Annotated in this window: 40 protein-coding genes, 1 tRNA gene and 1 pseudogene (1 of these 42 running past the window's edge); 27 read left to right on the plus strand and 15 right to left on the minus strand. The window is 60.8% G+C overall.

Annotated features, from left to right (window positions below; genetic code table 11):
• Positions 1–191: 191 nt before the first annotated feature.
• From dnaA to gyrB, 3 genes are all read left to right on the plus strand, one after another.
• The gene (dnaA, locus tag BXE_RS00005; protein WP_011486399.1) at positions 192–1826 is read left to right on the plus strand and encodes a chromosomal replication initiator protein DnaA; all 1635 of its coding nucleotides are present in this window, start codon (positions 192–194) and stop codon (positions 1824–1826) included.
• A gap of 220 nt (positions 1827–2046) precedes the next feature.
• Positions 2047–3150 carry a DNA polymerase III subunit beta gene (dnaN, locus tag BXE_RS00010; RefSeq protein WP_007180118.1) on the plus strand — a complete coding sequence of 368 codons (1104 nt, stop codon included), beginning with the start codon at positions 2047–2049 and terminating at the stop codon, positions 3148–3150.
• Between the two features lie 115 nt (positions 3151–3265).
• Positions 3266–5737: a DNA topoisomerase (ATP-hydrolyzing) subunit B gene (gene gyrB, locus BXE_RS00015; protein WP_011486400.1), complete on the plus strand. Its 2472-nt coding sequence runs from the start codon at positions 3266–3268 to the stop codon at positions 5735–5737.
• Positions 5738–5931: 194 nt separating this feature from the next.
• Here the strand turns inward: gyrB and BXE_RS00020 are convergent, their stop codons facing one another.
• Complete coding sequence (locus BXE_RS00020) at positions 5932–7446, minus strand: IS1182-like element ISBfun3 family transposase (RefSeq protein WP_041743832.1); 1515 nt, start codon at positions 7444–7446, stop codon at positions 5932–5934.
• Between the two features lie 961 nt (positions 7447–8407).
• Positions 8408–9219, minus strand: a protein-coding gene (locus BXE_RS43730; RefSeq protein ID WP_407668610.1) for an IS5 family transposase whose coding sequence is annotated in 2 segments (ribosomal slippage) — positions 8408–8883 and positions 8883–9219 — 813 coding nt in all. Because the reading frame shifts where the segments join, the coding sequence is not laid out codon by codon here.
• A 166-nt stretch (positions 9220–9385) separates the two neighbouring features.
• On the opposite strand from BXE_RS43730, the gene BXE_RS00030 reads away from it, so the two are divergent.
• From BXE_RS00030 to istB, 3 genes are all read left to right on the plus strand, one after another.
• Positions 9386–11887, plus strand: a complete 2502-nt coding sequence (locus tag BXE_RS00030) for an AAA family ATPase (RefSeq protein ID WP_011486404.1) — start codon at positions 9386–9388, stop codon at positions 11885–11887.
• Between the two features lie 74 nt (positions 11888–11961).
• A complete protein-coding gene (gene istA / locus BXE_RS00035) occupies positions 11962–13479 on the plus strand; it encodes an IS21 family transposase (protein WP_038458439.1) in 1518 nt (505 codons plus the stop codon).
• On the plus strand, positions 13469–14278 hold the full coding sequence (gene istB / locus BXE_RS00040; protein ID WP_011486406.1) for an IS21-like element helper ATPase IstB: 810 nt from the start codon (positions 13469–13471) through the stop codon (positions 14276–14278). Before istA ends, istB begins: the two co-directional genes overlap by 11 nt.
• Before the next feature lie 145 nt (positions 14279–14423).
• Here the strand turns inward: istB and BXE_RS00045 are convergent, their stop codons facing one another.
• From BXE_RS00045 to BXE_RS00065, 5 genes are all read right to left on the minus strand, one after another.
• Positions 14424–15005 carry a flavin reductase family protein gene (locus BXE_RS00045; protein ID WP_011486407.1) on the minus strand — a complete coding sequence of 194 codons (582 nt, stop codon included), beginning with the start codon at positions 15003–15005 and terminating at the stop codon, positions 14424–14426.
• A 105-nt stretch (positions 15006–15110) separates the two neighbouring features.
• On the minus strand, positions 15111–16586 hold the full coding sequence (locus BXE_RS00050; protein WP_011486408.1) for an FAD-dependent oxidoreductase: 1476 nt from the start codon (positions 16584–16586) through the stop codon (positions 15111–15113).
• Positions 16587–16648: 62 nt separating this feature from the next.
• Positions 16649–17965 carry an oxalate/formate MFS antiporter gene (gene oxlT, locus BXE_RS00055; protein WP_011486409.1) on the minus strand — a complete coding sequence of 439 codons (1317 nt, stop codon included), beginning with the start codon at positions 17963–17965 and terminating at the stop codon, positions 16649–16651.
• A gap of 420 nt (positions 17966–18385) precedes the next feature.
• A complete protein-coding gene (locus BXE_RS00060) occupies positions 18386–19111 on the minus strand; it encodes a GntR family transcriptional regulator (protein WP_011486411.1) in 726 nt (241 codons plus the stop codon).
• A gap of 130 nt (positions 19112–19241) precedes the next feature.
• Positions 19242–20768 carry a UxaA family hydrolase gene (locus BXE_RS00065; RefSeq protein ID WP_011486412.1) on the minus strand — a complete coding sequence of 509 codons (1527 nt, stop codon included), beginning with the start codon at positions 20766–20768 and terminating at the stop codon, positions 19242–19244.
• 131 nt (positions 20769–20899) lie between these two features.
• Here BXE_RS00065 and BXE_RS00070 point away from each other — a divergent pair, with 131 nt between their 5' ends.
• Positions 20900–21616 carry a FadR/GntR family transcriptional regulator gene (locus tag BXE_RS00070; protein WP_011486413.1) on the plus strand — a complete coding sequence of 239 codons (717 nt, stop codon included), beginning with the start codon at positions 20900–20902 and terminating at the stop codon, positions 21614–21616.
• A 394-nt stretch (positions 21617–22010) separates the two neighbouring features.
• Here the strand turns inward: BXE_RS00070 and BXE_RS00075 are convergent, their stop codons facing one another.
• Positions 22011–22493: an AraC family transcriptional regulator gene (locus BXE_RS00075; protein WP_011486414.1), complete on the minus strand. Its 483-nt coding sequence runs from the start codon at positions 22491–22493 to the stop codon at positions 22011–22013.
• Positions 22494–22754: 261 nt separating this feature from the next.
• Between BXE_RS00075 and eat the strand changes: the two genes are divergently transcribed.
• From eat to eutC, 3 genes are read left to right on the plus strand one after another with little or no spacing between them, the layout of a single operon-like run.
• Entirely contained in the window at positions 22755–24158 is a 1404-nt protein-coding gene (gene eat / locus BXE_RS00080; protein WP_011486415.1) for an ethanolamine permease, read from the plus strand.
• Between the two features lie 43 nt (positions 24159–24201).
• Entirely contained in the window at positions 24202–25596 is a 1395-nt protein-coding gene (locus tag BXE_RS00085) for an ethanolamine ammonia-lyase subunit EutB (RefSeq protein WP_011486416.1), read from the plus strand.
• Positions 25593–26390, plus strand: a complete 798-nt coding sequence (gene eutC, locus BXE_RS00090) for an ethanolamine ammonia-lyase subunit EutC (protein ID WP_011486417.1) — start codon at positions 25593–25595, stop codon at positions 26388–26390. The genes BXE_RS00085 and eutC overlap by 4 nt, the downstream gene beginning before the upstream one ends.
• Before the next feature lie 16 nt (positions 26391–26406).
• On the opposite strand, the gene BXE_RS00095 is transcribed toward eutC, so the two are convergent.
• Both BXE_RS00095 and adh read right to left on the minus strand, forming a co-directional pair.
• Positions 26407–26802, minus strand: coding sequence for a DUF779 domain-containing protein (locus BXE_RS00095; RefSeq protein WP_007179827.1), 396 nt, complete (start codon positions 26800–26802; stop codon positions 26407–26409).
• 65 nt (positions 26803–26867) lie between these two features.
• Positions 26868–28388, minus strand: coding sequence for an aldehyde dehydrogenase (gene adh, locus BXE_RS00100; protein WP_011486418.1), 1521 nt, complete (start codon positions 28386–28388; stop codon positions 26868–26870).
• 328 nt (positions 28389–28716) lie between these two features.
• Here adh and BXE_RS00105 point away from each other — a divergent pair, with 328 nt between their 5' ends.
• Complete coding sequence (locus tag BXE_RS00105) at positions 28717–29775, plus strand: helix-turn-helix domain-containing protein (RefSeq protein WP_011486419.1); 1059 nt, start codon at positions 28717–28719, stop codon at positions 29773–29775.
• Between the two features lie 62 nt (positions 29776–29837).
• Here BXE_RS00105 and BXE_RS00110 read toward each other — a convergent pair whose 3' ends face one another.
• On the minus strand, positions 29838–32264 hold the full coding sequence (locus BXE_RS00110; RefSeq protein ID WP_233518838.1) for a heavy metal translocating P-type ATPase: 2427 nt from the start codon (positions 32262–32264) through the stop codon (positions 29838–29840).
• A 79-nt stretch (positions 32265–32343) separates the two neighbouring features.
• On the opposite strand from BXE_RS00110, the gene cadR reads away from it, so the two are divergent.
• From cadR to BXE_RS00140, 5 genes are all read left to right on the plus strand, one after another.
• Positions 32344–32775, plus strand: coding sequence for a Cd(II)/Pb(II)-responsive transcriptional regulator (gene cadR, locus BXE_RS00120; RefSeq protein ID WP_011486421.1), 432 nt, complete (start codon positions 32344–32346; stop codon positions 32773–32775).
• 101 nt (positions 32776–32876) lie between these two features.
• On the plus strand, positions 32877–33077 hold the full coding sequence (locus BXE_RS00125; protein WP_007179822.1) for a hypothetical protein: 201 nt from the start codon (positions 32877–32879) through the stop codon (positions 33075–33077).
• A 35-nt stretch (positions 33078–33112) separates the two neighbouring features.
• Positions 33113–34516 carry an ATP-dependent RNA helicase DbpA gene (dbpA, locus tag BXE_RS00130; protein WP_011486423.1) on the plus strand — a complete coding sequence of 468 codons (1404 nt, stop codon included), beginning with the start codon at positions 33113–33115 and terminating at the stop codon, positions 34514–34516.
• A gap of 324 nt (positions 34517–34840) precedes the next feature.
• Positions 34841–35995: a pyridoxal phosphate-dependent aminotransferase gene (locus BXE_RS00135; protein WP_011486424.1), complete on the plus strand. Its 1155-nt coding sequence runs from the start codon at positions 34841–34843 to the stop codon at positions 35993–35995.
• Between the two features lie 121 nt (positions 35996–36116).
• Positions 36117–36911 carry an ABC transporter substrate-binding protein gene (locus tag BXE_RS00140; RefSeq protein WP_011486425.1) on the plus strand — a complete coding sequence of 265 codons (795 nt, stop codon included), beginning with the start codon at positions 36117–36119 and terminating at the stop codon, positions 36909–36911.
• 173 nt (positions 36912–37084) lie between these two features.
• Here the strand turns inward: BXE_RS00140 and BXE_RS00145 are convergent, their stop codons facing one another.
• A complete protein-coding gene (locus BXE_RS00145) occupies positions 37085–38950 on the minus strand; it encodes a glycosyltransferase 87 family protein (protein WP_011486426.1) in 1866 nt (621 codons plus the stop codon).
• Positions 38951–39474: 524 nt separating this feature from the next.
• Between BXE_RS00145 and tssE the strand changes: the two genes are divergently transcribed.
• The 7 genes and pseudogenes from tssE (at position 39475) to BXE_RS00180 (ending at position 50670) form a co-directional block, all read left to right on the plus strand.
• Positions 39475–40023: a type VI secretion system baseplate subunit TssE gene (gene tssE, locus BXE_RS00150; RefSeq protein WP_049782063.1), complete on the plus strand. Its 549-nt coding sequence runs from the start codon at positions 39475–39477 to the stop codon at positions 40021–40023.
• Between the two features lie 32 nt (positions 40024–40055).
• Positions 40056–41948, plus strand: a complete 1893-nt coding sequence (tssF, locus tag BXE_RS00155; protein ID WP_011486428.1) for a type VI secretion system baseplate subunit TssF — start codon at positions 40056–40058, stop codon at positions 41946–41948.
• A 65-nt stretch (positions 41949–42013) separates the two neighbouring features.
• Positions 42014–42280 (plus strand): annotated as a pseudogene (locus BXE_RS00160) (type VI secretion system baseplate subunit TssG); the annotation flags it as partial.
• A gap of 143 nt (positions 42281–42423) precedes the next feature.
• Positions 42424–44568 carry a type VI secretion system Vgr family protein gene (locus BXE_RS00165; protein WP_081435468.1) on the plus strand — a complete coding sequence of 715 codons (2145 nt, stop codon included), beginning with the start codon at positions 42424–42426 and terminating at the stop codon, positions 44566–44568.
• Between the two features lie 130 nt (positions 44569–44698).
• Positions 44699–46036: a DUF2169 family type VI secretion system accessory protein gene (locus BXE_RS00170; protein WP_011486430.1), complete on the plus strand. Its 1338-nt coding sequence runs from the start codon at positions 44699–44701 to the stop codon at positions 46034–46036.
• Between the two features lie 55 nt (positions 46037–46091).
• Positions 46092–46448 (plus strand): DUF4150 domain-containing protein, encoded by a 357-nt coding sequence (locus BXE_RS00175; RefSeq protein ID WP_011486431.1) that lies wholly within the window; start codon positions 46092–46094, stop codon positions 46446–46448.
• A gap of 328 nt (positions 46449–46776) precedes the next feature.
• Entirely contained in the window at positions 46777–50670 is a 3894-nt protein-coding gene (locus tag BXE_RS00180; RefSeq protein WP_148222887.1) for an RHS repeat-associated core domain-containing protein, read from the plus strand.
• Between the two features lie 191 nt (positions 50671–50861).
• On the opposite strand, the gene BXE_RS00185 is transcribed toward BXE_RS00180, so the two are convergent.
• Positions 50862–50937, minus strand: a tRNA-Lys gene (locus BXE_RS00185).
• Between the two features lie 203 nt (positions 50938–51140).
• On the opposite strand from BXE_RS00185, the gene BXE_RS00190 reads away from it, so the two are divergent.
• A complete protein-coding gene (locus BXE_RS00190) occupies positions 51141–51545 on the plus strand; it encodes a PaaI family thioesterase (RefSeq protein ID WP_011486433.1) in 405 nt (134 codons plus the stop codon).
• A gap of 37 nt (positions 51546–51582) precedes the next feature.
• Positions 51583–52461 carry a patatin-like phospholipase family protein gene (locus BXE_RS00195; protein ID WP_011486434.1) on the plus strand — a complete coding sequence of 293 codons (879 nt, stop codon included), beginning with the start codon at positions 51583–51585 and terminating at the stop codon, positions 52459–52461.
• Between the two features lie 85 nt (positions 52462–52546).
• On the opposite strand, the gene BXE_RS00200 is transcribed toward BXE_RS00195, so the two are convergent.
• Complete coding sequence (locus BXE_RS00200) at positions 52547–53560, minus strand: D-2-hydroxyacid dehydrogenase family protein (protein ID WP_038457115.1); 1014 nt, start codon at positions 53558–53560, stop codon at positions 52547–52549.
• Between the two features lie 380 nt (positions 53561–53940).
• Between BXE_RS00200 and BXE_RS00205 the strand changes: the two genes are divergently transcribed.
• Together BXE_RS00205 and BXE_RS00210 are read left to right on the plus strand one after the other, a co-directional pair.
• Positions 53941–55797, plus strand: coding sequence for a phosphoenolpyruvate carboxykinase (GTP) (locus tag BXE_RS00205; protein ID WP_011486436.1), 1857 nt, complete (start codon positions 53941–53943; stop codon positions 55795–55797).
• Positions 55798–56136: 339 nt separating this feature from the next.
• A complete protein-coding gene (locus tag BXE_RS00210) occupies positions 56137–57240 on the plus strand; it encodes a LysR family transcriptional regulator (RefSeq protein ID WP_011486438.1) in 1104 nt (367 codons plus the stop codon).
• Positions 57241–57406: 166 nt separating this feature from the next.
• Here the strand turns inward: BXE_RS00210 and BXE_RS00215 are convergent, their stop codons facing one another.
• Positions 57407–57671: the final stretch of a DNA topoisomerase III gene (locus BXE_RS00215; RefSeq protein ID WP_011486439.1), read on the minus strand. It continues 2402 nt past the right edge of the window; the window shows 265 of its 2667 coding nt (coding positions 2403–2667); its start codon lies beyond the right edge, outside the window — the gene reads right to left on this strand; the stop codon is at positions 57407–57409.

The following is a 57671-nucleotide window of genomic DNA, read 5'->3' on the forward strand; positions in this document are numbered from 1 at the left end:
TTTTGGCGTTAGAATCTCGCCTTACTTCCCAAAAATCCTGCACGCCGCTCCGGCTCGCTTGCCCCGCAAACCCTTGTGGCACAAGCGCCTGGAGCCATTGCGCCTGGTTAGTCTGGCTGCTCAGGGCCTTGTTGCGCGCGCGCGACAGGGGCAGCGGCAACCGCCGTGCACACCATAACGACAGCAACTCGATGAACGATTTCTGGCAACACTGTTCCGCATTGCTGGAGCGTGAGCTGACGCCCCAGCAGTACGTGACGTGGATCAAACCGTTGGCCCCGGTCGCCTTCGACGCCGCTGCGAACACGCTTAGCATCGCTGCGCCGAACCGTTTCAAGCTCGACTGGGTCAAGAGCCAGTTCTCCGGCCGCATCGCCGATATGGCCCGCGATTTCTGGCATACCCCCATCGACGTCCAGTTCGTGCTCGACCCGAAAGCCGGCATGCGCGCCCCCGCGGCAGCCGCGCCGGCACCGGCTTCCGCGCGTCCGGCTTCCGCGCCTGGCTCGATGGGCGGTAGCGCCGGCAACGGCGCTGCGGTGGACGCGGCTGTCGGCGCCGTGCAAGCCGCGCAGACCGCGCGCGCAAACGGCGCGAATAGCGCGAACAACGCGATGGCCAACCTCAACGCGAATGCCCGCGCGGCGGCCGAACAGAACGCAAACGCACGCGCCGCGGCCGAAGATTCCGCCGACCTCGATCTGCCCAGCCTCGACGCGAACGAAGCCGCGGCCGCCCGCCGCACGTGGCGCCCAGGCCAGAGCGCCGGTTCGAACGGCAACGGCGAGACCGACTCGATGTACGAGCGCTCCAAACTGAACCCGGTTCTGACCTTCGACAACTTCGTGACCGGTAAGGCCAACCAGTTGGCGCGCGCCGCGGCGATTCAGGTCGCGGACAATCCCGGCATCTCGTACAACCCGCTGTTTCTGTATGGCGGCGTGGGTCTGGGCAAGACCCACCTGATCCACGCGATCGGCAACCAGCTTCTGATGGACAAGGCGGGCGCACGGATTCGCTACATCCACGCGGAACAGTACGTGTCCGACGTAGTGAAGGCGTACCAGCGCAAGGCGTTTGACGATTTCAAGCGCTACTACCACTCGCTCGACCTGCTGCTGATCGACGATATTCAGTTTTTCTCCGGCAAGTCGCGCACACAAGAGGAATTCTTCTACGCGTTTGAGGCGCTGGTCGCCAACAAGGCGCAGGTGATCATCACCAGCGACACGTATCCGAAGGAAATTTCGGGTATCGACGACCGCCTGATCTCGCGCTTCGACTCCGGCCTGACCGTCGCAATCGAGCCGCCCGAGCTGGAAATGCGCGTCGCGATTCTGATGCGCAAGGCGCAATCCGAGTTCGTGAGCCTGAATGAAGACGTCGCGTTCTTCGTCGCCAAACACTTGCGTTCGAACGTGCGTGAACTCGAAGGCGCGCTGCGCAAGATCCTCGCGTATTCGAAGTTCCACGGCCGCGAAATCACGATCGAAGTCACCAAAGAAGCGCTGAAAGACCTGCTGACGGTGCAGAACCGGCAGATTTCGGTGGAGAACATCCAGAAGACCACGGCTGACTTCTACAGTATCAAGGTCGCGGACATGTATTCGAAGAAGCGTCCGGCGAACATTGCGCGGCCGCGGCAGATCGCCATGTATCTGGCGAAGGAGCTGACCCAGAAGAGCTTGCCGGAAATCGGCGAGCTGTTCGGCGGGCGCGACCACACCACGGTGCTGCACGCGGTGCGCAAAATTGCCGACGAGCGCAGCAAGGACGCGCAACTGAACCACGAACTGCATGTGCTGGAGCAGACGCTGAAGGGCTGAGCGGGCTGTCTGGAAAAAACGACCTGTTTATTTCCAAACTCGCCCCCATTTTAGTGAGGCGGTTCTGTTTTCAGGCACAATACAGGTTTAACCGCCCGGCGGCCGCGGGCGGATTTCACGCCGTGACAGGCGCTGCACGGCGCCGGCGGGGAGCCACGGCTGCGTGCTGGAAAGCTGTCCTGGCAAGGCGCGCAGGCCGTTATATCAACGAAGGAACTCTATGCAACTGGTCAAGACCGAACGCGATAACCTCCTCAGGCCGCTGCAAACTGTGAGCGGCATCGTCGAACGCCGCCATACGTTGCCGATCCTCGCCAATTTGCTGATTACCAAGAACGGCCCGGACGTGTCGTTCCTGTCCACCGACCTCGAGTTGCAGATCACCACGCGTGCCGATTTCGGCGTGGGCGGCGATTCGGTGGCGACCACGGTGGCAGCGAGAAAGCTCCTCGACATTCTGCGCGCCATGCCCGACGGCCAGGTCACGCTCACGCTGAACGACAAGCGTCTGACCGTGCAATCCGGCAAGAGCCGCTTTGCGCTGCAAACGCTCGCCGCGGACGAATTCCCGACGGTCGCGCAAGCTAAAGACTACGGCGCGAACCTCGTGGTTCCCCAGAAGACGTTCCGCCAGTTGCTCGGCATGGTCCATTTTTCGATGGCCCAGCAGGACATCCGCTACTACCTGAACGGCATGCTGCTGGTAGTGGACGGCGACCAGCTGATGGCGGTCGCGACCGACGGACACCGTCTGGCGTTCTCGTCCATGAAGATCGAAGGTTCGTTCCAGCGTCAGGAAGTGATCATTCCGCGCAAGACGATTCTGGAACTCCAGCGTCTGCTGGAAGACATCGACGACACGCTGAAGATCGACATCGCGCAGACGCAGGTCAAGTTCACGTTCGGCCAGGTCGAACTGGTGTCGAAGCTGGTGGAAGGCAAATTCCCCGACTTCCAGCGCGTGATTCCGAAGTCGCACAAGAATCAGTTCGTGATCGGCCGTGAAGAACTGCAGCGCTCGCTGCAACGCGCCGCGATTCTGACCTCGGACAAATTCAAGGGCGTGCGCTGCATCATCGAGCCGGGCCAGTTGAAGATCATGTCGACCAACGCCGATCAGGAAGAGGCGCAGGAAGAACTGGAAATCGCATACGACGGCGACAGCGTCGATATCGGGTTCAACGTCACGTATCTGCTCGACGTGCTCGCGAACCTGAAGGTCGACACGTTGCAGGTGAGCCTGGGCGACGCCAGCTCCAGCGCGTTGATCACGATTCCCGAGAACGACGAATTCAAGTACGTCGTCATGCCGATGCGCATCTAACGCGTCCAGAAACCAGAGAACACACCAAGGGGCGCAGCGCCCCTTTGGCGTTTTTATGGTGATTTGAAAAGTCCCGAGCAGCAACCTTGCAGCAACGCAGAACCGGAAAAAATCCATGACTGAAACGAACAATTCGCAACCCGACAACAGCTACGGCGCATCCTCGATTCAGATCCTCGAAGGTCTGGAGGCGGTGCGCAAGCGGCCCGGGATGTACATCGGGGATACATCGGACGGGACCGGTCTGCATCACCTCGTATTTGAAGTGCTGGACAACTCCATCGACGAAGCGTTGGCGGGGCATTGCAACGACATCCAGGTGATCATTCACGCGGACAACTCCATTTCCATCACCGACAACGGCCGCGGCGTGCCGACCGGCCTGAAGATGGACGACAAGCACGATCCGAAGCGCAGCGCCGCTGAAATCGTGATGACCGAGTTGCACGCCGGCGGCAAGTTCGACCAGAACAGCTACAAGGTGTCCGGCGGCCTGCACGGCGTGGGCGTGTCGTGCGTGAACGCATTGTCCGCGTGGCTGCGTTTGACCATTCGCCGCGACGGCAAGAAGCACTTCATGGAATTCCACCGTGGCGTGCCGCAGAACCGCATTATCGAAGAGATCGACGGCGTGGCTGTTTCGCCGATTCAAGTCACCGGCGAGACCGAAAACCGCGGCACCGAAGTGCACTTTCTCGCCGACGAGACGATTTTCGGCAACATCGAATATCACTACGACATTCTGGCCAAGCGGATTCGCGAACTGTCGTTCCTGAATAACGGCGTGCGAATCAAGCTGACCGATCAGCGCACCGGCAAGGAAGAAGATTTCGCGTTCGTAGGCGGCGTGAAGGGCTTTGTCGAGTACATCAACAAGAACAAGTCCGTGCTGCACCCGAACATTTTCCACATCAGCGGCGAGAAAGACGGCGTGGGCGTGGAAGTGGCGATGCAGTGGAACGACAGCTACAACGAAAACGTGCTGTGCTTCACGAACAACATTCCGCAGCGCGATGGTGGGACGCACCTGACCGGATTGCGTGCGGCGATGACGCGCGTGTTGAACAAGTACATCAACGATCACGAAGTTGCGAAGAAGGCGAAGGTCGAGACTTCTGGCGACGATATGCGTGAAGGGTTGTCGTGCGTGTTGTCGGTGAAGGTGCCGGAGCCGAAGTTCAGCGCGCAGACGAAGGACAAGCTGGTGTCGTCGGAAGTGCGCGCGCCGGTGGAGGATGTGGTCGCGAAGGCGCTCGAAGAGTTTCTGCTCGAGACGCCGAATGACGCGAAGATTATTTGCAGCAAGATTGTCGATGCCGCGCGCGCGCGGGATGCGGCCCGGAAGGCGCGTGAAATGACGCGTCGCAAGGGTGTGCTCGACGGCGTGGGTCTGCCTGGGAAGCTGGCGGATTGCCAGGAGAAGGACCCGGCGAAGTCCGAGATTTATATCGTCGAAGGTGACTCGGCAGGCGGGTCGGCCAAGCAGGGCCGGGATCGGAAGTTTCAGGCGATTTTGCCGCTGCGCGGCAAGGTGCTGAATGTGGAGAAGGCGAGGTATGACAAGCTGCTTTCTTCGGAGCAGATTGTTACGCTGATTACTGCTCTCGGTTGCGGGATTGGTAAGGAAGACTACAACCTCGATAAGCTGCGTTATCACCGCATCATCATCATGACCGATGCTGACGTTGACGGTGCGCACATCCGGACGTTGTTGCTGACGTTCTTCTATCGGCAGATGCCGGAGATGATCGAGCGTGGGTATATCTATATCGCGCAGCCGCCGCTGTTCAAGATCAAGGCGGGCAAGGACGAACGGTATTTGAAGGATGAGGCTGAGGTCAATGCTCACATTCTGAAGCTGGCGTTGCAGGGGTCGGAGTTGCTCGCTTCGGAAGGCGCTACGCCGATTACTGGAGATGCGTTGGGTGAGTTGGCTCGGGCTTATCTGTTGGCTCAGGCTGTGGTTAATCGTTTGAGCCGGTTGTATGACGCTGGGGCGCTCGAGGCTGTGATGGATGGGGTCGTTGTCGATCTGTCCAGCGAGGAAGCGGCTGAAGTGTCGGCGGCGGCGCTTGAGGCCAAGTTGCGGGATGATGCGTTGAAGCCTGAAGTTAAGGTCACGACGATGTATGACCCGGTTCGTGAACTGCGCTCGCTGCGGGTTGCGCGGACGCATCACGGGAATCAGAAGATTTCTGTGCTGGATCAGGATTTTCAGCTCACTGCTGATTACCAGCAGCTGATCAACACCGCTAATACGTTTAAGGGGTTGATTGGGACGGGTGCCGTCATCAAACGTGGCGAACGGAGTATGGCTGTTACTGACTTCAAGTCCGCTATGAAGTGGTTGTTGGCTGATGCCGAGCGAAATATCTCGAAGCAGCGCTATAAGGGCCTCGGTGAAATGAATCCTGGGCAGCTTTGGGAGACTACGATGGATCCGACGGTGCGTCGTCTTCTTCGGGTGCAGATCGAGGATGCTATTGCGGCTGATGGCATTTTCACCACGCTCATGGGGGATGATGTGGAGCCGCGTAGGGCGTTTATTGAGTCGAATGCGTTGCGGGCGGGGAATATCGACGTTTGAGGGTTGTTGTAGCAAGAGCCATAAAGCTGGATTTTGGGAAGCATCCATCTGGATTTTTATTGAATGATGCGTCCCAATAGTTCAAACTGATGACGCCTGTCGAGCGTTATTCTGAAAGAAAAACGGCCACCTCATAAAGGTGGCCGCAGACTGCTGACCAACCCCACGTTTTTCGGAGCGTGGGGTTTTGTTTTTCAGGCCAGGCAGATCGTGCGATGGGTCTCCCCAGATCGGACGAAGCGGGCCAGAAACGCGCTGGCGAGCCTGTGCAGGACGCCAGGACGGGAGCCAGGTACGCGCAAACACGCCTTCAGGCGTGCCACCAGCAGGGCGATCTTCTTGATGTTCTGCGCGGCCGCGCCCAGCAGGCACTGCTCGGCCACCTTGCGCAGGCCACGCATGCGCGCATAGCGATGCCCGTGCAACTGTTTGGCATCCGCGAAGCTGCGCTCCACCGTCTCCTTGCGCCGTTTGTAGATCGCCTTGCCCCAGTCGGTCAGACGCCTGGCATCCACATGTTCCTTTGCGCGCTCCCAGACGTGCCGGATCACCACCTTCACGTGGTTGGCGCTCGTCGTGCATTTGTTGCGCACCTCGCAGCTACCGCACTGTGCAGGGTCGGACCGGAACTCCTGATAGCCTGCGCGGTTCGTCGTGCTGTAGCGCAGCACCTGTCCCCGCGGACAGGTGTATTCCTCGCGATACCGGCTGTATCTGAAGTCGCGTTTGTAGAAGAACCCGGGCTTGTGATTCGGTGTGCGATAGCCCATCACACCGTCGATGCCACGATCCTCCAGCCCCTGACAGATTGCCGGCGTGAAGTAGCCCGCGTCCAGCCCCACGGCCTGCACATGGAAACCGAAGCGCCTGCGCTGCCGGTCCAGACGCGCCAGATAAGGCTGGCTGTCGTGCACCGAGGCCGGCGTCACGTGGGTGTCGGTGATGATCGGGTAGCGCGCGTCGACCGTGCGGTGATCCAGATAGAAGAAGCCCGTGGGCTTGTCGTCGCGCACCATGTAGCCGCTCTCAGGGTCGGTGCGGCTGACCTTCGTTTCCTTGCCTTCGCCTGTCCCCGACGAACCCGGCGTGTCGTCGTCGTTCTTTCCCTTGTCGTTGGCCTGCGGCCCGTCGCGCCTGAGCGGCTTTTTATCGTGCGCGGCACGATCGGCATCGACCGCGGCATCCAGCGCGGCCAGATAGGCCGAGGGCGTCTGCTCAAGCTGTACCAGATCGAACTTGCGTTTGTTCGCATTGGCCTTCAGGTGCGTGCTATCGGTGTAGAGCACGCGCCCCTCGACCATGCCGCGCCCGATCGCCTGCTGCACGATCGCGTCGAAGATCTCCTGGTAGACCGTCGTGTCGGTGAAACGCCGGCGCCGGTTCTGCGAGAACGTCGAGGCATCGGGCACCCGGTCAGTCAGCCGCAAGCGCGCGAACCACCGGTAAGCGACATTGACCTGCACCTCGCGCATGAGTTGGCGCTCGCTGCGCACCCCGAACAGGTAGCCGACGAACAGCAGTTTGAACATCACCACCGGGTCCAGCGCGGGCCGCCCGTTGTCCGCGCAGTACAGGTGCGCCACCTTCTCGCGGATGAACTCGAAATCCACCGCCGCGTCGATCTTGCGCAGCAGGTGGTCCTTCGGCACGAGTTCCTCGAGCGTGACCATCTCGAGTTCGTGCTGCATGGGTGTCGGTTTCCTGAGCATGAGGCTCATTAAACGACAAAGCCCGGCGCTTGGCCAGGCTTTGGGAGTACTTTGTCAGCAGTCTGCGGCCACCTCATAAAGGTGGCCGTTTTTTTGTGAGAACTCCCAGACAGGGATTAATTATAGTCGCCAGCAGTCTCGTCTTCGAACAACGCTGCCGCCGACCACGTAGTCGTAGCGATAGCCTGATGTGAGATGAAGCGAGAGGCTTCTTTCTTAATAGCCGGGATTTATCGGCGACGGGAAATTAGCGATGTCTTCCAATCTGATGTCGACAAACCGTGGAATGTGGCGAAGTCGGTGATGGTGGAGTGAGTGAGGCGATGGGGGCTGCTATTGTAGGGGGAGCACAATTAATTTCGGTTAATTGGTGCCATTAGTTTCGGTTAACAGCGTCTCCCCGCCGCCTCCAAATCCTTGCCAGCAAAGGATTAGCCAGAACTGATGGTCAATCTGCTCTGCGTCTAATCAAGACCCTTCTTCGATAACGCGCTTCCAAAACAAAAAACAGCGGGACCATCAGCTCCGGGCAGTTCCGCTGTCAGCACTTGGGGAGTGCTGCAACATCTCCCCCAGCCTTTACGCATACCTCGTCACTAAGCATTACCTGCGGATAGTTCTAGTCCGAGCTGGGCTAGGTCGGCATTCAAGCGTCCAAGGAGACTCCAGTCGTCGCGCGAGTCTGTATTGCGCTTAGCTCAAGCGGCGCGAGCTCAGCGGGTACCGCCGCCGCCCGGGCGGGCACCTTTCTTTGCTGCGGGCACGCGCCTTGTCGGAGGCGCCTTCTTCGCGACCGGTTGCAGATTCGTACTTCCTGAAGAGGTCAAAACTCACGTGCATAGCCTCCAGAGCTATTTCGTTTTGTCGAAAACGTTTGCACGAACAATGGTCAAGAAAATACCGAATTTTCGGTATACGTCTTTGACGGCGCACGTATAACATCTAAGAAGCTGTTGCGAAATTAGTTAAACAGAGGCTTTAGGCGCGTCCAGCAAATTAAGGCGCAAGCCAAAGACAGGAATGCTTCGTGAACATGCGCATAGCGTTCGTAACGAATCTTGAGCCGTCGAAACGAGTGAAGCCACGCAATCGAACGCTCGACTGGCCAACGTGTTTTGCCGAGCCCACTGCCATGCGGCGCGCCGACTTTTGCGAGTAGTGGCGTGATGCCTCGCTCACGCAAGCGTTGCCGATGGGGTTCGGAACTGTAGCCCCGGTCGCCCTGAACGATTCGCGGCTTGTGCAAGGGACGACCCCGCTTGCCCCGGATGCGCGGAATGGCATCGACCAGCGCATCAAGCTGGGTAATGTCGTGCCGGTTCGCCGCGCTCAGGATGACCGCGAGCGGGATGCCTTGCGCGTCGACGATGAGGTGGTGTTTGCTGCCGAGCTTGCGCCGGTCCGTGGGATTCGGGCCGGTTTTTTTCCCGCCAGCACGGCGCGAATCGATGAGCTGTCGACGAGCGCACGCGAGAAATCGATTTCGCCACGGCGACGCAGTTCGGCGAGCAACGCTTCGTGAATGTGTTGCCAGACACCTGCCTTTTGCCACGCGACGAGCCGTCGCCAGCAAGCTGTGCCTGAACCACATCCCATTTCTTGCGGCAGAAGGTTCCACGCAATGCCTGAGCGCAGCACAAACACGATGCCGGTCAGCACCGCTCGGTCGGGTTTCGGTTTGCGGCCCGCAAACTGGCGATTGCGTGGTGCTCGCGCAGGCAGCAGTGGTTCGATGAGTAACCACAATTCGTCGTCTATCAGTTCTTTAGGCATCGCTTCCTGTCAGGCAAAACAAGACAGAAAGTTAACACCAAGCCGGAAAAGTTAACAGACCCAAAACTTAATTTCGCAACAGCGTCTAAATCTCTGCGCCCATTTCAAACAAAGCCTCGACCAAAGTAACTGCTTCGGTCGCGATAAATTCCGAGGGGTCTGACGAGTGACAATCATCCAAGAAATCTGCCAGTGGTCGAAGACTCTTTCGGCATGGCAGCAAGATGCTATTGCACGACTGTACGTTAATCGCGAACTGTCGCCCGAGGACATCGAGGACATCGAGGACATCTATGCACTAGCCAAGGCTGAAGCGGGTATCCCTGACGAGGATGGCCGAGTGCCCAAGAAGTTGGAAGGTACCGAGGTCGCCCCTCAAACCAACCCTACTCGACTGGTTCAGATTGTCGCCGTCAAGGAGTTGCAGCATGTTAACGCATTGGTTCAGGGTGGTCGGCTCCCAATTTCGCCGACCGGCCTGACCGTTATCTACGGTGAAAATGGAGCAGGGAAATCTGGCTATTCCAGAATATTCAAGCATGCGTGCCGCGCGCGGGACCGCAGAGAACCTATCCTTCCCAACGCTCGTCTGGACCCGAAGGATGTCGGGACCGCACAGGCGGTATTTGAGACCATTGTCGATGGCACGACGGTCGACTTCGTGTGGAAGCATCGCTCAGAACCGCCCGTACCGTTGGCCGACATCTCAATCTTCGATACCCACTGCGCACGTGCGTATATCGACAACCAGGGTGATTTCGCCTACGTGCCATACGGGCTCGATATTCTCGAAGGGCTGGTGAGTCTCAGTACGAAGCTGAAGGCGCGCGCGACGAAAGAGAAGGCAGACTCGTCGCCGAGCGATGCGGCGTACTCTTCGTTAATCAACCAGACCACTGCCGTCGGTCGCGCACTCAGCGGCATTTCCAAGAAGACCACCAGAGAACAGATAGAGCAGTTGGCGGAGCTGTCAGACGATGAAGTCGAACGCCGAGAAGTCTTGACGAAGACGCTTTCCGAAGCGGACCCGAAGACGAAAGCCCGAGAGATTCGAAACAAGGAGCTTCGCATAAAGGGACTGAAGACGCAGATTGAGGCAAAGCTCGGGACCGTCTCGGTTGAAAAGCTGCGAAATCTTCAGGAACTTATCGGCAAATCGAACGCCGCGAAGAAAACCGCTGACACCGCCGCGGAAGCGTTTCGAAGTGAGCCGGGGCAGCTTCCTGGCACTGGTGGCGAGGAGTGGAAGACGCTGTTCGAGGCGGCTCGTGACTTCGCAGCCATCTCCCACGCTGGCCACCAGATTTCTGCTCTTCCGGAAGATGCGAAGTGCCCTCTCTGCCAGAACGAGCTGGGCGCAGAAGGCGCAGGCAGGCTTGGTCGCTTCGACGCGTTTATCAAGGACAGGGTTGAGCAAGCCGCGAAGGACGCGCGGAACTTGGCGAAGGACGCATACAACGCGATAAAGAGTGCGAAACTCGACTTCCCCATTGATGCGGCCTTGAAGGAAGAGCTGAACGCGCTGGACGCACAGCTGTTGCCGTTCTGCGAGCAATTGGAAGCCAGCTTGAAGACCCGGCAATCTGACGCGTTGCTTGCTTCCGGGGGCACTCTGCCGTGGGAAAGCGTGTGCGCCGTGCAGAACGATGCTGCCGTCCGACTCGGAGAGGTTGCCGATGCATTGGAAGCTCAGGCAAAGACCCTCGAAGCATCGGCCGACGAAGTCGCTCGCGCAAAGCTGCTACTCGAACGAGCGGAGCTTGACGCAAGGCACAAGCTTCGCGAGGTGAAGGATGCCGTGCTCGAGGCAATTTCGAAATATGAGTATTGCGCGAAGTTGCAAAAGTGCATCGACGGCACCGACACGCGTGGGATTTCTCGAAAGTCCACCGACCTGTCCCGAACCCTTGCAAGTAAGGAGTTGGCGGATGCGCTGAACGACGAGCTCAAGAGGTTGAAGTGTCATGAGTTGCAGGTCGTCATGAAGCCAGAATCGCCCGGTGGCCGAACGCAGTTTAAGCTCACGCTTCAACTGCCGGGCAACGCGACGCCGGCTGCAATTCTCAGTGAAGGCGAACAGCGCGCCATCGCTATCGCGTCGTTCCTCGCGGAAACCAAGCTCGGCGGCGGTCTCGGCGGCATCGTCTTCGACGACCCGGTCTCGTCACTCGACCATCGCCGACGTTGGGAAGTCGCGGAGCGCCTCGTTGAAGAGTCGCTCAAGCGGCAGGTCATCGTGTTTACGCACGACATCTATTTCCTGTGCATTCTTGAACAGAAGGCTGAGGAGCTCAAAGCCCAGTTCCAAGCAAACTACATTCGCCGCACTGGCGATGGATTCGGTGCGCATTCCGATGGCCTTCCCTTCGATGTGCTCGGGACGAAGAACCGCGTTGGCAAGCTGAGGCAGATGCTTGTTGAGGTTCGCAAGGCACATGCTGACGGAGACGAGGACGCGCATCGGACCCTCACATCGCGTGCGTATGGTGATTTACGCCTCGCGTGGGAGCGGTGCGTGGAAGAGGTCCTCTTCAACGGTGCGATTCAACGCTTTGGCGAAGGTGTTTCAACACTAAGGCTGAAAGAGGTCACTGTCTCGGACGATGACTATCGCGCAATAGAAGCAGCGATTGTTGATGGGCGCATAAAACTGACCCACTTCCGCTAGAAATTTGCATCGAAAATTGACCCACATGTTCAACTTCCTGCTTGGACGCCAAGCAGGAGAACGGAGTGATAACCGTGAGCATGTTGGCCAAGATTCGGCGGATGCATTTCCGCGACGGCGTCCCTCTTCGGGACATTGCTAGACAGACTGGGCTTTCGAGAAATACGATTCGACGATGGTTGCGCGAGCCGTCGGCGAGCGAGCCGAAGTTCGCCAGACGCGTCAGCAACAGCGTCGTCGACCCATGGTCGGAGCAACTGCGACTGTGGCTGGTCGCCGATACAAGGCGTACAAGACGGGAACGGCGCTCCGCTACTCAGATGTATGAAGATTTACGGGCGGCTGGCTACGACGGCAGCTACGACCGCGTGTCGGCCTTTGTGCGCAACTGGAAGAAAGAGCGCGATTCCGGGGCGCAACGTGGCGCCTTCATACCTCTTGCCTTTGAATACGGTGAAGCGTTCCAGTTCGACTGGAGCTGCGAGTATGTTTTTATTGGTGGCCTCAGGCGACGTGTAGAGGTCGCACACATGAAGCTCGCCGCGAGTCGTGCCTTCTGGCTTGTGGCTTATCCGACCCAAAGCCACGAGATGCTGTTCGACGCCCACGCACGGGCATTCGTCGCGTTAGGCGGCATTCCCCGGCGCGGCATCTACGACAATATGAAGACTGCCGTCGACAAGGTTGGTCCGGGTAAGGAGCGAGCTATCAATGCGCGCTTCCATGCGATGTGCGGTCACTACCTGTTCGAGCCTGAGTTCTGCAACCGAGCAGCCGGCTGGGAGAAAGGCATCGTTGAGAAGAATGTTCAGGACCGGCGCCGACAGATATGGCACGACGCAATTGGTATCCGGTGGGAATCGCTTGAGGTCCTGAACATATGGCTGGCCGAACGCTGTCAACAGGCCTGGAAACAATTGAGACATCCGCAATGGCCTGAGCTCAGTGTAGAAGACGCCCTGGCGGATGAGCGCCCCCGGCTGATGCAGGTTCCGAAGCCGTTCGACGGCTACATTGAGAAGCCCGTGCGCGTCTCGCCGACGAGTCTGGTACATCTCGACCGGAACCGTTATAGCGTGCCGACGGAGTATGCACATCACATCGTGAGCCTGCGTAGCTATCCGACCTACATCAGCCTCGTAGCCGACGGCGTCGAAATTGCCCGCCATCCCCGCAGCTTCGACCGTTACCAAACCTTCTACGACTGGAGGCACTACATCGCTCTGGTGGAGCGCAAGCCCGGTGCGTTGCGGAACGGCGCGCCGTTCCTGACGATGCCAGAGCCGATGCTTCGCCTGCAGAGACACCTGCTGAGGCAGACCGGTGGCGACCGCGTAATGGTCCAGGTTCTGGCGGCCACTCCCGTTCATGGCCTGGAGGCCGTGCTGGTTGCCGTCGAACTCGCGCTCGAGTCCGGACGTCCGAGCGGAGACCATGTCCTGAACATCCTTGCCCGACTGAAGAGCCAGTCGGTCCATTCGGGTGACGGGGTGAGAACAGCAATCACGCTCAAGGTCGAACCGCTTGCAGACGTCTACCGTTATGAACGACTGCGCGTTACGCGCGACCAGGAGGACGGTCATGTCGAATGAAACTGCCGCACTTCTCAAGTCGCTGAAGCTTCACGGAATGGCGCAAGCGTGGCCCGAACTGGTAGCACAGGCGCGACACAGCGACTTTGAACCGGAGAAATTCATGCAGATGCTTCTCAAAGCGGAAACGGCTGAACGACAGGTCAGGTCAATCAACTATCAGATGGCCGCCGCGCGTTTCCCCGCGCACCGTGACCTTGCCGGCTTCGACTTCCAGCAGGCGAGCGTCGATGAAACTCTTGTGCGAGAACTCCACACGGTCCGCTTCTGCGAGTCCGCGCAGAACGTAGTGTTCATCGGTGGACCTGGAACGGGAAAGACGCACCTTGCGACGTCCATCGGTATTGACGCAATACAGAATCATGCAAAGCGGGTGCGGTTCTTTACGACGGTTGAACTCGTAAACCAGCTCGAAGCGGAGAAGGCAGCCGGCAAACCCGGGCAACTGGCAAATCGCCTGATGTATGTCGATGCCATTGTTCTGGACGAGCTGGGCTATCTCCCGTTTACGCAAACCGGAGGGGCACTACTGTTCCATCTGCTCTCGAAACTTTACGAGCGCACGAGCGTTCTTGTTACGACCAATCTGAGCTTTACTGAATGGTCGAACGTGTTCGGCGACGCAAAGATGACGACCGCGCTGCTTGACCGACTCACACACCACTGCCATATAGTGGAAACAGGCAACGATTCCTGGCGCTTTAAAAACAGCACGGCGGGGCAGCCCGCTTCGCGGGCTGCAACCCGTAAAAGCTCACCCAAACGACAAAAAGAGGAGGAAATCGACGCACCAGAATGATGTTTCTGAGCATCAGGGGTGGGTCAATTCTAGATGCAAAAAGTGGGTCAGTTCGCGGCGCAAATCAACAGGATACGATTATTCAGGCCTGAGACGGTCCATGCGCGTGGCCTCATTACGCCTTCCCATCAAGCCAAGCCGGCAATCAGCAGGCTCGCCTACCCTGCACACGTCCGTCAGAATCACCGCAAACCGCTGCCTCTTCCACTTCTTCCTTCTGCGGCGCAAGTTCCCGCTCAGTTTCCAACTCGGGCAACACCGAAACCCCATGGTAGCGCCGCGAGAAATACAGAAGCGGCTCGTCCGCCTGCGTCAGACAACCCGACTTCAATTCACAAACGCAGATCAGGTGATCGCCGGCCGGATATATATTGGCGATCCGCGCTTCTATCGTCGCGTTGGCGCCGCTGACCACCGGAACGCCGTCCTCGTTGCGCCTTACCGTAATGTCCCGATAGCTGCCGGGCTTCGCCTGTTCGGAAAAACGCCGCGACACATGCCTTTGCGTCTCGCCAAGGATCGATATGCCGATCATCTTGCCGTGCGACAGCGAGGCGCCGCTCCTGCTGCTTCGCGCGACGCAAAACAATGCGAGCGGCGGCATCAGTGACACGGGCGTCAGCGACGTCGCCGTGAATCCGTGGACGTGGCCGCCGGCGTCGAAAGTAATGACCGAGACACCTGCGGCGAGTGCGCTGAAGATATCGCGGAACTGAGTGGCCAGCATGAAGCTCTCCTCTTGAGCAAACCCGACGATGCCCGGCGTCTGCCGGCGAACTGCCCGCAGCCAATCGACCAGATCGGTCCGACCGGCCGAAGACAGTTCAACGGCTCAGATCACCTGGTTCTGCGCCTTGAGCACTTCCTGAAGCGCCGAGACGTCGAGCTCGCGCAACTTGCGCTTTTGCTGCACAGCCAGCGCGGCGGCAGTGCCCGTCGCCTGACCGGTCACCATGCTGGCGGCTTGCGAACGTACGCTGCCTTGCGCGTCGTAGTCGGCGGAAATGCAACGGCCGGCCACCATCAGGTTTTCGATGCCCTTCGGCAGCAACGAGCGGAACGGCACATGGAACCAGCCGTGACCGCCCACTTCGACGAGACTCAGCGACTTCTTGCCCGACTTGTCATGCACGTCCATCAGGCTGCCGTAACGGCCGATGCCGTCCGGGAACACCTGCCCGGCGAGCACGTCTTCACGCGTGAGGGTGTAGTCGCACACAATGCGGCGGCTGTCGCGGATGCCGACCGACTGCGCGGTGTACGAAAGATAGGAATCCTCATACCCCGGCACGTACTTCCGATAAAACTTCGCCATCTTGTTGGCGAGGTCGCGCATGGCGAGCGTGGCCTTCGTGAGCTCGACGCGATCAGTCGCATCGAAGTTGTACGCCATGTCCATGTTGTGATAGGTCACGTCGTAGCGAAACTTGCCGTTACGGAACATCGGCCGGACAATGTAGCTCAGCGTATCGGGGTTGACGGTCTCGACGCCGTAAGGAATCGGGTAGTCGCCGTTCTTGAGCGCTTCGCGGATTTTTTCCTTGAACGGGAACATCGTGATCGGCTTGTTCTGCTCCTTCAGGCCGACCATCGTCTTCACGTATTCCTCGCCGAACTCGTTGGCGTGGTCGCGCATATAGGCGATCGTTTTGTCGAGCTGTACGCCGCCTACCGCGAAATACAGGCTGGCAGGCTGACACTTGCCGTCTTCCGGCGAGCCGAATTCGAACGCCGCGCCGGCCGCCGCCGCGATATCGCCGTCGCCGGTCGTGTCGATGGTGATGCCGGCATGAACTTCAACGCGGTCGCGCAGGCTTTCTATCACGACGCCCTTGAGCGCGTTGCCTTCCATGATGACGTCGGTTGCCTGCGTGTTGAGCCACACTTCCACGCCTGCTTCGGCCACCATGTCCTGAATGACCCACTTCGCGATTTCCGGATCGAACATCTGGCGCGCCGTTGCCTCGTCCTTGCGGCCCCACGCGGAACCGATCTCCAGCATCCGGTTGATGTATTCCTGCACGATGGAGCGCACGACCTGCTCGTCGTCGAACGAGCTTTCATAGCCCGTCATCATGATCTTCTTCTGCTCCATGTTGGCCGGTGCCTTCATGTGACGCATCGAACGGATCATCATCACCATGCCGCCCGAATGGGTGCCACCCAGGTGATCGCGCTGCTCGAGAAGCAACACACTGGCGCCGTTTCTCGCCGCCGCAATCGCTGCGACAAAGCCTGACGTGCCGCCGCCGACGACTAAAACATCCTTGCTCACTGACCGGTTGTGCTTCTCTTGGGTTCGACTCATGATTGCTCCTTGGTTTTATCAGTTGCCCACTGGGGCAACGAACGACTGACAACAGGGTTGCCTCACAACTGCGCGTTGATCATTGTCGAGGCGGAATCGGCTTCCTTCTTGAGGTTTCGGCTGGCGAGCTTGGCGCGTACGAGCGGCTTGAGCACGAAGATGGCGAGCACCGCGGCGAGCAGGTCGCAAGCCGCAGCGATGTAGTACGGCGCCTGGAACGAACCGGCGAACGCGGCGGCGACGCGGGCTGCACCCCACCCGGAGAAGATCGCCGCGGCACCTTTCGCCGTGTACAACATCCCGAAGTTCGCCGACACGTGACGAGCGCCGAAAAGATCGCCGGTCGTGGCGGACAACAGCGTGTTGATCTGCGTGTAGCCGAAGAAAATCAGCGGGAAGATGACCACGAACAGAATCGGGCTGCCGGTGATCTGCGTGACGCAGAAAATGAAGATGCCTTCGAGCACGAACACAACCGACATCGTGTTCTCCCGTCCGAGGCGGTCCGACGTGACGCCCCAGAAGATCCGCGATGCCACGCTGCCGATGCCGTTTGCCGTCGCCGCAAATGCGACGATCGAAATACCCATGATCGTGGCGGTCTCGACGTGCAGATAGCGGGCAATTTCCGAGAGGTTCCCGAGGGTCATCAACCCGCCGAGACTAATCAGGAAGTGAATGAGATAGAGCAGGTAGAACTCGGGCATCCTGAGCGCCTGGAGCCATGTGTAGCTTTCGGCGGTTTGCGCGAGCGTCTTCGTGATCTTCGGTGTCCAGCCGGGCGGCGCCCAGTTCGCGGGCGGGTGGCGCAGAATGAACGTCATGCCCAGCACGACCACGGCCTGGATCGTCCCCCAGGTCACCATTGCATGTTCCCAGCCGATCGCCTTGATGGTGGCCGAAATCGGGATCAGCGTCAGCGCGGAGCCGCCGCCAAAGCCGGCTGCGGTCAAACCCGCGGCCAGCCCGCGATGATCGGGAAACCATTTGATCGCATTACCCGTCACGGCGACGTAGATCGTCCCGGCGCCGAGTCCGGTAATCACGCCGTAGTAGAGATAGAGGTCCTTGACGCTCCCAGCGAACGCACCGCCCAGCAGCCAGCCGGTAAACACGAGACCGGTGCCGATGAACATCAGCAGCTTCACGCCGAACTTGTCGATCAGCACGCCGGCCACCGGCACCGGCCAGGTTTCGAAAATAACGAAAATGGTGAAGATCAGCGCGATCGACGAATACGGCGTGCCGACAAAGTGTTCCTTGATGCCTGGCGTGAATAGCGTGAACGCGTACTGATAGTTGGCCACCATGATCATGGCGACGATGCCGGCAATCAACTGGAGCCAGCGGTTGGTGGGGCGATGCTCTCGGGTAGCCACGATCTGCGTCTCCTTTCTTGAATTTTGAATTCAAAATTATTTATGAAAATCATACTCAGAACTTTCGGAAGGGGCAAGAAGAGAAATCGGTGACGGGATAGGGGTTTACGTCAGCAATCGATTTCGTGTGGTCGCGGCGGGAGAGGAGGTTGAGCGCCGCAAAACGCGGTGAAGGCAGCGGAAACGCAGTTGCGTAAGAATCCGGTGACACAGATCGCCAGAGGCGGGCGAACAGGGTGATTGCAGTGACGGGAGCAAAGCGCCAGACGGGTTCCTGGCTGCTCTCGTCGAGCGATAAGACTGACATGCCAAGGCGTGCGGGGAAAGCTGCGGCAGCGCCGGCGGAAGGCCACAAAGGCCGCAAAGGCCACAAAGACCGCAAAGGCCAATGGCCGGCGCGGTATGAAACCGATGATGCGACTACCGGCCGCCCGTCGCCGGCGTCTCGCGCGCGGTAGCGAGCGTCACGAGCACGACGTCGCGCTTGTCCAGCAGATGCTGGCGCAAGATCGCAGAAAGGCGTTTGCCGTCGCGCGATTCGAGCGCCTTGATCATTTCCTCATGATCGTGCACGGCGTGGTCCCGCTTCGACTTGTGGAAATTCGACTTGAACCGCATGGCCTGAAGCCGCCGGTTGATCGACAGATAAGTTTGCCGCAGCGCGCAATTGCGCGCCGCTCCGTTGATCCTGTCGTGGATCTGCTGGTTGTAGCCGTAGTAGCCCGACAGATCCTCGCGCTCGCGGCACGCCACCATCGCGTAGTGCAGCGCCTTGATTTCCGCGATTTCGTGGGGCGTGATGCGTTCGCAGGCAAGCTCGCCCGCAAACGCTTCGAGGCCGCTCATCAACTCGAACATCTCGTCGATTTCCGACTCCGCCAGCTTCGTGACGGCCGCTCCGCGATTGGCCGAGATCTCGATCAGCCCCTCGGCCGCCAGCACCTTGATCGCTTCCCGCAGCGGCGTGCGCGAAATGCCCAGCGTTTCGCACAACTCCCGCTCGTTCAGCTTGACGCCGGGCGCGAGCACGCCTTTCACGATGTAATCGCGCAAATACTCCACCACCGTGTCATGCAGGCGCTGACGCGTCAGTCTGGACATCGCGGGTACGGACGCCGGCTGTTCGGCCACCGCAGTATTTCGCATTCAAAATCCCTTTTCGCACTTTTTCGCCAGTCTATCGCAACTGTTCATCCAGTTCCAATGTGACTGGCGGCGAGCGGAGTTTGGGATTTATCCAGCCGGTCGACGCGCCCGCATCAGGACGGAGCCCGCCTCACATCTGGGCGCCGATCATCCACGGCACGAATTCCTCGTTGCCGACGCCGAGCGCTTCGCTTTTGCTCTTTACGCCGGACGCAACTTCGACGATCGCGCGGAAAATCTCCTCGCCTTTCTGCCGCACCGTCGCGTGCCCTTCCATGATGTCGCCACAGTTGATGTCCATGTCGTCGCGCATCCGGTTGAACATCGGCGTATTCGTCGCGACCTTGATGGACGGCGCCGGCTTCGCGCCGAAGCACGAGCCGCGGCCGGTCGTGAACACCACGAGGTTGGCGCCGCTCGCGATCTGCCCGGTTGCGCCCATCGGGTCATAACCGGGCGCATCCATGAACACGAGGCCGTGCGTATCGACCGGTTCCGCGTAGCGATAGACGCCCATCAGCGGCGTCGAACCGCTCTTTGCCACCGCGCCGAGCGACTTTTCGAGAATCGTCGTCAGGCCGCCGGCTTTGTTGCCCGGCGTCGGATTGTTGTCGATGCTGCCCTTTTCGCGCTCGGCATACGCTTCCCACCAGTGAATGCGCTCGACGATCTTCTCGCCCACGTCGCGCGAAATCGCACGGCGCGTCAGCAGATGCTCGGCGCCATAGATTTCGGGCGTCTCCGACAGAATCGCGGTCCCGCCGTGTGCGACCAGCAGGTCGACAGCCGCGCCGAGCGCGGGATTGGCGGTGATCCCCGAGTAGCCGTCGGAGCCGCCGCACTGCAGCGCGATATTCAGATGCGAGATCGGCAAGGGCTCGCGCTGCGCCTGATTGGCGACGGGCAGCATCTGGTCGATGGCCTTGATCGCCGCGTCGACGGTTTTCTGCGTCCCGCCTTGCTCCTGCATGACGAGCGGCACCATCATCGGACCGGTCTCGATGCCGCCGGTCATGAACATCGCGCCCATCTGGTTCGCTTCGCAGCCCAGACCGATCACCAGCACGCCGGCAAAGTTCGGATGCTTCACGAAGCCGTTGATGGTGCGACGCAGTTGCTGAATGCCTTCGCCGTTGTGATCGATGCAGCAGCCGAAGCTGTGCGTGATCGGCACGACGCCGTCCACGTTCGGATACGCGTCGAGCCGGCCCGGCGCGCTGAAGTGCTGGGCGACCATCTTGCTCACCGTCGCCGAGCAGTTCACGGTGCTGATCACACCAATGTAGTTGCGCGTCGCCACCTGGCCGTCGGCGCGGCGAAAGCCCTGGAAAGTCACCGGCGTGCTCGCGGCTTCGACCGGCCTCACGTCCGCGCCGAACGCATAGTCGCGCTCGAAGTCGCCCATCGACACATTGTGGACGTGCACGTGCTCGCCCGGCTCGATGCGCTGCGTGGCGAACCCGATGGTCTGGCCGTAGCGGCGCACGATGCTGCCGGCTTCGATCGGGCGCAGCGCGATCTTGTGGGCGGCGGGAATGTCCGCGCGGACCGTCAGGCCATCCAGCTCAGTGAGTACGGTGCCGGCCGTCAGGGCATTGCGGGCGATCGCGACGTCATCGTCGTCGTGAAGCCGGATCACGGATGAAAGCGTGTTCATGTTCGTCTCCAGATTGTGGGGGATCGACGACGCCGCGTCGTGCGCCGCTTGATCGCATCATGGATAATCGAAACCACCCGGACAAATTGGTCTGACTACTTTTTGGCGGCTTTCGAACCGCTTTCGAGGTTATGGCGAGCATCCAACCCACCCGCAGCGTGCTGGAACATACGGTGCGGGAACTCGAACGTCACATGCTTGACGGCAGTTGGGGCGACGGTGCGCGGCTGCCGGCCGAGCGCGCGCTGGCCGAACAGTTCGGCGTGTCCCGCGCGACGGTGCGCGAGGCCATTCAACGGCTGGTGTCGCGCGGCCTGCTGCAGACACGGCGCGGAAGCGGGGTGTTTCTGGTTGGCCGCCATCCGGCCCGCCTCGCGGCGCCGTGGCTGCAGTTGATCGCCGAACATCCGCCGCTGCGCGCGGATACGCTCGAATTCCGGCTCGTGTTCGAGTGTGCCGCCGCCGGTCTGGCGGCAAGGCGCGCCAGCGAGGACGAACGCGGGCAATTACGCGAGATCGTCACGCGAATGCGCGACGCCGTGCTCACCCACGACCTCGCTGCCGAAGCCGCCGCCGACGCGCAATTCCACGCCACGCTCGCGCTTGCGTCGCACAACCGCATGTTCGACCATTTCTATTCGAGCGTGATCGTGATGCTGCGCGAACATATCACCAGCAATACGTACGAAGCCACGCTCAATCACGCGCAGGCCGCCGAACGTGCGCATGCGCGGTTGCTGCAACACGAGCGCATCTGCGACGCGATCTGCCGGCAAGTGCCGGAAGACGCTACGCACGCAATGCGTGCGCACATCGAATTCGTCGGGCATCAATTCGAGGCGGAATAGGCTGCAATAGGCTAAGCGGCGAACCAGTGCCGCGTGATTCTGCTACGCCGCGCCTGTCGAGTTATCCACAGCGTCCTCTGGACAACTTTTGTACAAGCCATCTGACACGTTGTGGGCGAAACCTTGATAAAAACGCCGCTTCGCCAGATCGCCCAAAAGTTTTCCCTGGCTCCGTGTTCCTGTTCGCGGGCGCTCCGCAGGGTTATCGAATCCGCATTGCCTTGATCCATAAGCGAAGTTTCGGGTTATCCACAGCAGAACCGGATGCTTGTTAACTATTACTACGTATACATATACAAAGACTATAAAAACCAGAGAAGCATCCATGAAGCCCGCTGCGCAAGCGCGCACCGGGCAGGCAAGGGGATGCGGTTGCTTTTAAACCTGCAGACCTTCAAACCAGCGGCACGCAGATTTCCGTGATGAGATCCGCAGGCGCGGTGTCTTTCGGGCTATTCAAATACTCCTCGAATGATGGAGCGTCGGCCGCTTTGCGTCCGGATTGCACGAGCCACGTCCCGTAGAGCCAGTCATACGCCGCACGCAGATCGCTATATGGTCCCCGGTGTTCCAGCACGGCATAGTCGCCACCCTTCAGATGCGCGACGGAAACCGGCGGACTCAACGTCACGGAAGCCTGAACCGGATGCGGCAGCAACACACCGGCCTTCGAGCGCAACGCGCTTTCTTCCACGACGCTGGGGTCGTCGTAGTAAACGCCGATCACGCGCATCTGCGCCGCAAGCAGATTGTGTTTCGCCAGCCAGCCGAACAGTGCGTCGAATGCTTTGCCGATCTGCGGATACGGTCCAACGTGATCCACCGACAAAAGCTCGATCGGCTCCACGTGGCGAATCACGACTTCACGCATGGTCATGTGCTCATCTCCTGATAGCGCCGGACGAAACCGGCTATGTACGCGTTGCTTGCGATACTGCGCCGACAGTGCGCAGAACGCCACCGTTGTCACCTTTGCCACTGTTCGCAGACGGCGCAGTCAAGCGCCCGCTGACGCTGAACTTTGCCGAATTTCGATAACACCTCGAATAATGGCTCACTACTATCGGCTGAAACCTGTCCGCCCATGCACCGCAAAGCCTTGCGGCGCCGAGCCGGCGGCACCATCAGGGAGCACCCGATGAAATCAGAGTCCAAAAATCAGCATGTCGGCAAAGTCACGCATCACGAGTTGAAGCAGACGCTCGGCACGTGGCAACTGTGGGGCATTGCGGTCGGTCTCGTCATTTCCGGCGAGTATTTCGGCTGGAGCTACGGCTGGGCGAGCGCCGGTACACTCGGCTTCGTCATCACGGCGATTTTCATTGCCGCGATGTATACCACGTTCATTTTCAGTTTCACCGAGCTCACCACGTCGATTCCGCACGCGGGCGGCCCGTTCGCGTACGCCCGCCACGCTTTCGGTCCGACCGGCGGCTATCTGGCCGGCGCGGCGACGCTCGTCGAATTCGTGTTCGCGCCACCGGCCATTGCGCTTGCCATCGGTGCCTATCTGCACGTGCAGTTTCCGGGGCTCGAACCGAAACACGCGGCAATGGGCGCGTATCTCGTGTTCATGGCACTGAATATCGTCGGCGTGCAGATTGCCGCGGCGTTCGAGCTGTGCGTGACGCTGCTTGCGATCTTCGAACTGTTCGTTTTCATGGGCGTCGTGTCACCCGGCTTTCAGTGGTCGAACTTCACGAAGGGCGGCTGGTCCGGTGCCGACACCTTCAGCATGGGCTCGTTTCATGGCATGTTCGCGGCGATTCCGTTCGCGATCTGGTTCTTCCTCGCGATCGAAGGCGTGGCAATGGCCGCCGAAGAAGCGAAGAACCCGAAGCGCTCCATTCCGATTGCCTACGTGACTGGCATTCTGACGCTGGTGGTGCTGGCCATCGGCGTGATGGTCTTTGCCGGCGCGGCGGGCGACTGGACCAAGCTGTCGAACATCAACGATCCGCTGCCGCAGGCGATGAAATTCATCGTCGGCGAACATAGCGGCTGGATGCATATGCTGGTGTGGCTCGGCCTGTTCGGACTGGTCGCTTCGTTTCACGGCATCATCCTCGGCTATTCGCGGCAGATTTTCGCGCTGGCGCGCGCAGGCTATCTGCCGGAGTGGCTCTCCAGGGTGCATCCGCGCTTCAAGACGCCGCATCGGGCGATCATTGCGGGCGGCGTGGTGGGCATCGCGGCGATCTATAGCGACGAGTTGATCCAGTTCGGCGGCCAGACGCTGACGGCGAACATCGTGACGATGTCGGTGTTTGGCGCTATCGTGATGTATATCATCAGCATGCTGTCGCTGTTCAAGCTGCGCCGCGCCGAGCCGAACATGGAGCGCCCGTTCCGCGCGCCGCTGTTTCCGGTCTTTCCGGCGTTCGCACTGGTGGCCGCGGTCATCTGCCTGGCCACGATGGTCTACTTCAATTTTCTGGTGGCGATCGTGTTCGCAATCTTTCTCGCGCTGGGCTACGTCTACTTCCTGATGACGCGGCATCAACGCGAAGCCGCGCCGGCGGACGCCCTGCTCGAAGAATGACGGATCGAGCCGCTGCGCGAGCAGCGGCGATGGAGTCGTGAAGATGAGCTACACCGAGACGATCGGCAGCCGCACATACCGGTTTGCCGATCTGAAAACCTTGATGGCGAAAGCCAGTCCGCAACGCTCCGGCGATCAACTCGCGGGCGTGGCGGCAGCGAGCGAGGAAGAACGTGTCGCGGCCAAAATGGCGCTCGCGCAGGTGCCACTGCGCACCTTCCTCAACGAAGCGCTGATCCCCTACGAAAGCGACGAAGTCACGCGCCTCGTGATCGACGATCATTCGCCGCAGGCGTTTGCCGAGATCGCGCATCTCACGGTCGGCGATTTTCGCAACTGGCTCTTGAGCAGCACGACCGATGCCGACGCGCTCACGCGTATCGCCGCGGGCCTCACGCCGGAGATGGTCGCGGCGGTGTCCAAGCTGATGCGCAATCAGGACCTGATCGCGGCGGCGCGCAAACGTCCTGTGATTACGCGCTTTCGCAACACGGTCGGTTTGCCGGGGCATATGTCGGTGCGTTTGCAACCGAATCACCCGACCGACGACGTCAAAGGTATTGCCGCATCGATGCTCGACGGCCTGATGTACGGCTGCGGCGACGCGATGATCGGCATCAATCCGGCCAGCGACAATCTCGCCGCGATCACCAGGCTGCTGCTGATGGTCGACGACTTCCGCCAACGCTACCAGGTGCCGACACAATCGTGCGTGCTGACTCACGTCACCAATACGATTGCCGCGATTGAAAAAGGCGCGCCGGTCGATCTGGTGTTCCAGTCGATCGCGGGTACGGAGAAAGCGAACGCGGGCTTTGGCATTTCGCTGGCGTTGCTGCAGGAAGCCTATGAAGCGGGACTTTCGCTCAAGCGCGGCACGGTCGGCAACAATCTGATGTACTTCGAAACCGGGCAGGGCAGCGCGTTGTCGGCGGATGCGCATTTCGGCGTGGATCAGCAGACCTGCGAAGTGCGCGCCTACGCGGTCGCGCGCAAGTTCAATCCATTTCTGGTGAATACGGTGGTCGGCTTTATTGGCCCGGAGTATCTGTACGACGGTAAACAGATCACGCGCGCCGGTCTCGAAGATCACTTCTGCGGCAAACTGCTCGGCGTGCCGATGGGTTGCGACATCTGCTACACGAACCATGCCGAAGCCGATCAGGACGACATGGACAACCTGCTCACGCTGCTCGGCGTAGCGGGCATCAACTTCATCATGGGCATTCCGGGCGCGGACGACGTCATGCTCAACTATCAGAGCACGTCCTTTCACGACGCGCTGTATGTGCGGGAGGTACTCGGCCTGCGCCGCGCGCCGGAGTTCGAAGAATGGCTGGAGTCGATGCAGATCACCGACGCGCGCGGCGCGTTGCTGAGCGCGTCGACACAACAGCCGCTGCTGGAAGGGGCGCCTGACTGGATGGGCATTGCATGAGCGAGTTCCTCGAAAAGAATCCGTGGAACGCGCTGCGGCAATTCACCAATGCACGCATCGCGCTCGGCCGCGCGGGCAATAGCCTGCCGACTGCGCCGCTGCTGGCGTTCAACCTGTCGCACGCGCAGGCGCGTGACGCCGTGCATCATCCGCTCGATACGGACGTGTTGCACGAGCAGTTGCGCACGCAACATTTCACCACGCTAGACGTGCATAGCGCCGCGCCGGATCGCGAGCATTACTTGCGGCGTCCCGATCTTGGACGACGTTTATCGGAAGAGAGTCGCGTGGCGCTGGCGGCGGTTCCTGATGGCTCACCCGAGGTGGTCTTCGTCATCGGCGATGGTCTTTCGGCGTTTGCCGCATCGAAGCAATCTCTTCCGCTGCTGCGAGCCGTCATTCCGCGTCTCGCGGACTGGAAGATCGGCCCGGTGGTGGTCGCGCGTCAGGCGCGCGTCGCGCTGGGTGACGAGATCGGCGAGTTGCTCAACGCGAGATTGGTGGTGATGCTGATCGGTGAGCGGCCCGGTTTGAGCTCGCCCGATAGCCTTGGCATCTATCTGACGTACGGGCCGAAAGTCGGTTGCAGCGACGCGCAGCGCAACTGTATTTCGAATGTGCGTCCAGAAGGACTCGACTATCCGCTGGCCGCGCACAAACTGCACTATCTGCTGACGCACGCGAGGCGTTTGGGTCTTACCGGCGTCGGCCTGAAAGACGACAGCGATGCGCTGCTGGCAGACACACCGGCAGCACCCGCCATCAGCGGCGAATCAAACCCGGGCGCCGCGTAACGGATCGCGCAGCGGGTCAGGCATCGGCTCGCTGCACCGGATGCGTTTCCAGCCACGCGTTTTCGTCGTCCTCGAAAAGACGGGAGCGCGTCAGGAACCGCAAACCGCTGGGCCGCTCCAGAGAGAACATTCCGCCATTACCCGGCACCACGTCGATGATCAACTGCGTGTGCTGCCAGTATTCGAATTGCGATTCGCTCATGTAGAACGGTACGTCCGCAATCGTGCCGAGTTTCACATCGGACGAACCGACCATGAACTCGCTTTGAGGAAACATCATCGGCGCGCTGCCGTCGCAGCATCCACCGGATTGATGGAACAGCACGGCCCCGTGCTCCGCGCGCAGCTTGTCGATCAGTTCGACAGCGGCCGGCGTCGCAATTACCCGGGCAACTTCTTTCTCGTCAGCCATCACATGCCCTCGTGAAAAAAAGAGCGAGCCGCGCAACGCGGCCCGCTCGAACAGGAACGCGATGCTTAGAAGAAACCGAGCGGCTTGTCGCTATAACTGACGAGCAGGTTCTTGGTCTGCTGATAATGGTCGAGCATCATCTTGTGATTCTCGCGGCCAATGCCGGACTGCTTGTAGCCGCCGAACGCCGCATGCGCCGGATAGGCGTGATAGCAGTTGGTCCACACGCGGCCTGCCTGAATCTGCCGGCCGAAGCGATACGCACGTGTGCCGTCGCGCGTCCATACGCCGGCGCCCAGGCCGTAGAGCGTGTCGTTGGCGATCTCGAGCGCTTCTTCTTCGTTCCTGAAAGTCGTGACCGACACCACCGGTCCGAAGATCTCTTCCTGGAAAATGCGCATCTTGTTGTTGCCGCGAAATACGGTCGGCTTCACGTAATAGCCTTTGCTCAACTCACCGCCCAGCGCATTGCGTTCGCCGCCAATCAGACATTCGGCGCCTTCCTGTTTGCCGAGATCCACATACGAGAGGATTTTTTCGAGCTGCTCCTGCGAGGCCTGTGCGCCGATCATCGTCTTCGTGTCGAGCGGATGCCCCTGCGTAATCGCCGCGACGCGCTTTAACGCGCGTTCCATGAAGCGGTCGTAAATCTTTTCATCGATCAATACGCGCGACGGACAGGTACACACCTCGCCCTGATTCAGCGCGAACATCGCGAAGCCTTCGAGCGCCTTGTCGAAAAAACTGTCGTCCTCATTCATCACGTCGGCGAAGAAAATATTCGGGCTCTTGCCGCCGAGTTCGAGCGTGACGGGAATGATGTTCTGGCTCGCGTACTGCATGATCAGGCGCCCGGTGGTGGTTTCGCCGGTAAACGCAATCTTGGCGATACGCTTGCTCGACGCCAGCGGCTTGCCGGCTTCGAGACCGAAACCATTGACCACATTCAGCACGCCCGGCGGCAGCAAATCCTGAATCAGTTCCACCAGCACGAGGATCGACGCGGGTGTTTGCTCGGCAGGCTTGAGCACCACGCAGTTGCCGGCGGCGAGTGCGGGCGCGAGCTTCCACACGGCCATCAGGATCGGGAAATTCCACGGAATGATCTGGCCGACTACGCCGAGCGGTTCATGAAAGTGATACGCCACCGTGTCGTGGTCGATCTCGGAGAGCGAGCCTTCCTGCGCCCGCACGGCGCCGGCGAAATAGCGGAAGTGATCGATGGCGAGCGGAATGTCGGCGGCCGTCGTTTCGCGCAACGGCTTGCCGTTGTCGATCGTCTCGGCCACGGCGAGACGTTGCAGGTTCGCTTCCATGCGGTCGGCAATGCGGTTCAGGATATTCGCGCGATCCGCAGCCGAGGTTTTGCCCCACGCCGTTTTCGCCCGATGCGCGGCGTCCAGTGCGAGTTCGACGTCGGCTTCACGCGAACGGGGGATCGAGGTGAACGCCTCGCCGGTGATCGGCGACACGTTGTCGAAGTACTCGCCGCCCACGGGCTTCACCCACTCGCCGCCGATAAAGTTCGCATACTGTTTTTTGTACGGGAATTCGGTGGTCAGAAATTGCATCTCTGCGTGATTCATCTGTGTGCTCCTCACATGTTTGAATGGGCTATATTCGGCGCGATATTTCGCTTGGCCGCGACAGGCTACAGCCAGAAGTGTGCCAATGCACCGCGCTGGTGACTCGTGCACACGCGACAGGCGCTCGCGCACGGCATGGCGCGCCGCGCTGTTCCAACCGGTGAGGAGGCAACGTCCCGTTTCTGAGCAGTGTGTGCGGTGCTGTTCATCAAATGAACAGTGGCTTGACGTGTGCCGGTACGGTTCGGGTGCGCAAGGTGTCGGGGGCGTTCGGCATGGGAATTGCCTTTCCCCTTTCACCTTCATATCCCGCTTGCGCAGATCCGGTATGACGACTGACACCTTCGGCGGCGACCTGCCGGCTTCGACGCTCGTGCCGCAGCCGAGCTTCTGCGTGCAGACCCGCGTCGCCCATGACGCCGACGAGCAGGCGCGCAATCTTCATGGCTGGAGCCAGACCTACGACCAGTTGACGGCCGGGTGCTTTGTCGGCGGACTGACGGAATTGTGTCTCGACCACATGCAACTGTTCGTCGAAACGACCAGCCACACGCTGCGGCAAACCTGCGAAGTGCAGAAGGATGCCTACTGGTTCGGCATTCCGGCTTGCGCCGCCGGTTCGGGGCGTATCGACGCGCAGGTGATCGCTGGCGACGCGCTCGCGTTTCGTCCGGGCGGGATCGAATTCGAACTGCTGACCTCGGCGGGTTACGAGATTTTCGGCGTGGTGGTCAAAGGGGAAGTGCTGCGCCGCTACGCGGCGCAAGTGGAGCGCGTCGGTCTGGCCGACCCTGTGCCGAACACGCAGGTCGTGCCGATCGGCATGGCGCGCAAGGCGCAGTTGTGCGCCACGCTGCGCCAGTTGCTCGACGATGGCGCGGCGCGCGGCACGCCGCTATCTTCGGTTGCTCGCAACAATCTGCAGGCCGCCGTGCTGGCTTCGCTGTTCGACGTCGGCGCGTTGCCTGCCTCGGAGCCGGTTGCGATGCCGGCACGTCCGCGCCGTCAGTCGATCGTATCGGAAGCGCGCGACTATGTGCTGCTCAATCGCGACCGGGCGGTGAGCGTGCCCGAGTTGTGCGAGCAACTGCATGTGAGCCGGCGCACGCTGCAATACTGCTTTCAGGACGTGCTCGGCATGGCGCCCGCCACGTATCTGCGCGCGATTCGCCTCAATGGCGCGCGGCGCGATCTGTCGAATGCATCGCGCGAATCACGCTCGGTGCAGGACGTCGCGGCGGCGTGGGGTTTCTGGCACTTGAGCCAGTTCGCGACCGATTACCGGAAGCTCTTCGGCATGCGGCCTTCGGAGACGTTGAAGGCGGCGACCGGCACACGCGTTGAAAGGGCTGGCGCGTTCAACGCGGTTGCTTTGGCGCACCACTGATCTGACCGGCTGCAACGGCGCCGCACCGCGTCGCGCGCCAAGGCGCAAGCTTCGCTACACCGTCACTTGCGCAACAGCCGCAGTCCGTTCGCGACCACCAGCAGGCTCGCGCCCACATCGGCGAAGACGGCCATCCACATCGTGCCCAGACCGATCACGGTCAGCACGAGGAACACGCTCTTGATACCCAATGCAAGCGTGATGTTCTGCACCAGCACCGAATGCGTCGCCTTCGACAGGCGAATGAACGACGGAATCTTGCGCAGATCGTCGTCCATCAACGCGACGTCGGCGGTTTCGATTGCCGTGTCGGTGCCCATCGCGCCCATCGCGAAGCCGATGTCGGCGCGTGCCAGCGCGGGCGCGTCGTTGATGCCGTCGCCCACCATGCCGACCGTCGCGTGTTCCTTCGACCACTGCGCGATCGCATTGAGCTTGTCTTCCGGCAACTGGTTGCCGCGCGCTTCGTCGACACCGACCTGCTGCGCGATTGCTGCGGCGGTATGCGGGTTGTCGCCGGTGAGCATGGCCGTTTTCACGCCGAGGTGCTGCAATTCGGCGATCGCGGCGCGGCTTGACTCCTTCACCGTATCGGCGACCGCGAACAGCGCGAGCACGCGTTCGCCGTCCACCAGCATCACGACGGTTCTGCCCTGGCGTTCGAGCGCATCGAGCCGTGCTTCGAGCGACGCCGAACAGCGTCCGAGTTCTTCAACCAGCCGATGATTGCCGAGCCAGTAGGACAAGCCGTCGATCTCGCCGCGCACGCCGCGTCCCGTGAGCGCTTCGAAGGCGCCGACCGTCAGACTGGTCACGCCGTCGGCCTTGGCCGCCGCCGCGAGCGCCATCGATACAGGATGATCGGAGCGCCCCGCGAGACTCGCCGCAAGCGTGCGGCAACGGCCGGCGTCGACCTCGGCGAGTATCTCGAACTCGGTCTGCACGGGCTTGCCGTGGGTAATCGTGCCGGTTTTGTCGAGCGCGAGCCGGGTCAGCTTGCGGCCCTGCTCGAGATAGGCGCCGCCCTTGATCAGAATGCCTTTGCGGGCGGCCGCGGCGAGACCGCTGACGATGGTCACCGGCGTCGAGATCACGAGCGCGCAGGGGCACGCGATCACCAGCATCACCAGCGCCTTGTAGATCCACGCTTGCCACGACCCGCCGAACAGGAGCGGCGGCACGATGGCCACGGCGAGCGCGACGGCGAACACGATCGGCGTATATACGCGGGCGAACTGATCGACGAAGCGCTGCGTCGGCGCCTTGGTGGCCTGGGCTTCCTCGACTGCATGGATGATGCGGGCCAGCGTCGTGTTGCTGGCGGCGGCGCTCACGCGATAGTCGAACGAGCCGGTCTGGTTGATCGTGCCGGCGAACACCGCGTCGCCCACCGCTTTATCGACCGGCAGGCTTTCGCCGGTGATCGGCGCCTGATTCACGGTCGAGCGGCCCGCCACGATCTCGCCGTCGAGCGCGACCCGCTCGCCCGGTTTCACGCGCACCACCGCGCCGGGCGCAATCGCCTTGAGCTCGGTTGACCGCCAACCGCCGTCGGGCTGTTGCACGCTGGCCTCTTCGGGCGTGAGCTGCATGAGGCCCTGGATCGCATTGCGGGCGCGGTCGAGCGATTTCGCCTCGATCAGTTCGGCAATGGTGAAGAGCACCATCACCATTGCGGCTTCCGGCCATTGCCGCAGGATCAGCGCGCCGGTCACCGCGATGCTCATCAGCGCGTTGATGTTCAGGTTGCCGTTGCGGATCGCGAGCCAGCCCTTGCGGTACGTCGTGAGGCCGCAGGAGAGGATGGCAAGGATCGCCAGAGCGGCCGGCAGCCAGCCAGGCGCGCCGAGCCAGCCGGCGGCCTCGGAACCCGCCGCGGCCGCACCGGCGAGCGCGAGCGGCCACCACGGCTTGGGCGGCGTGTGCGGAGCGGCTGTGGGTGCGGTGTCCGGAGCGGCGTTCGCCAGTTCCGGCGTGAAATCGAGGGAGCGCAGCGCGGCGAGGATCGAGTCGAGCGCTTCAGGCGCGTGGACGACCGTCAGGATCCGCTGCATCAGGTTGAAGTCCATGCTGCGCACGTGCGGCATGCGGCTGAATTTCTTGCGGATCAGCGCTTCTTCGGTCGGGCAATCCATCTGCATGATGCGGATGGCGGTGCGCATGTCGCTGCCGACGGTTTCGGATTGCGGCAATTGGCCGGGGGCCGGCGCGGCCGCCGCAGCAGTGCAGCAGGCTGCGTCGGTTGCCGGGGGAGTGCAGCAGGAGGCCGCGTCGACTGCTGGCGGAGCGCAGCAAGCCGCCTCCGCCTGACTGTGAGCGTGCGCGCAGCAGTGGTCGCCCTCGCCGTGGCCTTGCGCGTGGCCGCCCCCGCCGCAGTTCGCGCCGTGCTCATGGCGCTGTTCATGCGCATGAGTATGGCCGTCGTGCCCGTCGGTACGGGCTTCCGGCCGTTCGAGGCGGTCGGCTTCGGCGTGGTTGGCTTGAGGCATGGTGGCTTCCTGGTTCGATTTGTGGTCTAGTAAACACCTTGAAGCCACTACAAGGTCAAGGCCGTCATCCGGAGGGTCCATGAAAATCGGTGAATTGGCGAAAATCGCCCATTGCACGACCGAAACCATCCGTTTCTACGAAAAAGAGAGCCTGTTGCCGGAAGCGGAGCGCACCGGGGCCAATTACCGCAGTTACACGGCAAAGCACGTCGAACGGCTGCGTTTCATCCGTAATTGCCGCGCGCTCGACATGACGCACGACGAAATTCGTGGGTTGCTGCGTCTGACCGACGCACCGGCCACCGGCTGCGGCGGCATCAATGCCTTGATCGACGAGCACATCGCGCACGTCGACACCCGCATCGAAGAACTGAAGCAGCTGAAAGTGCAATTGACCACGCTGCGCGAGCAATGCCACGGCGAACAGGCCGTGGAAGACTGCGGCATCGTGCAAGGTCTCAACGAAATGGATGTGAGCGCACCGCGTGCGCGGCATACGCATCTGGGTTGACGTGCTTCGGCCGCCGTCACCTCGGCCGCGGCGACCCGCCCACGGCCGGGCCGTTCGTGCGGCCCGCCGTATCAACAATCGAATCCAGTTGGAGAAGCAACGTGTTTACCTGTAGAAACCAGTCCTGCGACGCGCAGTGGGAGCAGTCGGACGTCGTCATCAAGAACGAAGGCCAGGGCCTCCTGTTCCGTTGCCCGATGTGCGGCGCGCGCAATTACGTCGAGCGTTTCGACGCGGACGACGGCTCGGTGCTGTACGAGCAGATCGAAGGCCGTCCCGCCACCGGCCCTATGGCCGAATAGTTTTTGCTTCCAGCCGATTGCGAGCCATCACACCTATGAACAGTCCCCATACCGCGGGCGCGCCGTTTAGCCAGCTATCGCTGCCGCCCGCGACGCTCGCCAACCTGACGCAGCTCGGCTACGTCGAGATGACGCCGATTCAGGCCGCGAGCCTGCCCATCGCGCTTGCCGGCCATGATCTGATCGCCCAGGCGAAAACCGGCAGCGGCAAGACTGCGGCGTTTTCGCTGGCGCTGCTGGCGCGCCTCGACGTGCGCAACTTTGCCGTGCAGGCAATGGTGCTGTGCCCGACGCGCGAACTCGCCGACCAGGTCACGCAGGAAATCCGGCGCCTCGCGCGCGCCGAAGAAAACATCAAGGTGCTGACGTTGTGCGGCGGCACGCCGATGCGTCCGCAAACGGCGAGTCTCGAACACGGCGCGCACATCGTGGTGGGCACGCCGGGCCGCATCATGGATCACCTGGAGCGCGGCAGCCTGCCGCTGCAGTCGCTCAATACGCTGGTGCTCGACGAAGCGGACCGCATGCTCGACATGGGTTTCTTCGACGATATCGCCACCGTCGTGAAGCAATGCCCGAAGGAACGGCAAACGCTGCTGTTCTCGGCGACGTATCCCGAAGGCATCGTCAAACTGAGCCAGCAATTCCTGCGCAATCCGAAAGAAGTCAAACTCGCGGAACGGCACGACAACACCAAGATCCGTCAGCGCTTCTATGAAGTGACCGAAGACGAGCGTCTGCACGCGGTCGGTCTGCTGTTGAACCACTATCGTCCGGTGAGCACGCTGGCGTTCTGCAATACCAAGCAGCAATGCCGCGATCTGCTCGACGTGCTGCGCGCGCAGGGTTTTCATGCGCTCGCGCTGCATGGCGAGCTCGACCAGCGTGAACGCGATCAGGTGCTGATCCAGTTCGCCAATCGCAGCTGCTCGGTGCTGGTGGCCACCGACGTCGCCGCGCGCGGTCTCGACATCGCGCAACTCGAAGCCGTGATCAACGTCGACGTGACGCCGGACCCGGAAGTGCATGTGCACCGCATCGGCCGCACGGGCCGCGCCGATCAGGAAGGCTGGGCTTTGAGTCTGGCGAGCATGAACGAGATGGGCCGTGTCGGCAGTCTCGAACAGGCGCAAAAGCGCGACGTCGAATGGCACAAGCTGTCCGAACTCACGGCGACGAGCAATGAACCGCTGTTGCCGCCTATGGAAACGTTGCAGATTCTCGGCGGCCGTAAGGAAAAGATCCGTCCCGGCGACGTGCTCGGCGCGCTGACCGGTGAAGCGGGTTTCGCCGGCTCGCAGATCGGCAAGATCAACGTGACGGAAATGTCCACCTACGTGGCGGTGGAGCGCAGCGTCGCCCGTGAGGCCGTGCGCAAGCTCAGCGCAGGCAAGGTGAAGGGCAAGAAGGTCAAAGTCCGCCTGATGGACGACGCCTGATGGTTGACGCCTGATGGCCCAGGCCTGAGGCGAAGCCGGTCGCGAGCGTTCCGCTCGCGACCGTGCGCATCACATTACGTCATACCTCTGCAGTTTTCCGCGTTCTTCACGCGGCCTCATTTCTTCCCCGAAAGCACCGATCTGACTGGCTTCGCCCGTGGCGGCGCGGCTTCGCGTCGGCCATGACGTAAACGCATGCGGCGCATGACAAAGTTTCGATTGTGACGGTTCTTTGGCTGATGCCTAATCACCAAACCAGAAGGGACCGCCGCGCAGCAGGCCGTCCGTGAATTCGCTGCCGGATGGAGAAAGGGAGAAAGCCTTATGCAGAGCGCCATGCAAGCCCGCTCGAAGTTGCCTGATGTGGGCACGACGATTTTTACCGTGATCGGTCAACTGGCCGCGCAATACGATGCGCTGAACCTGTCGCAAGGCGCACCGAATTTCGCGCCGGACGCCAGCCTGATCGACGGCGTTGCTCAGGCCATGCGCGCTGGTCATAACCAGTACGCGCCGATGGCCGGCATCGCCGCTCTGCGCGAAGCGCTCGCCGACAAGGTCGCCACGCTGTACGGCGTGCACTACGACCCGGCCAGCGAAGTAACCGTGATCGCCAGCGCGAGCGAAGGGCTGTATTCGACCATCAGCGCATTGGTGCATCCGGGCGATGAAGTGATCTACTTCGAGCCTTCGTTCGACAGCTATGGCCCGATCGTCCGCCTGCAAGGCGCCACGCCCGTGGCGATCAAACTGTCCCTGAACGATTTCCGGGTGGACTGGGACGAGGTCGCCGCCGCGATCACGCCAAAGACCCGCATGATCATCATCAACACGCCGCACAATCCGACCGCGACCGTGTTCAGCGAAGCCGACGTCGCGCGCCTGAAGGCCATTACGCGCAATACCGATATCGTGATTCTCGCCGACGAGGTCTACGAACACGTGGTGTTCGACGGCGCGAAGCATCAAAGCATGGCCTGCCATGCCGAACTCGCGGAGCGCAGCGTGATCGTTTCGTCGTTCGGCAAGTCGTATCACGTGACCGGATGGCGCGTCGGCTACTGCCTCGCACCCGCTGCGTTGATGGACGAGATTCGCAAAGTCCATCAGTTCATGGTGTTTTCTGCCGATACACCAATGCAGTACGCGTTTGTCGACGCATTGGCCAGGCGCGAAAGCTACCTCGGCTTGTCCGCGTTCTATCAGAAGAAGCGCGATCTGCTCACGGACGCACTGCGCGATTCGCGCTTCGAGCTGCTGCCAAGCGAGGGCAGCTTCTTCATGCTCGCGCGTTTTCGCGGCTTCTCCGAGGAAAGCGATAGCGATTTCGTGCTGCGCCTGATTCGCGATGCGCGCGTCGCGACGATTCCTCTTTCAGCGTTCTATACCGACGGCACGGATTCCGGCTTGATCCGCCTGAGCTTTTCGAAGGATGATGCGACCTTGATCGAAGGCGCGCGCCGTTTGTGCCAAATCTGATCGGGGCAGTGACGGCCCTGCGCGATGGCTCTATTTTTGACCGCAGTATGATCGTCGCGCCGTCACGCATCAGCGCGCCGCAACACGGCGTGACAATAAATCGAAGGGAAAGGGACCTGCTATGAAATTGCTCAAGCCTCTATTGGCACTGGCCTGCGCATTTGCGTCGCTCGCGGCTGCATCTGCCGTGAGCGCCGCCGACACCTCGACGCTGCGTTTCGGCCTCGAAGCGCAGTATCCGCCGTTCGAATCGAAGGGGCCGAACGGGGAGTTGCAGGGTCTGGATATCGACGTCGGCAATGCGGTCTGCGCCGCTGCGCATATGACCTGCAAATGGGTCGAGACTTCGTTCGACGGGCTGATTCCCGCGCTGCAGGGCCGCAAGTTCGACGCGATCAATTCGGCGATGAATGCGACCGAACAACGCCGGCAGGCGATTGATTTCACCACCGTCGTGTACCGCGTGCCGACGCAGCTGATCGCAAAGCGCGACAGCGGTCTGCTGCCGACAACAGCCTCGCTGAAGGGCAAACGCGTGGGCGTGTTGCAGTCGTCGATTCAGGAAACCTTCGCCAAGGCGCATTGGGAATCGGCGGGCGTGACTGTCGTGCCGTATCAGGACCAGAACCAGGTTTATACGGATCTCGTGGCGGGCCGTCTCGACGCGACGCTCGTGCTGGCGCCGGCCGGACAGACAGGTTTTCTGTCGAAGCCGAACGGCGCCGGTTACGCCTTCGTCGGCGAGCCGGTGCGCGACGACAGGATTCTCGGTAGCGGCATTGCATACGGGATTCGCAAGGGCGATACGGCGTTGCGTGATCGCCTGAATGCGGCGATCGCAAAGGTGCAGGCCGATGGTACGGTGAAGACGCTGGCCACGAAATATCTCGGCAATATCGACGTGACGGCGAAGTGATCCGGGGCGCGTCTGGATGCGCCGCGTTGATCGTGTTGCGGATGATGGGCTGTTGTTCCTGAGTCGGCTGGCTGACGCAGTGCGTTTGCCGGCTACGGATACGTGGGCCTTACTGTGTATTGAAGGGAATTGCTACGGTCGGCCCGGAGCCTTGCGCTCCGGGCTTTTGCGTTCTAGCGACGCGTGATGCGGCACCACTGGTAAGGAAACACGCCTTGGCCGACATAGGCCCTGTAGGTGATACAGGAGCTGGCGTCGACGGTGAAACCATGCCGCTCCAATGCGGGCCGCGCCTGTTCGACCAGTTGCGCATTCTCGCTGACCACATCGCGCACATCATCATGCCGTAGGTCGAGCCGGCACATGCGCGTGTCTGCGGCGTTGGGCGTCCATTGCAGGCTCGCGTGCAGGTGCAGGCGATCGATCGCGGCCTGCATGGTATTGCAGCCTTTTACGTTATCCGTCAGGCCGATCGCGTTCGCGACTCGATCCATCTTCGCGACGTTGTCGACGCGCCAGTTATATCGGCCTTCGATGATTGCATACGTAGGACCGCCGCGAGAACGCACGATGTCCGCTATGTGCCGATCGAATCGCGGCGAGTAGGGAAAGCTGCCGTCGATTTGCGTGAATGCGACCGACACGGGAAAGAACTGCACGATCCAACCCCAGGGCGGATCACCACCGACGATAACCGCCGTCGTGTTCTGAGGGCTTTCCAGCACGGGCACGTCGGCACGGAAAGCAGCCCTCGCCCAGCGCTCGTGTCCCCACGTTTCGACACCACCGGCCACGACAACTACTGTCGTCACGCAGAGCAGCCAGGCGGCGGCTCGCCGCGCCGTCAGGTAAGGCAAGAGCCGATTGAGCAGCAGATACACGACGAGCGGCGTGAGCGTTTCGATCGGAACCACGTAACGGTAGATGCTGAACAGAATCATCCACAGGAAGTAACCCAGCGCCACGAAGGTCACGACGTATGCCGCCCGCGGATTCAGTCGCCGCACGCGAGGCCGGCTGCGCACCCACTCCGCAACGCGGGTAGCGGCGAGCGCCCAGAAAAGCACGTACACGACAGGCCAGATGATCTGGTGCAGACGCGCCTGTCCGACGCGCTTCGAATCGAACGCAAAGACGAGCGGCCAGAGAACGTATTCGCGCGCGCTTTTCGGCAGCCACGATTGATCCGCGACGCCGCCCGGCGGGGTGAGCGGATTGGGAAAGATCGAGCTGAACTGCGGAAAGAACGGGTTGCCGAACGTATGCCACATCACCGCCATCCAGTACCCGCCCGCAGCCAGCAGGCCGGCGAGCGCGCCCACGCCGAACAGGAAAGCCGCGCGCACCCGTGCGAGCGGTGTTGCCGGCAACAGCAATAACCCTGCGCAAAGGGCGACGGCAAACGGCGCATTGGTCAGCTTGAGGCCCATGCCAAGGCCGGCGACGAGGCCCGCGCCGCTCAGCGCCGCCGCGGTGGCCGTGGACCACGTCGGCAGCCTGTCCCATAGACGAAGAACCAGAAGCAGCGAGGCGAGCACGAACAGCGTGGTCGTGTCGTCGCCCATCGAATTACCCAAGCCGGACAGAAAATTCGCTGTCAGGATGCCCGCTGCGGCAAGCAGCAAAGGCGCGCGGTTGGCGTCTTCGGGCGCAAGCCCGGGCAGCGTTCTGCGGATGATCGACAGCAGCAGCACGAAATTGAGGCCGTGCAACGTGCCCATGATGAAGCCCACCAGCGGCGCCGGAAATGCCCGGTTCAACGCGTAGTGGAAGACGTCGAGCATCGGATTGAAGTAGGTCTGCATGCCGGCCGGTGCGAAGTCGGTATGCAGCTTGCCGTTCAGGAGCGCGAAGCCGTTGTACTGGTGATAGTTGAAGCCGTCCCAATTGCGGTCCTGGCCGAGAAAAAGCGACCACAGGCCGAACAGGATCGGTACCCACACGCGCGCGGCGACTGTGAGACGGGGGTCGTTGAGATCCCATGACAAGGTCCTCAGCCAGAGGGAGCGGCGGCGGCCAGGGCGGTCGAGCATGTTCATGTTTTTTGTCGGTGCCGGGAAATGCAAAGCTTTGTGCCGCACGGTGGGCGGCGAGCGCAGCCGACATGGTATCGGAAGGCGGGCGCATGAAGGCGGAACGCGGCCCGCGCAAACCGGCGCGACGTTCAGGCTCGCCTCTTCGCCATCGGGCGAGGTAATGGTCGCGCGGCTTCCCGAACAATACCCGGTGAAGAGGCTTTTGCTATTTACATATGCCTGTTCAATTGTCGAATGCCGGCCTGGGAGACTTCCGAAACACCAAAGGTAAATTCCCAAACAACTTGCAGTCAGCGCAATTTTTCAAATATTTTCATTTGATGAATTAATGTTTGTGACAGATATTTTCATTCCATGAAAATCAATGCCTTGTGATAGATATTAAGGATTGACAAATACAAATGGATCGTGCGCTAATGCGTCGAAATTTTCCGATTTGCCCATAAGGTTAGTTCTACTTTGTGTGTTTATGTATATCCCGGTTTCAACGCTATGGTCATTTATCCGAATCGCGAAGAGTCAGCGCAATGAATCGACATGTCACCATGGAACAAAGCGGCGGTGCGCCCAGCTCTCCGCGTCGTGCCGACAGCTATTTGCTGCCGACGCTATTTGATCGTCTGCGCGACGACGCACCGCATAGGCAGACCGAAGTGCCGGGCGAATATGCCGTCACGCGAACGCAGTTGCGCGACATCATCCAGCGCGATCTGGCCTATCTGTTGAACGCGACCAACCTGGGCGATCTGATCGACCCGCAGCGCTATCCACTGGTGGCGGCATCAACCGTGAATTTCGGCGTGCCGCCTCTTGCTGGCGCCTTCATGGCCTCGCGCAAGTGGGCCGATATCGAAAAAACGATCAAGGACGCGATCGGGCGATTCGAGCCGCGGCTGATACCCGAGTCGCTTCGGGTGGTTCCACGCAGTGATAGTGATCGTCAGGGCCGTCACAGCCAGGTGGCCTTCGACATTCACGGAATGGTGCGCATGGAGCCGTATCCACTCGAATTCATGGTGCAAAGCTCGCTCGATCTCGAGTCGAGCCGCTTGCATGTCGACCTGAAGCGTATCTGAACCAGCAACACTAACGGAGCTGAAGCGCTCGCATGGATCCGCGACTACTCGAATACTACAACCAGGAATTGATCTACCTGCGCGAGAGCGCGGGCGAGTTCGCTCAGGCGCACCCGAAGATCGCGCGGCGCCTGGGCCTTCAGGCGGGTGAGATGACCGACCCCTACGTCGAGCGTCTGATCGAGTCGTTCTGCTTTATGGCCGCGCGCATGCGACTCAAGATCGACGCTGAGTTTCCGCGCTTCACGCAACGCCTGCTCGAAGTCACTTACCCGAACTACGTTGCGCCCACGCCGTCGATGGCAGTGGCGCAGTTCTATCCGGCTCACACGAAAGGCGATCTGACCGGGGGCTTCCGTGTGCCGCGCGGCGGGAAGCTCAAGACAACCACGCCCCGTGGCGAGCATACGCCTTGCACGTTTCGTACAACGCAGGATGTCGTGCTATATCCGCTGGAAATCGTGAGTGCGCGGTTGACGGGCATTCCTCCCGACATTCCTGGAATCGAGCGCTATGTCCCCGCGCATTCGCAAGTGTGCGGTGCGCTGCGGCTACGCATTCGAACCACGAATCACGAAAAGATTGCCTCGCTCCGGAATCTGGATCGTCTGCCGGTCTATCTGGCGGGCGATGAGCAGGTTGCGTCGAACCTGTTCGAGCTCGTGCATACGGCGGGCATCGCGTCGATCGTCGGCGAGCCCAACGGGTTCAACGCGCCAGACCGTCCCTTTTCGGCAGTGACGTCGAAGGCCGTGGTGCACGAAGGCCTCGATCCCGATCAAGGCATGCTGCCGCTCATATGGTCCAAGTTTCACGGACACAATCTGCTGCATGAGTATTTCGCGTGCCCGAGCCGCTTCTACTTCTTCACGCTTACCGGTCTTCAGGATGGCCTGGGAAAAACCCGCGGCGCAGAAGCCGAGATCGTAGTGCTGCTCGACCGTGCGCCGGATCGGCTCGCGAGCCTCGTCGATGCGTCACGCTTCGCGCTCTTCTGCACGCCGGTCATCAACCTGTTCCCGCAAAGGCTGGAACGTATCGAACTGGCGGAGGCGAGCACGGAGTTTCATCTGGTGCCCAAACGCCAGGCGCCACTCGACTATGAAGTGTTCTCGGTTCAGGCGCTGCACGCCCAGGTGGGAAATAGCTCGGAAAAGTTCGAATTCCGGCCGCTGTATCAGACGCTGAACAACGACGAAGGCAACCACGGCCGATACTTCTCCGTACGCCGCGAGCGCCGTTTGCCTTCGGATACATCGCGCCGCTATGGCACGCGTACGCCCTATATCGGCACGGAGACGTTCGTCTCGCTCGTCGATCAACGGGAGGCACCTTATCACGAAGGAATTCGCTATCTGTCCGCGGATGCGTGGCTGACCAACCGGGACCTGCCTCTGCTTGTGCCGCGCAACGGCATCGACGATTTCATGCAGATGGAAAGCGGCGAACCGATTGCGAGCATCGGCCTGATTCGCCCGCCGAGCGCGCCGCGGCCACCTTATGCGGAAGGCGAGACCGCATGGCGGTTGATCCGGCTGTTGAACTTCAACTATTTGCCGCTTGAGGACGTCGATCATCGGCCGGGCGGCCAGGGTCTGCGCGACATGCTACGGCTCTTTCTGAGCAGCGAAGACACGGAGCACGAGCGTCAGGTCGAGAGCCTGCTGGGCGTGAAGACCCGTTCCGTGACACGCAAGCTTCCGGGCAATGGTCCGCTCGTGTTCGGACGCGGCATTGAATGCCAGTTGACCGTCGATGAGACGGGGTTCTCGGGAACGAGTCCCTACCTGCTGGGGCTGATTCTCGAACATTATCTGGCGCGGCACGTATCGATCAATTCGTTCACGCAGACCGAACTGCATTCGATGCAGCGCGGCCGCATCACGCGCTGGCCCGTGCGCATGGGTACGCGAGGAGTGGCGTAATGGGGCGTATGGCGTATACCCCGTTGCAGCGCGAGTCGGCACTCTCTGCGGAGATGATCGAAGGCCTGCGGACCGCGCCGCGTGGCGCTGCGTTGCCGGAACTGGTGGATTGGGTGCGCAGCTTCATCGGCCGGGAGTTCCAATGGGAACTGGAATTGCGCATCAAGGCGGAGAGTGCGCCACCTGCGGTGCTGGGTGGCGAGCAACAGTTGGGCTGGTCGGGATGGCTTGGCCGGTCGCCCGACGGCACACCAGTTACCGGCATGCGCTTCGAGCCCGAAGAGTATGTCGGGCGCGGCGCGCGCGAGTCAGTTGGGAATCTGTATCAATGACCACAACTTGCCCACTGCGTTCTGCTTCGGCGCGTGCAGACATGAACGCTACGCGGCAATAGAAGTTTGGCGCTATTTGCCGATCACCATCCGTTTTTCCGAGGTTTTGCGTCGTGCTGAAATCCTTGACCCGTACCGTAACCATGCGTGGTGCAGCACTGCCTGGCACACCGCTGGGCGAGCCCGCGTTGCTCTTGCGATCCATTCAGGGAGAAGAAGTCCTTTCCCAGATATATACGTACACCCTCAACTGCTGCACGCCGCTTGCCTCGGTCATGCCGGAGCATGCAGCGGCCAACATCGACCTGAAGTCGATGATCGGGAAAGAGCTGACTGTTACTATCGAACTGGAAGGAATGGGCGACTATGTGCCGGGCCTGGCCGGAATTGCAGGCGCGGCCAACATCGGCGCGGGCACGCGCGAGATCAGCGGGATTGTGACGAAAGCGCACTACGTTGGCCAATCGAATCAGCAGAGTCACTATCAGTTGATACTCGCACCGTGGATCTGGCTCGCTGACCAGCGTTCGGACTTCAGGATATTTCAGGGCAAGACGGTCGTGGAGATCATCGAGCAGGTGTTCGAGAACTATATGTACTCGTATCAGATGCGCCTGAGCGAGCAGTATCCCGTGCTGGACTATCAGGTTCAGTATGGAGAGACGGATTTCTATTTTGTTCAGCGCCTGATGGCCGAACACGGCATATATTGGTTCTTCGAGCACAGCGACGGTTTTCACCGGATGATTCTGGTCGATCAGCCCGGTGCGCACAAGCCGGTTGAAAGTGCCGCCTATCAGACACTGTGGTATTTTCCGCCGGGCCATAAGATCGATCGGGAATACGTCGATCGCTTTACTCTGGGTGGAAGCCTGCAATCCGGACGGTGGACCACGAACGACTTCGACTTCAAGAAGCCGAACGCGGTGCTGATCGAGCAAAACGAACTTCCGCAGAAAACCGCGCATAGTAATCTTGAGCGCTACGAGTGGCCCGGTGACTATACCAATCCATCACACGGCGAGCAGTTCGCGCGCTTGCGTATGGAAGAGGTACGCGCGCACGGAGAGCGCGCCAGAGGGTCCGGCAACGTGCGCGACATTGTGTGCGGCACGACCTTTCGGCTGGAAGGTTATCCGCATGAAGCGGCCAATCAGGAATACCTCGTGATTTCGTCGTCGATTGCTGCGTCGGAGGCAGATCAGACCACGGGTTCAAGCGAGTACACCTTCAAATCCTCGTTCCTGGTTCAGCCGGCAACGACCGTATTCCGGCCGTCGCGCAAGCCTTATCCGAAGCCGCGCACAAGCGGTCCGCAGACCGCCATCGTGACGGGTCCGCCGGACCAGGAGATCTGGACCGATCAGTACGGCAGAGTGAAGCTGAGTTTCCACTGGGATCGCTCAGGGGTGAAGGATCAGAGCTCGTCGTGCTGGATACGCGTGTCCTATCCGTGGGTGGGAACGAACTACGGCTCAATCAACATTCCGCGCATTGGCACAGAGGTGATCGTCGACTTCGAGAACGGCGATCCGGATCTTCCCATTGTCACGGGCAGGGTCTACAACGCGGCATCCATGCCGCCCTGGCCGTTGCCCGCCGGCGCCACCCAAAGCGGTACGCTGTCGCGCTCCACGAAGGGCGGCGGATATGACAACGCCAATGCGATTCGCTTCGAGGACATGAAGGGTAGTGAAGAACTCTGGCTGCACGCGGAGAAAGACCAGCGCATCGAAGTCGAACATGACGAGAGTCACTGGGTCGGAAACAACCGGCTGAAGACTATCGACGGCAACGAAACCGTGAAGGTCAACATGAACCGCACGGAAGCGGTTGCGCTGAACGAAACCATCGCCGTTGGCATGAACAGATCGGAGATTGTCGGCCTCAACGAAACGGTCGTTGTCGGAGTCAACCGGATGATCACGACCGGTATCGACCAGGCGGTACAGGTCGGCGTGAACTCGATGATGACTGTAGGAGCAATGCAAACAGAATCGATCGGCTCGAACTATCAACTCACGGTGGGTTCGAATTTCACGAGTCAGATCGGTAATTCGCTTTCGCAGAGCGCCGGACAGTCGATCTCCATGACCGCGGGAAAAATGGTCAGCGTGAACTCGGGCGGAACGGCCGGCTATAGCGCGAGCGATAAGCTGACGTTGCAGTGCGGTCAGGCGTCGATCTCGCTCGAGAGCAACGGAAACATCACGATCAGCGGCACTTCCATCGATGTTCAGGGTTCACAGCATGTTGGTATCAACGGTGCGATCGTGGACATCAATTGATCAAATGACCTGTCGGGAAGAGAAGGCGGTGTTTTTCATGTTCGCGGGAAACCGGGTTTTTAACGCTGGGTTTTTCCGGAAGCGTTCACACCGACCGGCGACCCTGAAAAGATTTACAGAGTAATCCTGAATGCAGTTTTTGAACTTGACGCCATTCGACACGTTGTGTTTCGGCGGGGTGGATCTCGAGGACGAACAATTCCGTGTCGTCGTGATGAAGGTCGGTTACGAGTTATTGCCGACAGATGTCCCAGGTCGCTTCGTCGCTCAAACCGTGAAAGAACCGGTGCCGCTTTGCATGCGAGACGAGTACTACGGAGCTGTCAACGAGAGTAGCGTTCGGGAGGAAAGCGATCTTGCGCACTACAAACCGCGTTGTGACGTGATCATCCGCGGCAGTACGCACGCGCCGGATGGCGTGGCTGCAACGCATTGGAACGCGCGAATCAAGGTCAGCTCGCCGCAATCCTCGTTGCAGACCGTATCGCAGGTCGCCGGATTGTCTGCGAAGCTCGATCTTAAACCCGCCCTGGACGCGCGATATGCAGAACGTTGGGCGATTCCAGTCGCGTTGCCCGAGCATTCGTTCGACCCGGGCACTTCGCGCCAGGTCCTACTCGACAAGACGTTGCAGGTCAGCGGGCCGCGTGAGTTTCAGCGCCATTTCGCAGGTTGGAGCGTGAGCACACCTCAAGCGGCGACACACGTCCCGCTGCGATGGGAGCATGCGTTCGGGGGCGGCAGTGTGGTTCGCAACCCCCGGCATGGCCAGGATCCTGATGAGGTGGAGTTCCTGCTGAACGAAGTCTGTTTCAGCAATCCACTCGGTTGCGGATGGATTGAAGACCGTTATGCCGACACGCTTCGAAAGGCAGGGCTGAAACAGCCGGAACGATTGCCGGCGCCACAGATTGAAGTGCCGGACGGACCAACCCGGCGGCCGGTGACGATCCTGCATCCAGATCAGTTCGATACCACCAATCCCGCTGAATTCATCCGGATTGCGCAAGGATACGGTGAGCTTCCGGCGGGGTTCGGCATAGTAGGACGATCCTGGGCGCCGCGGCTGCAATTGGCCGGCACTTACGATGAGAAATGGAAAGACGAGCGGTGGCCCTTACTCCCGGACGACTTCGATTTCGGTTACTGGAACTGTGCTCCACGGGACCAGCAGATCGAAGCACTTCCTGCGGACGCGCGCCTTGAATTATGGAATCTGGTGGATTCAGCTTTAACGCCGGATGGATATCTGCGCGTTGAATTGCCAGGTGACTGGCCACTGGTTTATATCCATCGCAACGATGGCATCTGCCTGCCGATGCCGATGACGACCGATACGCTACTGATCGACACAGACGCCATGACGCTGACGCTCACACATCGCTTCCCGTTCATTGAAGAATCCTTTATTGAACGGGTGGAGGCGCATATTCACCGGCCACTGGGCACGCCGCTCGCAACTGTTTGAGGGATCCTGTTCGCCTTCTGGCCGGGCGCCGGATAATTTTGGAATACTGACGAAGATGGCAACTAATCTCATTGCTCGCCGGGACGGCGGGTGGGTGGTAATCAGCAAGGTACCTGACGTTTGTCTGACTTTCATTGGCGCTATCCCCGTTCCCGTACCGTACCCGGTTTTTGCGTCGCTGCAGCCGGCACAGCAGACCACCACGAACGTGAATGTCAATGGAGATCCGATTGTGGTCTTCGATAGCAGCTTCGTTCCGATGACACAGGGAGGCGAGGCCGGCACGCAGGGCGGCATCATGAGCGGGACGACAGCGCAAAAGACGCGGCCGCTGCAGCACAGCAATACGGTGAAGTGTCAGGGCAAGTTCATTGTCCGTGCCGAGGATCTTTTCAGCATGAATGGGCCATAGAAAACGTGCGGTCAGTAGGCGAGGTTGCTAACGCATAACCACTGTTCGCGTGTGGCGCCGTCATGCTCACCGCGAGGAAATGGTCTTGGCAGAAATGGAAGGTTTATATGACAGCAAGTAGGGATGGGCGCTAATGCCAAGGGGAAAACTGACACCGACGCAGGTTCAGAATTTTTTGAACGGAGGCTCAGGAAATACGTTTGGCAATCCGACTCAGAAACAACTTCCACAGTCACAGAGGAGTATTAGTAACCCTGGAGGCAAGGGAGGCGTTAACTTAAAACCCACCGATCCGGACTGGAAAGAGCACTTCCACGAGATCATGGATATGTTCGGCAATATACCGGTCATAGGTAGCTTATTCAACGCGATCAATGCGGGCGTATACCTTGCCGAGGGCAACGTAGCGAGTGCAATGGAGAACCTTGGCTACGTGGTCATGGATCTCATTCCCGGCGCCGGCGAGCTTAAATCGGCGGGAAACATAGGTGAGGATATCGGGAAGCTGGCAGAGAAAACCGGTACCAGGCTCACCGAGGGGGAGGCGGAAAAAGCCGGGAAGCAGATCGCCGAGAAGCAGGCTGAGAAGCAGGCTGAGAAGCGGGCGGAAAAGCGGGCGGAAAAGCAGGCCGGCGAGCAGGCCGAGAAGGACGGAGGCAAGGCTGAGAAGGAAAAGCAGGAGGCGTGCAGGAACAACAAGGGCGTCGGCCATCCGGTCAATCCGATCACCGGCGTCAAGTTCCTGGACGGAGAGGAAGACCTGGACTTTGTGCTGCCTTGCGCCGTGCCTCTGCACTGGCAGCGCAGCTATTTTTCGAATCTGGTGGGCAACGGCTGGCTTGGACAAGGCTGGTCGCTGCCGTTCTCGTTGTGTCTGAAGCGGGTCGGCTACTCGGTATTGATGGTCGATGCGCAAGGACACGAAACCCGTCTGCCGATGCTCGCCCCGGGCGAGCGCAAACGCATGGACAGTACGGGCTTCGAAGTGCACCGCGAAACGTCCGCCCGTTATCGATTCACCTCGGCCGATTGCAGTACGCAGTATGTGTTTGCGTCGCTCACCGTCGGCGAGTATGACGGCGCCGGGCAGAATGACGGCACGCTCCCGCTCGTTGCCATCGGCGATCGTTACGGCAACCACCAGCGTCTGCTGTATGACGAGGCCGGCATGCCCGCGCTCATCCACGACGCTGGCGGCCGCGTGCTGCGGTTGCAATTCACCGCGCTGCCCGTGGACGAAGGTGGAACCGTGCAGCGGTTGCAGCGCGTGGTGCTGGGAAGTCAAGCACTGGTCTCGTATGAGTACTCGCCCGAGGGTGATCTGGTGCGCGTGCGTGATGCCGACGGACAGGCCACGCGCGAATACCGCTACAACAATCACATTCTGATCGAACATAGCCAGCCCGGTGCGCTGATCGCACGCTACGAATACGACCAGTACACGTTGGACGGCAAGGTGTTGCGGCTCGAGAACAACCTCGGACAGACCTGGCAGTTCCGCTATCTGCCCAGCCGGACGGAAGTGACCGATGCGCTCGGACAGACGCGGTGCTATCTGTTCAATGACCAGAAGATGATGGTGGGCCAGATCGATGCCGCCGGCAACGCGACGCGTATCGATGTCGATGGACAGGGCAATCCGCTGCGCGTCACCGACCCGGCCGGCGGCGTACGTCTTGCCACTTACGACGCACGCGGGAACATGACCTCGCTCACCGACGCAGCCGGCCGACGCACCGAGATCCAGTACCATCCGCAATGGCAGCGGCCCACGCTCATCGTCGATGCGATGGGCGCGGCAACGCGCGTTGCCTACGATGCAGCGGGCAACCTGATTCGCAGGACAAACGCGCTGGGGCACGTCACCGGGTACGCTTACGACGATGACGGACGCGTCATTCGCATCACCGATGCGCACGGCAAGCACCGGCACTTCGCGTACGACGTTCATGGCCGGCTCACGAGTCATATCGATTGCTCTGGACGGGCAACCCACTACGGTTGGGATGACTGGGGACATCTGGCGTTGGTGACTAACGCCGCAGGCGAAACGACGCGCTATTGGCGAAATCGCAGGGGACGCCTGCTTAGGACCCGTCACGCCGACGGCACCGGCGAGGAATTCACTTACGATATTCACGGTCGCCTGATTGCGCACACCGATGCGCACGGGGCCAGCACGCAATGGGAGCGGGCCGCCGATGGCCTGCCGGTGACGCGTATCGATGCGCTGGGGCACTGTCTGCGCTACGAGTATGATGCGGCGCGCCGCTTGCAAACGCTGACCAATGAAAACGGCGCGCCGTACCGCTTCACCTACGATACGGCCGGCCGTCTGGTCGAGCAACAGGGTTTCGACGGGCGTCTGATCCGTTACCGCTACGACGCGGCCGGATGGTTGACGGAGCAGATCGAACTGGGCGCGTACGAAGATCACGCGGCCGCCGACGGCAACCATCCCGATACCTTGCGTACCACGTATGAGCGGGACAAGGCCGGACGCATCACCGCGACAACGATAAGCCGCGCGGGCGACGAACGTACCGAGCGCATCACATGGCGGTATGACGCAGCCGGTCGGCTGATTGAGGCGAGCAACGATTGCTGCCGTCTTGAGCGCGGCTACGATGCGGTGGGCCGACTGAGCAGCGAAACCAGCCATGTCGCGGGCCGGTCGCTGACGGTGAGCTACGAGCATGACGCGTTGGGCAATCACATCAGAACGACGTTGCCGGACGGCCGCCACATCGACTACCTCTACTATGGTTCTGGGCATTTGCACCAGATCAGCATCGACGGCGAAGTGATCAGCGATATCGAACGCGATGCGCTGCATCGGGAAGTGAGCCGCACGCAGGGGGAACTCGTCAGTCACTATCAATATGACCTTCAGGGTCGGCACATTGGACAGCAAACAATGGGTCGCGCCGTGTCCGGGCATTCGGCGATCACGCTCATCTCACGCACGTATCGGTATGACGAGGTGGGTAATGTTCGCGAGATGACGGATCGGCAGTCCGGTGTGCATCGCTACCGGTACGATCCGCTCGGACAACTGATCGAATCAGAGCACGAGACTTTTGCCCTCGATCCCGCGCACAACATCCTGGATTCGAGGGATCTTTCGCCGGTCGTCGGCAATCGGGTTATGCAGTTTGGACAACACCGCTATGTCTACGATATGCATGGCAATGTTGTCGAAAAGATCAGCGGCGCGCACACGCGCATCCGTCTCGACTATTCGCCGGCTCATCGAATCGAACGTGCGCGGGTCGCCCGCAACGGCACCGAAGAGCGAGTGGAATATGGCTACGACGCACTAGGCCGACGCGTGTTCAGGAAGAACGCATCGGGCATCACGCTGTTCGTGTGGGAGGGCAATCGCCTGCTGAGTGAAGTGCGGGACGATCGCACGTTTGTCTACGTCTATGCACACAACAGTTTTGTGCCCGTCGCACAGATCGAGTCGCGTAATGCTCAGAACGGCCGGGCACGTGATGATCTGCCCATTCGTTACTACCACACCGATCAGATCGGCTTGCCTTACGAGTCGACGGACGACGCTGGACGGACGCAATGGCGCGCGCGCTACGCGGCATGGGGCAGGTTGCTGGGAGCGAATGGCGGTCATGAGCAGATGCATGAGTCCGGCAGGCAGGCTCACCAGCCGCTGCGGTTCCAGGGGCAATACTTCGACGAAGAAACCGGCCTGCACTATAACCGGCACCGATATTACGATCCGGACGCCGGGCGTTTCATGACGCAGGACCCGATCGGGCTGAGAGGGGGCATCAACCTGTATCGTTACGCACCCAACCCCGGGCGATGGATTGATCCGTTGGGGCTTGCGGTGGATCTTTCGCTAGTGGGCCCTCACTACGCATGCAACCTGAACAATTTTCCTAATACGTTCCAGGTGTTAGGTCATGGCTCGCCAGGGGGCAACATAGCGGACCTGTCTGGCGAAACCCTCACGCCGAGTGAATTGGGCGACTATATGAGAGAAGCGTCGAACTACAGGCAGGGGCAGCCTGTGACGCTTTATGCTTGCCACCTAGGCGCAGGCGGAAAAAACTCCTATGCCCAGCAACTGTCCAATTACCTTGGCGCGGACGTGAATGCGCCGACAGATGTATTGAAGACCATCGACCTTGGAGACGGAGACGTCATGGCCCTTGTCGCTAACGGCGGAGGATGGCAGAAATTTTCGCCGATTTGCTAGAGCCTGTTATGAACCCCCGGATGAATGAGATCAGATATTTCGGGGTGGTAAGGCGGGGGAAAGCGATGAAGTGAAGCCCGGCGAGGGCCTGAGTCAGGCGCTCGTCATGGCCTGAAAACGGCGGGCGATCTGTCACGGGCAAGCAAAACAAAAAGGCCGGTTAGCTTTTGCTAACCGGCCTTTCAAATACTTGGTGGGGCGTGAGTGACTCGAACACTCGACCTACGGATTAAGAGTCCGCTGCTCTACCAACTGAGCTAACGCCCCCAACAGAAGCGAAATTATGCAGAAATTTTTCCGGCTTGCCAAGTCCCCTTAGCAGATTTCTTAAAAATATTTGCGCCGACGGCCCAGAGGCATTCCTCGGTAGGCGCTCTGTCGTGAAAAAGGCGCTGCCTGTATCGTCCCGGTATCATGTCGCGGACACCTTGCCGCACGAAGCCTCGCGCGGCTTTCGACCGGGGATTGGTATGGATGACAAAGAGATTATCGAATTGCTCGACCGCATCCTCGCGCCGTGGGTTCGCGCGCTCACGCTGACGCCGGTCAAGGTCGATGAAGAAAGCGCCACGCTGCGCCTGCCGTTCTCGGGCGGCCTGCGCCATGCGGGCGGCGTGATCTGCGGCCAGGTCTTCATGGCAGCGGCCGATACGGCGATGATCGTCGCCATTTCGGCCGCGCTCGGCGGTTTCAAGCCGATGAGCACGGTCTCGCTCAACATCAATTTCATGCGCGCGGTGCGCAAGGGCGACGTACTGATCACCGCCCGAGTGCTGCGCATGGGCCGCAACCTGGTGTTCGGTGAAGTCGAACTGTTCGACGAATCCGGCAACATGGCCGTCCACGCCACCACGACCTACGCACTGCTCGACTAGAACGGGCCACAAGAGCCGCATAAGAGGAAAAATCAGGATGTTCGATCAGGTCGTATTCGCCGGCGGCGGCAATCGCTGCTGGTGGCAGGCGGGTTTCTGGGACGTGGTGCAGCCGGAGTTGCGGATCCGGCCGCGCGTCATCACCGGCATTTCGGCCGGCGCCGCCACCGCGTGCATGCTCTACACGCGCGATTCCGACTGGGTCATGCGCTATTACGAGGACGCGCTACGCCACAACACCCGCAACGCTTACTGGGGCAATCTGTTGCGGGGCGAATCGGTGTTTCCGCATTACCGCATCTATCGTCAGGCGCTGCTCGACATCTACGGCGAGAAGTTTTCGACGCTCGCCGACGCGCCGGAAATCCGCATCGGCGTGTCGCATCTGCCGCGCTGGCTCGGTGCGCGCAGCGCGGTGGCCGCTGGCCTGATCGCGTACAACATCGAAAAGTACGTGCGTAAGACGCTGCATCCCACGCTCGGTCAGACGCTCGGCTTTCATCCTGAATTCGTGCGCGCGCAGGACTGCGCAAGCGTCGAGGATCTGGCGGATCTGATCCTGCAATCGTCGAGTACGCCGCCCTTCACGCCGGTTCTCCGACGCAACGGCCGGCCGGTACTGGACGGCGGGATGGTCGACAACGTGCCGGTCGGCGCGCTCGACGCCGAGGCGCCGGGCTACGTGCTGGTGATGGTCACGCGCCTCTATCCTCGTCCGCAGATGTTCGTCGTGCCGCACGGCGTGCAGCAACGGCTCTATGTGCAGCCGTCGCGCAAGGTGCCGATTTCCAGCTGGGATTACACGAGTCCCTCGCAGATGGTTCACGCGTACAACCTCGGCCGCGCGGACGGCGAGACCTTCCTCGAACGCGTGCCCGATCTGCTGGAAGCCGGCGCCCACGAAGCGGCGCGCTGAATCGCGCACACGGCGCGGCGCGAAACCACACGGCGACGAGCGGCGCGCCCGCGGCAACGCGCTCGCCAAAGAAAGAGCCGGGCGCTTAGCGTCGGCGGCCACCCTGCAAGGCTTCAGGATTGGCCACGCTGGCCGGATCGCCGGCGTCGAAAGCCAGAATGTTATTGAACGCGGCGGTGAAATACTGCTCGTAGCTCTCCCGTTCCACATAGCCGATGTGCGGGGTACAGATCACGTTTTCCATACGCAGCAGGCTGTAGCCCTGCAGAATCGGCTCGCTTTCATAAACGTCGATGGCGACCATCCCCGGACGATTGTGCGACAGCGCATTCACCAGCGCGTTTTCGTCGAGCAGTTCGGCCCGGCTCGTGTTCACGAGCAGCGCGGTCGGCTTCATGCGCATCAGGTCTTCCTGTTTGACGATGCCGCGCGTGTCGTCGTGCAGGCGCAAGTGCAGCGACAGCACGTCGCTCTGCTCGAACAGCGCCTCGCGGCTTTCCGCCACGCCGTAACCGTCGGCGCGAGCGGCTTCGCGCGAATGCTCGCGGCCCCAGATCAGCACGTTCATGCCGAATGCCTTGCCGTATCCGGCAACCAGCCGGCCGATCTTGCCATAACCCCAGATTCCCAGCGTCTGACCGCGCAACACCTGGCCCAAACCAAAGTTCGGCGGCAACGCGGATGTCTTCAGACCGGACTGCTGCCAGGCGCCCTGCTTAAGGTTTGCTACGTATTGCGGAATCCGCCGCTGGGCCGCCATGATGAGAGCCCACGTCAACTCGGCGGGCGCGAACGGTGAACCGGTGCCTTCCAGTACCGCAATGCCGCGCTCGGTACAAGCCGCCAGATCGATGTGGCTCGAGACCTTGCCGGTCTGGCTGATCATGCGCAAACGCGGCAATTTGTCGAGCAGTTGCGAGCTGATGCGGGTACGTTCGCGAATCAGGACGAGAGCATCGACTTCGGCAAGACGGCTTGCCAGCTGGCCGAGACCGCGGACGGTGTTGTTGAAAACCTTGACCTCATGGTCGGCCAGCAATTGAAAGCAGTCGAGCTTGCGAACGGCGTCCTGGTAATCGTCGAGGATGGCAATCTTCATGGTATGTGTCTTGCGCCGCACCTCGGTGGTGCGGAACGGAGTGTTATGCTGACTGTCCCACCATGTGACCCAGGTCACATGCCGGTCTGGCTGAATGCCTTACCGTAGCAGCTACCGCACAGAATGAACGGCAGCGCACGGCAAGGCCGATTGACATCGTTTTTAACAGTTTGTTGCGTGTTGAGGCAAGCCGCTTTACAGACGGTTGCAGAAGCCCCGTCGGCTGGCGTCTCCGCTCAACAGGCTGCGTGGCCCGGAATGACCTGCACAATTGCGCGTCGGGTGGCAGGAACCCCGGCGTGAAGAATTGAACGCCTCTCGCATGCAGCGTCGCTGGGCTTGTACCGTTTTTTTATTGCTTTCAAAACGGAGACAAGTCGATGAACCATCCCTCATTCGAAGGGCAGCCCACTATCGAGGCGCCCGCGTGGGTCAAAAACCGAAAACTGGTCGACTGGGTGCAGCGCGTCGCCGCCATGACCAAGCCGGACAGAATCGTCTGGTGCGACGGCTCACAGGAGGAATACGACCGGCTTTGCGCGCAGATGGTCGAGGCGGGCACCCTCAAAAAACTCAACCCCGCGAAGCGTCCCAACTCCTATCTGGCATGGTCTGACCCGTCCGACGTGGCGCGCGTCGAAGATCGCACCTTCATCTGTTCGCAGCAGCGAGAGGACGCGGGCCCCACCAACAACTGGGTCGCCCCGGCCGAGATGCGCTCGACGCTCGGCGGCCTGTTCGAAGGCGCCATGCGCGGCCGCACCATGTATGTGGTGCCGTTTTCGATGGGGCCACTCGGTTCGCCGATTGCGCACATCGGCGTGGAACTGAGCGACAGCCCGTACGTGGTCACCAACATGCGCATCATGACGCGCATGGGCCGCAAGGTGTACGACGTGCTGGGCGAAGACGGCGAGTTCGTGCCGTGCGTCCACTCCGTGGGCGCACCGCTCGCGGCGGGCGAAAAAGACGTGCCGTGGCCGTGCAACGCAACCAAATACATCGTCCACTTTCCGGAATCGCGCGAAATCTGGAGCTATGGCTCGGGCTACGGCGGCAATGCGCTACTCGGCAAGAAGTGTTTCGCGCTGCGCATCGCCTCGACTATGGGCCGCGACGAAGGCTGGCTGGCCGAGCACATGCTGATTCTCGGCGTGACCTCGCCGGAAGGCCGCAAGCATCATGTGGCGGCGGCGTTTCCGTCGGCGTGCGGCAAGACCAACTTTGCGATGCTGATTCCGCCGGAAGGCCTGAACGGCTGGAAAATCTCCACGATCGGCGACGATATCGCGTGGATCAAACCGGGCAAGGACGGCCGCCTGTATGCGATCAATCCGGAAGCCGGCTACTTCGGCGTGGCGCCGGGCACGAGCGAAAAGACCAACTTCAACGCAATGGCCACGTTGAAGGAAAACGTGATCTTCACGAACGTCGCGCTGACCGACGACGGCGACGTCTGGTGGGAAGGCATGACCGACGAACCGCCGGCGCACCTGATCGACTGGCAGGGCAAGGACTGGACGCCGGCCGGCGCGAAGCAAAGCGGCCGCAAGGCGGCGCACCCGAACGCGCGCTTTACGGCGCCGGCCTCGCAATGCCCGTCTATCGACGCCGACTGGGAAAACCCGGCGGGCGTCGCGATCGACGCGTTCATCTTCGGCGGACGCCGTTCCACCACCGTGCCGCTCGTCACCGAAGCGCGCAACTGGGTGGAAGGCGTCTACATGGCGGCGACTATGGGCTCGGAGACCACCGCCGCCGCCGCCGGCCAGCAGGGCGTGGTGCGCCGCGACCCGTTCGCGATGCTGCCGTTCTGCGGCTACAACATGAGCGACTACTTCGGTCACTGGCTGAAAACGGGCGAGCGTCTGGAGCAACTCGGCGCGAAGCTGCCGAAAATCTTCTGCGTCAACTGGTTTCGCAAGGGCGCGGACGGCAAGTTCGTCTGGCCGGGCTTCGGCGAGAACATGCGGGTGCTGAGCTGGATGGTCGGCCGGGTCGAAGGCTCTGCTCAAGGTGCGGAACATGCATTCGGCGTGTCGCCTCACTATGAGGACATCGACTGGAGCGGGCTGAATTTCAGCCGCGAGCAGTTTGAGCAGGTGATTTCCGTGGATGACGCCGCCTGGCGCGACGAACTCGCCCTGCACGCCGAGCTGTTTGACACATTGCAACACGGCTTGCCGCCGGCGCTAACCCAGGCCAAACGCACACTCGAAGGAAAACTCGCCGCCTGATCAGGTGAGTATTCACTTCGCATGAAGAACCGCCTTCGGGCGGTTTTCTTTTGGTGCCGACAGCTTGGCGATTTTTTCTGATTCCGCAACGCCAACGCGACCCTCGCGTCTGTTCGAGCAGGAAAGGTGACCGAAGCTGCATTGCAGCAGATTGTTGCCTTTCGCGGAACAATTTATGGTCGTGCCCCATGTTAAGGCACACAGTCGCACAAATATTGACAATATTTCCGCTTTGGCGGGCAACTTACACACGATTTCGCGAGTCGTAGGAGAATTCCAAGTTCGCTTCACTGGTTTTCACCAATTGTCAGGAAGCAGTAACACGGCAGGAGTTGTCCTATGGATCATTTGCAGTCGATGCGAGTTTTCGTCAAAGTGGCGGATCTCGGCAGTTTTGCCCGCGCTGCGAGCGCGATGGATATTTCCAACGCAGTGGCCACCCGTCACGTTGCTGACCTCGAAGGCCGTCTTGGTACGCGGCTGCTCAATCGCACCACTCGCAGCTTGTCTCTGACCGAATCCGGCCAGGTCTATCTCGAGCGCGCGCGCCAGATTCTCGACGAACTGGAAGACGTCGAGCAGATGGTGGTCGCGCGCAATCACGAACCGGTCGGCACGTTGCGAATCGTTGCGCCGGTCGTATTCGGCTTGCACAATCTCGCGCCCGTGCTTCAGACGTACGCGGAGCGTTACCCGAAAGTCATTCCCGACGTCACGCTGGTTGACCGTCAGGTCGATCTGGTCGAAGAAGGCTTCGACGTGGGCGTGGTGATCGCGCGGCAAATGCGCAGCGCAAGCATCGTCACACGGCGTCTCACCACGGGTTGCATGACGGTATGCGCCACGCCGGCATATCTGGAAAAGCACGGCATGCCCACGCGTCCGGAGCATCTGCTCGAGCATCCGTGCCTGAGCCTGCCTTCCGAATATTGGGGCGACGAGCGTGTGTTCACCGGCCCGGAAGGCGAGGTGCGCGTGCGTCCGTCGAACGTGATCGTCGCGAACAACACGGAAATGCTGCGTCAGTTCGCGCTGCTCGGCATGGGCATTGCGATCCTGCCGAGCTATCTGATCGGCCGCGACATGACGCGCGGCAGGCTCGTGCGCCTGCTCGGCGACTACCGGTTGCCGCAGGTCGAGATCAACATCGCGTATCCGAGCCGGCGCCATTTGCCGGCAAAGGTGCGCACGTTCATCGACCATCTGGTCGAGCATTTCAGCCAGACACCGAACAGCCTGCTCGGCGAACAGTGGATCAAGGAGGACGGCCTTGGCCGGTCCGCCGTGACGACGGCGCCCGATTCCGCTGATCCCATGCCGCCGGAAGCGTTCGACGGCGCTGAGCCGCTCTCACGCCTGCTGGACAGCGAGTTATCGCCACTGCCGAAGACACTGGCAAAAACAACGCCTCGCACTCGGTCCACAGTCTTGTCGCCGCTGTAAGTGTTGGAATTGGTGTTGGATCGATAAAGCCGGTATCGCTTGCAAAGGGCGCTTTCCGGCGGACAAACGAAAAAAGGCGCGGTCATTTGTGTGACCGCGCCTTTTTTCGTGGCAAGCCTCAAACCAGGCGGCGGGAAAGCGAATCTCCTTTCCGCCGCCGGTTCGATTACGAGCCGGTTTTACGCGCCGCTGTTTTCCTGGCGGGCGCTTTCCTGGCTGCCGCCGTTTTGGTTGCGGGCGCTTTTTTCGCCGCAGCCTTCTTTGCTGCCGGCGCTGCCTTCACGGCCACCGGCGCTCCGCCGTCCTCGGACTCCGAATCCGCCGCTTCCGCCGCTGCCTTGGCCGCCGCGGTCTTCGCGACAGTCTTCGCCGACGGCTCCTTCTTCTCGAACTCGAAGCCGATCTTGCCGTCGTTCTGCTTGACGAGGAAT

Source organism: Paraburkholderia xenovorans LB400, assembly GCF_000013645.1.
GTDB classification, from domain to species: Bacteria; Pseudomonadota; Gammaproteobacteria; order Burkholderiales; family Burkholderiaceae; genus Paraburkholderia; species Paraburkholderia xenovorans.

Coding starts and splice junctions, on each gene's coding strand:
- eat (WP_011486415.1), top strand. CDS start 22,755: ATGAAATCAGAGTCCAAAAATCAGCATGTCGGCAAAGTCACGCATCAC.
- dnaA (WP_011486399.1), top strand. CDS start 192: ATGAACGATTTCTGGCAACACTGTTCCGCATTGCTGGAGCGTGAGCTG.
- BXE_RS00020 (WP_041743832.1), bottom strand. CDS start 7,446: ATGCTCAGGAAACCGACACCCATGCAGCACGAACTCGAGATGGTCACG.
- BXE_RS00065 (WP_011486412.1), bottom strand. CDS start 20,768: ATGAACACGCTTTCATCCGTGATCCGGCTTCACGACGACGATGACGTC.
- dbpA (WP_011486423.1), top strand. CDS start 33,113: ATGAACAGTCCCCATACCGCGGGCGCGCCGTTTAGCCAGCTATCGCTG.
- BXE_RS00105 (WP_011486419.1), top strand. CDS start 28,717: ATGACGACTGACACCTTCGGCGGCGACCTGCCGGCTTCGACGCTCGTG.
- BXE_RS00050 (WP_011486408.1), bottom strand. CDS start 16,586: ATGAGTCGAACCCAAGAGAAGCACAACCGGTCAGTGAGCAAGGATGTT.
- eutC (WP_011486417.1), top strand. CDS start 25,593: ATGAGCGAGTTCCTCGAAAAGAATCCGTGGAACGCGCTGCGGCAATTC.
- cadR (WP_011486421.1), top strand. CDS start 32,344: ATGAAAATCGGTGAATTGGCGAAAATCGCCCATTGCACGACCGAAACC.
- istB (WP_011486406.1), top strand. CDS start 13,469: ATGTCGAATGAAACTGCCGCACTTCTCAAGTCGCTGAAGCTTCACGGA.
- BXE_RS00170 (WP_011486430.1), top strand. CDS start 44,699: ATGCAGTTTTTGAACTTGACGCCATTCGACACGTTGTGTTTCGGCGGG.
- BXE_RS00210 (WP_011486438.1), top strand. CDS start 56,137: ATGGATCATTTGCAGTCGATGCGAGTTTTCGTCAAAGTGGCGGATCTC.
- BXE_RS00200 (WP_038457115.1), bottom strand. CDS start 53,560: ATGAAGATTGCCATCCTCGACGATTACCAGGACGCCGTTCGCAAGCTC.
- BXE_RS00075 (WP_011486414.1), bottom strand. CDS start 22,493: ATGACCATGCGTGAAGTCGTGATTCGCCACGTGGAGCCGATCGAGCTT.
- BXE_RS00140 (WP_011486425.1), top strand. CDS start 36,117: ATGAAATTGCTCAAGCCTCTATTGGCACTGGCCTGCGCATTTGCGTCG.
- BXE_RS00180 (WP_148222887.1), top strand. CDS start 46,777: ATGTTCGGCAATATACCGGTCATAGGTAGCTTATTCAACGCGATCAAT.
- BXE_RS00070 (WP_011486413.1), top strand. CDS start 20,900: ATGGCGAGCATCCAACCCACCCGCAGCGTGCTGGAACATACGGTGCGG.
- BXE_RS00205 (WP_011486436.1), top strand. CDS start 53,941: ATGAACCATCCCTCATTCGAAGGGCAGCCCACTATCGAGGCGCCCGCG.
- BXE_RS00045 (WP_011486407.1), bottom strand. CDS start 15,005: ATGCTGGCCACTCAGTTCCGCGATATCTTCAGCGCACTCGCCGCAGGT.
- BXE_RS00135 (WP_011486424.1), top strand. CDS start 34,841: ATGCAGAGCGCCATGCAAGCCCGCTCGAAGTTGCCTGATGTGGGCACG.
- BXE_RS00085 (WP_011486416.1), top strand. CDS start 24,202: ATGAGCTACACCGAGACGATCGGCAGCCGCACATACCGGTTTGCCGAT.
- tssE (WP_049782063.1), top strand. CDS start 39,475: ATGAATCGACATGTCACCATGGAACAAAGCGGCGGTGCGCCCAGCTCT.
- BXE_RS00110 (WP_233518838.1), bottom strand. CDS start 32,264: ATGCCTCAAGCCAACCACGCCGAAGCCGACCGCCTCGAACGGCCGGAA.
- BXE_RS00095 (WP_007179827.1), bottom strand. CDS start 26,802: ATGGCTGACGAGAAAGAAGTTGCCCGGGTAATTGCGACGCCGGCCGCT.
- tssF (WP_011486428.1), top strand. CDS start 40,056: ATGGATCCGCGACTACTCGAATACTACAACCAGGAATTGATCTACCTG.
- BXE_RS00175 (WP_011486431.1), top strand. CDS start 46,092: ATGGCAACTAATCTCATTGCTCGCCGGGACGGCGGGTGGGTGGTAATC.
- dnaN (WP_007180118.1), top strand. CDS start 2,047: ATGCAACTGGTCAAGACCGAACGCGATAACCTCCTCAGGCCGCTGCAA.
- BXE_RS00060 (WP_011486411.1), bottom strand. CDS start 19,111: ATGCGAAATACTGCGGTGGCCGAACAGCCGGCGTCCGTACCCGCGATG.
- adh (WP_011486418.1), bottom strand. CDS start 28,388: ATGAATCACGCAGAGATGCAATTTCTGACCACCGAATTCCCGTACAAA.
- BXE_RS00195 (WP_011486434.1), top strand. CDS start 51,583: ATGTTCGATCAGGTCGTATTCGCCGGCGGCGGCAATCGCTGCTGGTGG.
- BXE_RS00145 (WP_011486426.1), bottom strand. CDS start 38,950: ATGAACATGCTCGACCGCCCTGGCCGCCGCCGCTCCCTCTGGCTGAGG.
- gyrB (WP_011486400.1), top strand. CDS start 3,266: ATGACTGAAACGAACAATTCGCAACCCGACAACAGCTACGGCGCATCC.
- BXE_RS00165 (WP_081435468.1), top strand. CDS start 42,424: ATGCGTGGTGCAGCACTGCCTGGCACACCGCTGGGCGAGCCCGCGTTG.
- BXE_RS00190 (WP_011486433.1), top strand. CDS start 51,141: ATGGATGACAAAGAGATTATCGAATTGCTCGACCGCATCCTCGCGCCG.